The sequence below is a fragment of the Streptomyces sp. NPDC004126 genome (genome assembly GCF_050275515.1).
GTDB lineage: Bacteria > Actinomycetota > Actinomycetes > Streptomycetales > Streptomycetaceae > Streptomyces.
Genome location: NZ_JBNNPF010000007.1, coordinates 57368 through 113485, shown reverse-complemented (window position 1 = coordinate 113485; position 56118 = coordinate 57368). Strand labels below are relative to the sequence as shown.

51 protein-coding genes, 1 tRNA gene and 1 pseudogene (2 of these 53 only partly in view) are annotated in these 56118 nt (G+C 73.6%); 40 read left to right on the top strand and 13 right to left on the bottom strand.

The annotated features are described in order from the left end of the window. Positions 1 to 984, bottom strand: the 5' portion of a protein-coding gene (locus ACQKM2_RS09300) for an ROK family protein (RefSeq protein WP_427707977.1). The gene continues 282 nt to the left of window position 1, outside the view; 984 of the gene's 1266 nt are visible here — the first part of the coding sequence; its start codon is at positions 982 to 984; its stop codon lies beyond the left edge, outside the window. A 517-nt stretch (positions 985 to 1501) separates the two neighbouring features. Here ACQKM2_RS09300 and ACQKM2_RS09295 point away from each other — a divergent pair. The 6 genes from ACQKM2_RS09295 (at position 1502) to ACQKM2_RS09270 (ending at position 7247) form a co-directional block, all read left to right on the top strand. Next, on the top strand, positions 1502 to 2431 hold the full coding sequence (locus tag ACQKM2_RS09295) for a TauD/TfdA dioxygenase family protein (protein WP_427707976.1): 930 nt from the start codon (positions 1502 to 1504) through the stop codon (positions 2429 to 2431). Positions 2432 to 2458: 27 nt separating this feature from the next. Next, complete coding sequence (ssuE, locus tag ACQKM2_RS09290) at positions 2459 to 3004, top strand: NADPH-dependent FMN reductase (RefSeq protein WP_427707974.1); 546 nt, start codon at positions 2459 to 2461, stop codon at positions 3002 to 3004. Positions 3005 to 3018: 14 nt separating this feature from the next. Then, entirely contained in the window at positions 3019 to 4062 is a 1044-nt protein-coding gene (locus ACQKM2_RS09285; RefSeq protein WP_427707972.1) for an ABC transporter substrate-binding protein, read from the top strand. Positions 4063 to 4068: 6 nt separating this feature from the next. Continuing rightward, positions 4069 to 4890 carry an ABC transporter ATP-binding protein gene (locus ACQKM2_RS09280; RefSeq protein ID WP_385764106.1) on the top strand — a complete coding sequence of 274 codons (822 nt, stop codon included), beginning with the start codon at positions 4069 to 4071 and terminating at the stop codon, positions 4888 to 4890. Then, positions 4887 to 5843, top strand: a complete 957-nt coding sequence (locus tag ACQKM2_RS09275) for an ABC transporter permease (protein ID WP_427707970.1) — start codon at positions 4887 to 4889, stop codon at positions 5841 to 5843. The genes ACQKM2_RS09280 and ACQKM2_RS09275 overlap by 4 nt, the downstream gene beginning before the upstream one ends. A 72-nt stretch (positions 5844 to 5915) precedes the next feature. Continuing rightward, on the top strand, positions 5916 to 7247 hold the full coding sequence (locus tag ACQKM2_RS09270; protein WP_427707968.1) for an LLM class flavin-dependent oxidoreductase: 1332 nt from the start codon (positions 5916 to 5918) through the stop codon (positions 7245 to 7247). 120 nt (positions 7248 to 7367) lie between these two features. On the opposite strand, the gene ACQKM2_RS09265 is transcribed toward ACQKM2_RS09270, so the two are convergent. From ACQKM2_RS09265 to ACQKM2_RS09255, 3 genes are all read right to left on the bottom strand, one after another. Continuing rightward, positions 7368 to 8288, bottom strand: coding sequence for an NADP-dependent oxidoreductase (locus ACQKM2_RS09265; RefSeq protein WP_427707966.1), 921 nt, complete (start codon positions 8286 to 8288; stop codon positions 7368 to 7370). Between the two features lie 63 nt (positions 8289 to 8351). After that, positions 8352 to 9089: a DUF2470 domain-containing protein gene (locus ACQKM2_RS09260; protein WP_427707964.1), complete on the bottom strand. Its 738-nt coding sequence runs from the start codon at positions 9087 to 9089 to the stop codon at positions 8352 to 8354. 43 nt (positions 9090 to 9132) lie between these two features. Beyond that, positions 9133 to 9795, bottom strand: coding sequence for a TetR/AcrR family transcriptional regulator (locus ACQKM2_RS09255; protein ID WP_427707962.1), 663 nt, complete (start codon positions 9793 to 9795; stop codon positions 9133 to 9135). A 98-nt stretch (positions 9796 to 9893) separates the two neighbouring features. On the opposite strand from ACQKM2_RS09255, the gene ACQKM2_RS09250 reads away from it, so the two are divergent. The 4 genes from ACQKM2_RS09250 (at position 9894) to ACQKM2_RS09235 (ending at position 12723) form a co-directional block, all read left to right on the top strand. After that, a complete protein-coding gene (locus ACQKM2_RS09250; RefSeq protein WP_405978109.1) occupies positions 9894 to 10292 on the top strand; it encodes a cell division protein SepF in 399 nt (132 codons plus the stop codon). Positions 10293 to 10358: 66 nt separating this feature from the next. Continuing rightward, positions 10359 to 11720, top strand: a complete 1362-nt coding sequence (locus tag ACQKM2_RS09245; RefSeq protein WP_427707960.1) for an ATP-binding protein — start codon at positions 10359 to 10361, stop codon at positions 11718 to 11720. Further along, entirely contained in the window at positions 11717 to 12112 is a 396-nt protein-coding gene (locus ACQKM2_RS09240) for a nucleotide pyrophosphohydrolase (RefSeq protein ID WP_427707958.1), read from the top strand. Before ACQKM2_RS09245 ends, ACQKM2_RS09240 begins: the two co-directional genes overlap by 4 nt. 122 nt (positions 12113 to 12234) lie before the next feature. Next, the gene (locus tag ACQKM2_RS09235) at positions 12235 to 12723 is read left to right on the top strand and encodes a DUF6099 family protein (RefSeq protein ID WP_125814888.1); all 489 of its coding nucleotides are present in this window, start codon (positions 12235 to 12237) and stop codon (positions 12721 to 12723) included. 71 nt (positions 12724 to 12794) lie between these two features. On the opposite strand, the gene ACQKM2_RS09230 is transcribed toward ACQKM2_RS09235, so the two are convergent. Continuing rightward, on the bottom strand, positions 12795 to 13076 hold the full coding sequence (locus ACQKM2_RS09230; RefSeq protein WP_427707957.1) for a hypothetical protein: 282 nt from the start codon (positions 13074 to 13076) through the stop codon (positions 12795 to 12797). Positions 13077 to 13332: 256 nt separating this feature from the next. On the opposite strand from ACQKM2_RS09230, the gene ACQKM2_RS09225 reads away from it, so the two are divergent. Further along, entirely contained in the window at positions 13333 to 13728 is a 396-nt protein-coding gene (locus ACQKM2_RS09225; RefSeq protein ID WP_427708114.1) for a recombinase family protein, read from the top strand. A gap of 229 nt (positions 13729 to 13957) precedes the next feature. Then, on the top strand, positions 13958 to 14722 hold the full coding sequence (locus ACQKM2_RS09220) for a hypothetical protein (protein WP_427707955.1): 765 nt from the start codon (positions 13958 to 13960) through the stop codon (positions 14720 to 14722). A gap of 186 nt (positions 14723 to 14908) precedes the next feature. On the opposite strand, the gene ACQKM2_RS09215 is transcribed toward ACQKM2_RS09220, so the two are convergent. Next, complete coding sequence (locus ACQKM2_RS09215) at positions 14909 to 15454, bottom strand: hypothetical protein (RefSeq protein ID WP_427707953.1); 546 nt, start codon at positions 15452 to 15454, stop codon at positions 14909 to 14911. Between the two features lie 253 nt (positions 15455 to 15707). Between ACQKM2_RS09215 and ACQKM2_RS09210 the strand changes: the two genes are divergently transcribed. Then, a tRNA-Gly gene (locus ACQKM2_RS09210) sits at positions 15708 to 15780 on the top strand. Between the two features lie 330 nt (positions 15781 to 16110). On the opposite strand, the gene ACQKM2_RS09205 is transcribed toward ACQKM2_RS09210, so the two are convergent. Then, on the bottom strand, positions 16111 to 16356 hold the full coding sequence (locus ACQKM2_RS09205; protein WP_427707951.1) for a hypothetical protein: 246 nt from the start codon (positions 16354 to 16356) through the stop codon (positions 16111 to 16113). A 1188-nt stretch (positions 16357 to 17544) separates the two neighbouring features. Between ACQKM2_RS09205 and ACQKM2_RS09200 the strand changes: the two are divergent. The 8 genes and pseudogenes from ACQKM2_RS09200 to argF form a co-directional block, all read left to right on the top strand. Further along, positions 17545 to 18375 (top strand): annotated as a pseudogene (locus ACQKM2_RS09200) (LLM class F420-dependent oxidoreductase); the annotation flags it as partial. A gap of 10 nt (positions 18376 to 18385) precedes the next feature. Continuing rightward, positions 18386 to 19252 (top strand): homocysteine S-methyltransferase, encoded by an 867-nt coding sequence (gene mmuM, locus ACQKM2_RS09195; protein ID WP_427707949.1) that lies wholly within the window; start codon positions 18386 to 18388, stop codon positions 19250 to 19252. A gap of 109 nt (positions 19253 to 19361) precedes the next feature. Further along, positions 19362 to 19592, top strand: coding sequence for a hypothetical protein (locus ACQKM2_RS09190; RefSeq protein WP_125822865.1), 231 nt, complete (start codon positions 19362 to 19364; stop codon positions 19590 to 19592). Positions 19593 to 19708: 116 nt separating this feature from the next. Continuing rightward, positions 19709 to 21205, top strand: coding sequence for a 3' terminal RNA ribose 2'-O-methyltransferase Hen1 (locus tag ACQKM2_RS09185; protein ID WP_427707947.1), 1497 nt, complete (start codon positions 19709 to 19711; stop codon positions 21203 to 21205). Beyond that, the gene (locus ACQKM2_RS09180; protein WP_427707945.1) at positions 21202 to 23805 is read left to right on the top strand and encodes a polynucleotide kinase-phosphatase; all 2604 of its coding nucleotides are present in this window, start codon (positions 21202 to 21204) and stop codon (positions 23803 to 23805) included. Before ACQKM2_RS09185 ends, ACQKM2_RS09180 begins: the two co-directional genes overlap by 4 nt. Positions 23806 to 24005: 200 nt before the next feature. Continuing rightward, positions 24006 to 24473 carry a hypothetical protein gene (locus ACQKM2_RS09175; protein ID WP_427707943.1) on the top strand — a complete coding sequence of 156 codons (468 nt, stop codon included), beginning with the start codon at positions 24006 to 24008 and terminating at the stop codon, positions 24471 to 24473. Between the two features lie 55 nt (positions 24474 to 24528). Further along, positions 24529 to 25755: an arginine deiminase gene (locus ACQKM2_RS09170; RefSeq protein ID WP_427707941.1), complete on the top strand. Its 1227-nt coding sequence runs from the start codon at positions 24529 to 24531 to the stop codon at positions 25753 to 25755. A 111-nt stretch (positions 25756 to 25866) separates the two neighbouring features. Beyond that, a complete protein-coding gene (argF, locus tag ACQKM2_RS09165; protein ID WP_427707940.1) occupies positions 25867 to 26877 on the top strand; it encodes an ornithine carbamoyltransferase in 1011 nt (336 codons plus the stop codon). Positions 26878 to 26940: 63 nt separating this feature from the next. Here argF and ACQKM2_RS09160 read toward each other — a convergent pair whose 3' ends face one another. Then, on the bottom strand, positions 26941 to 27393 hold the full coding sequence (locus ACQKM2_RS09160) for an ATP-binding protein (protein WP_427708112.1): 453 nt from the start codon (positions 27391 to 27393) through the stop codon (positions 26941 to 26943). Between the two features lie 267 nt (positions 27394 to 27660). On the opposite strand from ACQKM2_RS09160, the gene ACQKM2_RS09155 reads away from it, so the two are divergent. Beyond that, complete coding sequence (locus tag ACQKM2_RS09155) at positions 27661 to 28488, top strand: enoyl-CoA hydratase family protein (RefSeq protein ID WP_405978097.1); 828 nt, start codon at positions 27661 to 27663, stop codon at positions 28486 to 28488. A 4-nt stretch (positions 28489 to 28492) separates the two neighbouring features. Continuing rightward, entirely contained in the window at positions 28493 to 30754 is a 2262-nt protein-coding gene (locus ACQKM2_RS09150; protein ID WP_427707938.1) for a bifunctional salicylyl-CoA 5-hydroxylase/oxidoreductase, read from the top strand. Position 30755: 1 nt separating this feature from the next. On the opposite strand, the gene ACQKM2_RS09145 is transcribed toward ACQKM2_RS09150, so the two are convergent. The 3 genes from ACQKM2_RS09145 to ACQKM2_RS09135 all read right to left on the bottom strand — a co-directional run bounded on the left by ACQKM2_RS09145 (position 30756) and on the right by ACQKM2_RS09135 (position 34112). Then, positions 30756 to 31595 carry a GNAT family N-acetyltransferase gene (locus ACQKM2_RS09145; RefSeq protein ID WP_427707936.1) on the bottom strand — a complete coding sequence of 280 codons (840 nt, stop codon included), beginning with the start codon at positions 31593 to 31595 and terminating at the stop codon, positions 30756 to 30758. An 86-nt stretch (positions 31596 to 31681) separates the two neighbouring features. Next, positions 31682 to 32488: a PaaX family transcriptional regulator gene (locus ACQKM2_RS09140; RefSeq protein WP_427707934.1), complete on the bottom strand. Its 807-nt coding sequence runs from the start codon at positions 32486 to 32488 to the stop codon at positions 31682 to 31684. Between the two features lie 4 nt (positions 32489 to 32492). After that, the gene (locus tag ACQKM2_RS09135) at positions 32493 to 34112 is read right to left on the bottom strand and encodes an AMP-binding protein (RefSeq protein ID WP_427707932.1); all 1620 of its coding nucleotides are present in this window, start codon (positions 34110 to 34112) and stop codon (positions 32493 to 32495) included. Positions 34113 to 34260: 148 nt separating this feature from the next. Between ACQKM2_RS09135 and ACQKM2_RS09130 the strand changes: the two genes are divergently transcribed. Further along, positions 34261 to 35385 (top strand): acyl-CoA dehydrogenase family protein, encoded by a 1125-nt coding sequence (locus tag ACQKM2_RS09130; protein WP_427707931.1) that lies wholly within the window; start codon positions 34261 to 34263, stop codon positions 35383 to 35385. Further along, entirely contained in the window at positions 35382 to 35780 is a 399-nt protein-coding gene (locus ACQKM2_RS09125; RefSeq protein WP_427707929.1) for a RidA family protein, read from the top strand. Before ACQKM2_RS09130 ends, ACQKM2_RS09125 begins: the two co-directional genes overlap by 4 nt. 1 nt (position 35781) lies before the next feature. Here ACQKM2_RS09125 and ACQKM2_RS09120 read toward each other — a convergent pair whose 3' ends face one another. Then, on the bottom strand, positions 35782 to 36528 hold the full coding sequence (locus ACQKM2_RS09120; RefSeq protein ID WP_427707927.1) for an SDR family NAD(P)-dependent oxidoreductase: 747 nt from the start codon (positions 36526 to 36528) through the stop codon (positions 35782 to 35784). Between the two features lie 102 nt (positions 36529 to 36630). Here ACQKM2_RS09120 and ACQKM2_RS09115 point away from each other — a divergent pair, with 102 nt between their 5' ends. From ACQKM2_RS09115 to ACQKM2_RS09045, 15 genes are all read left to right on the top strand, one after another. Then, positions 36631 to 37527, top strand: coding sequence for a LysR family transcriptional regulator (locus tag ACQKM2_RS09115; RefSeq protein WP_427707925.1), 897 nt, complete (start codon positions 36631 to 36633; stop codon positions 37525 to 37527). 208 nt (positions 37528 to 37735) lie between these two features. After that, positions 37736 to 40135, top strand: a complete 2400-nt coding sequence (locus tag ACQKM2_RS09110; protein ID WP_427707923.1) for a collagenase — start codon at positions 37736 to 37738, stop codon at positions 40133 to 40135. Between the two features lie 92 nt (positions 40136 to 40227). Further along, on the top strand, positions 40228 to 41439 hold the full coding sequence (locus ACQKM2_RS09105) for an NAD(P)/FAD-dependent oxidoreductase (protein ID WP_427707921.1): 1212 nt from the start codon (positions 40228 to 40230) through the stop codon (positions 41437 to 41439). Continuing rightward, the gene (locus tag ACQKM2_RS09100; RefSeq protein WP_427707919.1) at positions 41439 to 41750 is read left to right on the top strand and encodes a (2Fe-2S)-binding protein; all 312 of its coding nucleotides are present in this window, start codon (positions 41439 to 41441) and stop codon (positions 41748 to 41750) included. Before ACQKM2_RS09105 ends, ACQKM2_RS09100 begins: the two co-directional genes overlap by 1 nt. After that, positions 41731 to 43275, top strand: a complete 1545-nt coding sequence (locus ACQKM2_RS09095; RefSeq protein ID WP_427707917.1) for an NAD(P)/FAD-dependent oxidoreductase — start codon at positions 41731 to 41733, stop codon at positions 43273 to 43275. The genes ACQKM2_RS09100 and ACQKM2_RS09095 overlap by 20 nt, the downstream gene beginning before the upstream one ends. Before the next feature lie 75 nt (positions 43276 to 43350). Further along, a complete protein-coding gene (locus ACQKM2_RS09090) occupies positions 43351 to 44277 on the top strand; it encodes a dihydrodipicolinate synthase family protein (RefSeq protein ID WP_427707915.1) in 927 nt (308 codons plus the stop codon). A gap of 17 nt (positions 44278 to 44294) precedes the next feature. Continuing rightward, entirely contained in the window at positions 44295 to 45299 is a 1005-nt protein-coding gene (locus tag ACQKM2_RS09085; protein WP_427707913.1) for a proline racemase family protein, read from the top strand. Next, positions 45296 to 46315 (top strand): proline racemase family protein, encoded by a 1020-nt coding sequence (locus tag ACQKM2_RS09080; RefSeq protein WP_427707911.1) that lies wholly within the window; start codon positions 45296 to 45298, stop codon positions 46313 to 46315. The genes ACQKM2_RS09085 and ACQKM2_RS09080 overlap by 4 nt, the downstream gene beginning before the upstream one ends. Next, positions 46312 to 47277 (top strand): ornithine cyclodeaminase family protein, encoded by a 966-nt coding sequence (locus ACQKM2_RS09075; RefSeq protein ID WP_427707909.1) that lies wholly within the window; start codon positions 46312 to 46314, stop codon positions 47275 to 47277. Before ACQKM2_RS09080 ends, ACQKM2_RS09075 begins: the two co-directional genes overlap by 4 nt. A 56-nt stretch (positions 47278 to 47333) precedes the next feature. Continuing rightward, complete coding sequence (locus ACQKM2_RS09070) at positions 47334 to 48044, top strand: GntR family transcriptional regulator (protein ID WP_427707907.1); 711 nt, start codon at positions 47334 to 47336, stop codon at positions 48042 to 48044. Between the two features lie 200 nt (positions 48045 to 48244). Further along, a complete protein-coding gene (locus ACQKM2_RS09065) occupies positions 48245 to 49990 on the top strand; it encodes an ABC transporter substrate-binding protein (RefSeq protein WP_427707905.1) in 1746 nt (581 codons plus the stop codon). A 23-nt stretch (positions 49991 to 50013) separates the two neighbouring features. Then, entirely contained in the window at positions 50014 to 50985 is a 972-nt protein-coding gene (locus tag ACQKM2_RS09060; RefSeq protein ID WP_427707903.1) for an ABC transporter permease, read from the top strand. Next, complete coding sequence (locus ACQKM2_RS09055; RefSeq protein WP_427707901.1) at positions 50982 to 51968, top strand: ABC transporter permease; 987 nt, start codon at positions 50982 to 50984, stop codon at positions 51966 to 51968. The genes ACQKM2_RS09060 and ACQKM2_RS09055 overlap by 4 nt, the downstream gene beginning before the upstream one ends. Continuing rightward, complete coding sequence (locus tag ACQKM2_RS09050) at positions 51968 to 52996, top strand: ABC transporter ATP-binding protein (RefSeq protein ID WP_427707899.1); 1029 nt, start codon at positions 51968 to 51970, stop codon at positions 52994 to 52996. Before ACQKM2_RS09055 ends, ACQKM2_RS09050 begins: the two co-directional genes overlap by 1 nt. Continuing rightward, on the top strand, positions 52993 to 54006 hold the full coding sequence (locus ACQKM2_RS09045) for an ABC transporter ATP-binding protein (protein ID WP_427707897.1): 1014 nt from the start codon (positions 52993 to 52995) through the stop codon (positions 54004 to 54006). The genes ACQKM2_RS09050 and ACQKM2_RS09045 overlap by 4 nt, the downstream gene beginning before the upstream one ends. Positions 54007 to 54108: 102 nt before the next feature. Here ACQKM2_RS09045 and ACQKM2_RS09040 read toward each other — a convergent pair whose 3' ends face one another. Continuing rightward, positions 54109 to 56118, bottom strand: the 3' portion of a protein-coding gene (locus ACQKM2_RS09040; RefSeq protein ID WP_427707895.1) for an alpha/beta fold hydrolase. 78 nt of this gene lie beyond the right edge of the window; the window shows 2010 of its 2088 coding nt (coding positions 79-2088); the start codon falls outside the window, past its right edge; its stop codon occupies positions 54109 to 54111.

The window sequence follows — 56118 nt, the reverse complement described above, 5'->3', positions numbered from 1 at the left end:
GACGACCATGACGGCCGGGTTGAACACGTCGAGGAGCAGGGCCGCGGCCCGCCCGACGTCCCGGGCGCGCTCGCGCAGCAGCCGGTCCGCGCGCGGGTCGCCCGCGGCCGCGGCGTCGGCCAGGAGGGGGACGGACGGATCGGGGACGATGCCCCGCCGGACGGCCTCGGCGCCGAGCGCGGTGTCGGAGGCGGCCGCCTGGAGGCACCCCGTACGGCCGCATGCGCAGGCGGCGCCGGATCCGGGTACGGGGAGGTGGGCGACGTCGCCGGCGGCGGAGCCGGGGCCCTGGTGGACGGTGCCCTCGATGCCGAACGCGGCGTCGACGACGTTGCCGATGAACAGGTGGACGAGGCTGCGGCGGGCCGCCGGGTGCCCGAACAGGACCTCGGCGGCCGCGACGGCCCGGGCGTGGTTGTCGACCCGCACGGGGAGCCCGAGGGCGCCGCCGAGTTCGTCGGCGAGGGGGCGGTCGTGCCAGTCGAGCGCGGGGTGGCGCACGACGGTCCCGGTGTCGGGGCGGACCCAGCCGCCGAGGGCCGCGCCCAGGCCGAGGAGGGGGCGGCCGGTGTCGGAGTCGCGGAGGAAGCCGCGGAGTGAGGCGGCGATGCGGGCGGGGTCGTTGCGCCCGGCGTGGTGGGGGAGGCTGCGGCGGGCCAGGGTCCGGCCGCGCAGGTCGACGAGGCTGAAGGTGGAGGAGGGCACCCCGATGTGCAGCCCGGCGGCGACGGGCCCGCCGACGGCCCCGGTGTGCAGGTCGAGCGGCACCCGCGGCCGCCCGGACCCGGCGTGGGCCGGGGGCCCGGGCAGCTCGCGCAGCAGCCCGGCCCGCAGCAGCCCGGTCGTCTGCCGCGACACCGCGGCGGGGCTCAGCCCGCACAGGGCGGAGATCCCGCTCCGGGCGACGGGCCCGTGGTCCAGCACGGTCCGCAACACGGCGGCGGCATTGGCGGCCCCCCGGCCGTCGCCCGGCATTCTCGTCATGCGTCGATGATGCCGGTCGGGGGCGGGTCGGGGGCCGCTCGGGGCCCGGTCGGGGGTTTCCCCACGCCCCCCGGCGGAGCGACATCACGGCGGCGTTGCGGGGCCGTGAAATCCGGCCAGGGGTTTTCGGCCGGGTGGCGGGGTGAAGGTGCAGGTCAGCGGGGGTGTGGTGGGCCTCGGCCGGGGGGATGGGCGGGGGTTGACCCCGGGCGGTGGCGCTGACAGGCTCCGAGCCATGACCGCGAACGCGTACCCCGCCCCGCGGCTCCACACCTCCGGACCCTGTAGCGCGCCCGGCCGGTGTCCGGGCCGCTGTCCGGCCCTTCCCGGGGCCTGAGCCCCCGACCCGCCGGCCCCCGGCCGCCCCGCACCCCCGCCGCGTGATCGCCGCCGGGGCCCGGGGCGCAGCCCGGGCCGCTCCCGTACCACCGCTCCGCCGTGCCCCGGCGTACCGCCGGGTCCGGGTTACTGCTGCGCCCATTTCTTCCGCTGCGGAAATAAACACCGAGGAGTCCACATGGCCACCGCCACCGCCACCACCGTCACGAAGATCGGCGGCCGCATCGGCGCCGAGATCGGCGGCGTCCGCCTGGGCGGCGAGCTCGCCCCCGAGACCGTCGCCGAGGTCCGGGCCGCCCTGGTCGCCCACAAGGTCGTCTTCTTCCGCGACCAGGACCACCTGGACGAGGCCTCCCACGAGGCCTTCGCCCGGCTGCTCGGGACGCCCGTCGCACACCCCACCGTGCCCTCCGCCGACGGGCGGTACGCCCTCGGCATCGACTCCCACCACGGCGCCCGCGCCAACCAGTGGCACACCGACGTGACCTTCGTCCCGGCCTACCCCGCCTTCTCGATCCTGCGGGCCGTCACCATCCCCCCGTACGGCGGCGACACGCTCTGGGCCAACACCGCCACCGCCTACTCCCACCTGCCCGAGCCGCTGCGGGAGCTCGCCGACGGGCTGCGGGCCGTGCACTCCAACGAGTACGACTACGCCGCCCTGAAGCCGGACGCCCTCCCCGAGGCCCTCGCCCAGTACCGGGAGGTGTTCACCTCCACCACGTTCCTCACCGAGCACCCGCTGGTCCGCGTCCACCCCGAGAGCGGCGAACGGACGCTGCTGCTCGGCAACTTCGTGCAGCGGATCCAGGGGCTGACCGGACGGGACTCGCGGGCCCTGGTGGACCTCTTCCAGGCGCACATCGAGAGCCCCGAGAACACCGTGCGGTGGCAGTGGCGGGCCGGTGACGTCGCGATCTGGGACAACCGCGCCACCCAGCACTACGGCGTCGACGACTCCGACGACCACGAGCGCACCCTGCGCCGGGTCACCGTCGACGGCGACGTCCCGGTCGGGCCCGACGGGGCGCCCTCCCGGCTGATCAGCCCCGAGGCCGTGCCCGAGCCGTCCTTCGGCATCGCGTCCGGCGCCTCGACCTCCGCCTGAACCCCACGCACGAGAACGGAGCACGCCGTGCCGTCCAAGCTGCTCGCCCTCACCGGCAGCCCCTCCGCCCACTCCCGCACCGAGGTCGTCGCCGACCACGTGCTGCGGCGCCTGGCCCACGCCGGGTTCGAGACCGCCCACCTGGCCGTACGCACCCTCCCCGCCGCCGACCTGCTGTCCGCCCGGCGCGGTGAGCCGGAGATCCGCCGCGCCCTGGAGGCCGTCGCCGATGCCGACGGCCTGGTCATCGCGACGCCGGTCTACAAGGCCTCGTACACCGGGCTGCTCAAGGCCTTCCTCGACCTGCTCCCGCAGGACGGCCTGGCCGGGAAGACCGTACTGCCCCTGGCCACCGGCGGCAGCCTCGCCCACGTCCTGACGATCGACTACGCCCTGCGCCCGGTGCTCGCCGCCCTCGGCGCCCGGCACGTCACCGCCGGGCGGTTCGTCCTGGACTCCTCCGTCGAGCGCGGAGACGGCCCCGACCGGCTGCGCCCCGAGGCCGAGCTGGACCTCTACCAGGCCGTCGACGAGTTCGCCGACGCCCTGCCCGCCCTCACCACCGTCCCGTAACCCAAGGAACCGTCATGTCCGCAGCACCCACCACGGCCACCCGTTCCCGGCGCCAGTTCCTGACCCTGCTCGGCATCTCGGCGGCCGCGGTGAGCTGCGGCACGGCCACCGCCACCGGAGGCGGCTCCGGCCGCCCCGGCGGCCAGGTCACCACGCTCAAGTACCAGGGCAACGTCGGCTCCGTCACCCTTCCCGAGCTGGCCGCCGACCTCGGCTACCTCGGGAACCTCAAGCTGGAGTGGGTCGGCAACACCATCAGCGGCCCGCAGGACATCCAGTCCGCCGCCACCGGCCAGATCCACTTCGGCGGCGCCTTCAACGGCGCGATCGTCAAACTCGCCTCCAGCAAGGCCCCGATCACCTCCGTCATCTCCTACTACGGCGTCGACCAGGACGCCTTCAGCGGCTACTACGTCCTGGAGGACAGCCCGATCCGCTCGGCCCGCGACCTGCTCGGCAAGAAGGTCGGCATGAACACCCTGGGCGCGCACTCCCAGGCCCTCCTGGACATCTACCTGAGCCGCAACGGCGTATCGAAGGCGGATTCCGCCAAGGTCGAGGCGCTCGTCGTGCCGCCCGTCAACACCGAGCAGGTGCTGCGGCAGAAGCAGATCGAGGTCGGCGTGCTCGGCGGCGTACTGCGCGACAAGGCCCTCGCGGCCGGCGGGATCAGACCGCTGTTCAGCGACTACGACCTGCTCGGCAAGTTCAGCGCCGGCTCGTACGTGATGACGAAGCAGTTCGTGAAGCAGAACCCGGACACCGTCCGCACCTTCGTCACCGGGGTCGGCAAGGCCATCGAATGGGCACGCACCACCCCGCGCGAGGAGGTCATCGCCCGCCAGACCGAGATCGTCAAGAAGCGCGGCCGCAACGAGGACACCGCCACCCTGAAGTACTGGCGCTCCTACGGGGTCGCCGGGCAGTACGGGCGGATCGAGGACAAGGAGTTCCAGCTCTGGCTGGACTGGCTCGGCGAGCGGGGCGAGATCAAGGCCGGCCAGCTCAAGGCCGCCGACCTGTACACCAACGAGTTCAACGGCCAGGGGAAGGGCTGAACCGGCATGGCCAAGATCGTGTTCGAGTCCGTGACCAAGACGTTCCCGGTCAAGGGGGGCGGCAGGGGAGCCGAGTTCACCGCCCTCGACGGGATCGACCTGGAGATCGCCGCGGGCGAGTTCCTGGTCGTCGTCGGCCCCAGCGGCTGCGGCAAGTCCACCCTCCTGGACCTCCTCGGCGGCCTCACCCGGCCCACCTCCGGCCGGATCCTGCTCGACGGCGAGCCCGTCACCGGGCCGGGCCTGGACCGGGGCATCGTCTTCCAGCAGTACGCGCTCCTGCCCTGGCGCACCGCGCTCGGCAACGTCGAGTTCGGCCTGGAGGCCACCGGCGTCCCGCGCAGGCAACGGGCGGCGAAGGCGCGGGAGTTCCTGGACCTGGTGGGACTCGGCGGATTCGAGGACCGGCATCCGCACGAGCTGTCCGGCGGGATGCGCCAGCGGGTCGCGATCGCCCGCTCGCTGGCGTACGACCCGGACGTGCTGCTGATGGACGAGCCCTTCGCCGCGCTGGACGCGCAGACCCGCGAGTCCCTCCAGGACGAGCTGCGGCGCATCTGGCAGCGGACCGGCAAGACCGTCGTCTTCATCACGCACGGCATAGAGGAGGCCGTGTACCTCGGGCAGCGGGTGGCGGTCATCACCTCCCGTCCGGGCCGGGTCAAGGAGGTCGTCCCGGTCTCGCTCGGCGACCGGCTCACCGGGGCCACCGGCGAGGACCTGCGCTCCAGCCCGGAGTTCGCCCGCTACCGCCACGAGATCTGGAGCCTGCTCCACGACGAGGTGGCCCGCGCCCAGCAACTGGAGAAGGAAGAGGCCGCCGCATGAGCACCGACACACCAGCCACCGCCACCGCCACCCGCGCCGGGGCCGGCACGCTCGTCCCCGCCGCACCGGCACCCGCGGACCCGGAGGCCGTACGGGAGGGGGCACGGCCGGCGGCCCCCGCCGCCCCCGCGGACCCCGCTCCCCCCGAACCCGCCGCGCCCGCCGTCCCCCGGCCGGCCCGGGCGGTGCCCGTACTGCGCTGGCTGCGGGCCTCGCTGCTGCGGTCGGCGGCGATCCTCGCCCTGCTCGCGCTGTGGGAGGCCGCGCCCCGGCTCGGCCTGGTCGACGCCACCTTCCTTCCCCCGGTCAGCGAGGTGGCCCGGGCCTGGTGGGAACTGCTCGGCGACGGCCAGCTCGGCGAGCACGCCCGCGCCAGTCTCACCCGGTCCTTCGGCGGCTTCGCCATCGCCGTCGTGGTGGCGGTCCCGCTCGGGCTCCTGATCGGCTGGTACCGGCCCGTCGCGGCCTTCCTCGGCCCGCTGCTGGAGCTGTTCCGCAACACGGCGGCCCTCGCCCTGCTCCCCGTCTTCGTCCTGCTCCTCGGCATCGGGGAGACCTCGAAGGTGTCGATCGTCGTCTACGCCTGCGTCTGGCCGATCCTGCTGAACACCATCAGCGCCGTCGGCAACGCGGACCCCACCCTGGTCCGGCTGGCCCGGTCGATGAACCTGTCGACGCCCAGGCTCTTCCAGAAGGTGATCCTGCCGGCCTCCGTCCCGGCCGTCTTCACCGGCATCCGGCTGGCCGGAGCGGTGTCGATCCTGGTCCTGGTGGCCGCCGAGATGATCGGCGCCAAGGCGGGGCTCGGCTACCTGATCAACGCCTCGCAGTTCAATTTCGCCATTCCGCAGATGTACGCGGGGATCGTCACGATCTCGGCCATCGGCGTGGCCTTCAACCAGGTCCTGGTGGCGGTCGAACGCCGCCTCAGCCTCTGGCGCGTCCCCGCCTGACCACCGGTCCCGCGCCCCCGCGCCCCCGTGCCCCGCCACCGCCATCCCGCCCGCCCGACCCAGGGAACAGACATGCCCGCACCCCGCACCCTCCACCTCAACGCCTTCCTGATGAACGCAGGCCACCACGACGCCGCCTGGCGGCACCCGGCCAGCAGCCCCGAGCGCGTCACCGACGTCCGCTACTTCCAGGAGCTGGCCCGCACCGCCGAGCGCGGACTGCTGGACTCGATCTTCTTCGCGGACGGCGTGGCCCTGTGGGGCAAGGCCCGGTACAACGCCCTCGGCGGCTTCGAGCCGATCACCCTGCTCTCCGCCATCGCCGCCGTCACCGAGCACATCGGCCTGATCGCCACCGTCTCCACCACCTTCAACGAGCCCTACAACCTCGCCCGCAAGTTCGCCTCCCTCGACCACATCAGCGGCGGCCGCGCCGGCTGGAACATCGTCACCTCCGGCACCCTCGACGAGGCCCGCAACTTCAACCGGGAGGAGCACCTGGAACACGGGCTGCGCTACGACCGGGCCCGCGAGTTCCTCGACGTCGCCACCAAGCTCTGGGACAGCTGGGAGGACGACGCGATCGTCCTCGACAAGGAGCGCGGCATCTACGCCGACACCGACAAGCTCCACCCGGCCGCGCACAAGGGCGAGTACTTCGGCGTCGCGGGCCCGCTCAACGTGCCGCGCTCCCCGCAGGGGTACCCGCTGCTCGTGCAGGCCGGCTCGTCCGAGTCCGGCAAGGAGTTCGCGGCCCAGTACGCAGAGGCCGTCTTCACCGCGCAGCAGACCCTCGCCGACGGCCAGACCTTCTACAAGGACCTCAAGTCCCGCCTCGCCCGCTACGGCCGTACCGAGGACGAGCTGCTCGTCCTGCCCGGCATCGCCCCCGTCATCGGTGCCACCGAGGCCGAGGCGAAGGCCCTGGAGCGGGAGCTCACCGGGCTCCAGGTCCCCGAGTACGGGCTCGCCCAGCTGTCGGGGATGCTGGGCACCGACCTCACCGGCGCCGATCTCGACGGCCCGCTGCCCGAGCTCCCCGAGGAGCGGGAGATCAACGGCAACAAGAGCCGCTTCACGCTCGTCGCCGAGATCGCCCGCCGCGACGGCCTCACCCTGCGGGAGCTGATCGCGCGCCTCGGCGCCGGCCGCGGCCACCGGGTCTTCGCGGGCACCGCCGAGCAGATCGCGGACCAGCTGGAGGAGTGGTTCACCCGGGGCGCGGCCGACGGCTTCAACATCATGGCGCCCGTCCTGCCCACCGGCCTCACCGACTTCGTCGACCAGGTCGTGCCGGTCCTCCAGGAGCGGGGGCTGTTCCGCACCGAGTACGAGGGGCGCACCCTGCGCGAGAACTACGGCCTCGCCCGGCCGGCCAACCGGCACACCCGGGTGGCCGTCTGACCGGATGCGCCGCCGCTGCCCGCGCCGCCGGAGCCGTTTGCTCCGGCGGCGCGGACGCGTGCCACGGGCCGGTCGGACGGTCGGACCTTCAGGCGGTCGGACCGTCAGGCGGTCGGACCGTCAGACCGTCAGGACGATCTTGCCGCGGGTGCGGCCCGCGGCGCTCAGCTCCCAGGCCTTGGCGGCCTCGGCGAGCGGCAGCGCGTGCTCCACGTTGACCGTGAGCTTCCCCGCGTCGGCCAGTTCCGCCAGGAAGGTCAGGTCGGCGGTGTCCGGGCGCACCCAGATCTGGTGGGCGCCCTTGGCGGCCGCGTTGTAGTCGGCGATGGAGACCACGCGGTGGCGTTCCCGGACCAGGGACTGGAGGGTCTCGACGACGTCGTCGCCGTAGAAGTCCAGGCCCGCGTCGACGCCGTCGGGCGCGATCTCGCGGATCCGGTCGGCCATCCCCTCCCCGTAGAGCACGGGCTCCGCGCCGAGGGAGCGCAGGTAGTCGTGGTTGTGCGCGCCCGCCGTACCGATGACCCGCAGGCCGAGCGCGACCGCGATCTGCACGCCGAAGGACCCGGTGCCCCCGGCCGCGGAGTGGATGACCACGGTCTCCCCGGCCTTGAGGCCGGCGCGGGTGAGCGACTGGTAGGCGGTGAGGCCGGCCAGCGGGATGCCCGCGGCCTGCTCGAAGCTCAGCTCGCGGGGCTTGCGGGCGAGCGTGCGGACGGGGGCGGAGACCAGTTCGGCGTACGTGCCGAGCTCGACCCACTCCTTGCGGACGTAGCCGTAGACCTCGTCGCCGACGGCGTAGTCGAAGGTGTCATCACCCACCGCTTCGACGACTCCGGCCACGTCCCAGCCGGGTATGACCGGGTAGCGGACTTCGAGGATGGAGTCGAGGTATCCGGCCGCGAGCTTCCAGTCCACCGGGTTGACCCCGGCGGCCTTGACCCGGACGAGCACCTCGCCCGGTCCCACCTTGGGCTGCGGCACGTCAACGAGCTGGAGTGTGGCGGGAGTTCCGTATGCGCTGTATGTGATGGCCTTCATGAACGCCACAACGGCGCGGGCCGGCGCGGGTATTCCGGACCGGCGGCCGGATTCGAGCGTTCCTCAAGCGGGGAGGGAGTTGCGGTGCGAGCGCCGCCGGGCCGCGCTGAGCAGGGCCTGGATCTGGGTGCCCGCCTGGTCGACGTCGTCGAGGACGGAGGGGAAGGGCAGGCGCACGTCGCGGTGGCCGGTGCGCTCCTCCAGGCGCAGGGTGATGCCGTACCGGTCCATGGCGAGCGGCAGCGCGCGGACCACGGCGGCCGAGGGCAGCGGCCGTACCAGCCGCAGCAGCAGGGTCACCAGTTCGGGGTGGTCGTCGAGGAGGTGGGTGAGCATGCCGGCCTCGTAGGAGGCCAGCGGGTCGGGCCAGGCCTCGTCCAGCTCGTCCAGCCCGATGTACGAGGTTCCCCGCGCGGTCTCCAGGACCGCCTGGCCGTACTCCACGCAGGTGGTGGTCCCGGGGGCGGAGGCCTCGTCGGCCCAGGGGGTCAGCAGGTGGCCCAGGACGGTGACGCGGGCGCGCACCCGGTCGCGTACGGGGGTCGGGGCGATGTCGGTGAACTCCAGCCGGATGGCGGGCAGTCCGTCGTTCAGGAGCGCGGCCGGGTGTCCGGCCAGGGGCGCGGCGGGGTGCAGGTGCAGCCGGCCGAGCACGTCCCCGCCGTCCAGGTTGCGGACCTCGTGGCGCACGCCGTCGATGACGACGGTCATCGAGTGGGCGGCGGCCAGCACGGAGCGGACCAGTTCGGCCTCGGTGGGCCGGGCGGGGGGCGTGGCGGCGGGGGCACCGGGCAGGCGCATGCGGATCTCTCCCTCATCGGAGATTGACTTAGGTATGCCTAACCTAACCTATTCGTGAGTCGGGGAGTACCCCGCGCGCCAGCCGGCCGAGCGTCTCGGCGATCCGTGCGGGCGCGAAGCCCAGGGTGTGCCGCTGGAACTGGTAGACCTCCGGGGAGAGCGGGCTGAGCAGGGCGTCCACGCTGACGTCGGGATCGTCGGCGCCCGCCTCCACGAGCAGGGCCCGGACGTGCGCCCGCCAGTGCCGGTACGTGCCGCCCGCGAACCGGGCCGGGCCCGGGCCGATGCCCAGCGCCAGCGGCAGGTGCCGCTCCAGGTGCTCCAGGGCCGCCGCGTAGAAGGCGGCCAGCCGCTGCGCCGGCGGGGCGCCCGGGCCGAGCGGCGGCGGGCCGAACGCGAGGCGCCCGCGCAGGACGCGCTCGTGTTCGTCCAGCAGCGCGGCGGCCACCGAGGGCGGATCGGGGAACCGCCGGTAGAGCGTGGCCCGTCCGACCCCGGCCGCCTTGGCTATGTGGTCCATCGTCACGCCGCGCGGATCCCGCTCGGTGAACAGCTGCTCCGCGGCGGCGAGGATCTGTGCGCGGTTGCGTATCGCGTCCTCGCGCCGCAGCGGCCGAACGGTCCCCCCGCTCCCCCCGGCGCCGCGGGGAGCGGGCCCGGGGCCCGCGATGTCGCTCAACGTGCGGACCTCGTCGCCATTGGTCATGGCGGCGACCCTACGTCCTTCGTGTCGGTGTTGGGCTGAACGGGTGAAACACGAGAGGATGGGTGGATGCACATGAAGCGCACGGCCGAGGCGGCCCGGTGAGCAGGTACGACGTCACCGACGAGCAGTGGGAGGGACTCGCGCAGGTGGTGCCGCTGCGCAGTCGCAACGAATGGCCCTCCCGGGTGGACCACCGCACCATCCCCAAGGCCGCCGGGGCGGCCGCGGCGGAGCAGCAGCGGCGCTTCGTGGTGATCCGGGTCCAGATCTTCGCCGACGCGCGGGAGGTGGCGGAGTACCTGATCGCGCAGATCCCGGTCCTGCTGGACCTCACCGGCGCGGACAGCGAAGTGGCCAAGCGGATCCTCGACTTCAGCAGCGGTGTGGTCTTCGGCCTGGGCAGCGGCATGCACCGGGTCGACCGCAACGTCTTCCTGCTGGCCCCGGTCGGGACCGAGGTGGAGGGGATCGCGGCCGCGGCCGTCCCCCGATCGTAGGAAGGTCGCGGCGGCGGAACGGTTCGCCGGGCACCCCGGCACCCGGGCGGACCGTACCGTCCGGCCATGGACGCCACCCTGGACGCGGCGGGACCCGCCCGGCCCGCCGCCCCGACCGGTACACCGCCGTGCCCGGCAGCCGCGGCTGACAGCCCGTTACGCGGACACCCCCGCGGTGAGCCCGGCCCCGCCGATGCCCGCCCCGCCGATGCCGGCCCCGCCGGTACCGGCCGGGCCTCCGGTACGCCGCCGCGTGCCGACGGAGCCGCCTCCTCCGGCGGTGTGCCCGCCGACCCGGGGCCGAACCGACCCGCCGTCACCGAGCTGCGGCTCTCCGCCTTCGGGCCGCACCGGGCGGCCGCCTTCCCGCTGGGCCCCGTGACCCTCTTCACCGGCCCCAGCGGCAGCGGCAAGACCCAGGCCCTGGACGCCTACCGGGCGCTGGCCGCCCTCGCCTCCGGGGCCACCCTGCGCGAGGCCTTCCCCGATCCCGGGTCCCGGGTGCCCGAGCGGGCCCTCCCCGACGGCGGCGGGCGGCGCGGCTTCCGCCTCGGCTGCACGGTCGACGGCCCCTGCGGCCCCGTCCGCCTCGACCTCGCGGTCCAGGCCGAGCCCGTGCTGCGCATCGCCGGCGAACGGCTCTCCCAGGACGGGCGGATCCTGCTCACCACCGCCCTGCGCGACCCGCGCCGGCGCACCGTCGAGGCCGCCTGGTTCACCGGCGGCACCGTGGGCGTGACCCGCGCGCCGATGCCCGACGACCGCCTCGGCACCGGACTGCTGCCCCTGCGCGTCGCCGGGTCCACGGCGGGCCAGCGCCGGGTACTGGCCGCCGCCGAGCAGGTGGTGGTGGCCCTGCGCGCGGTGTTCGCCTGCGATCCGGACCCCGCCCGGATGCGGGAGCCCGTCCCGGCCGGCGAGGGCCGGCTGCGCACCGACTGCGGGAACCTGGCCGACGTACTGCGCCGGACCCGCCACGAATGCGGCACCCGCCACGCGCTGCTGGCCGGGGCGGCGCGGACCGGATGCGCCGGGCCGGTGGCGGGGCTGGACGTACGGGCGGCCGCGGGCGGCGCCGGGCTCGTCGCCGCCGTGCTGGACCGCGGTCCCGGCCGCCCCGCCACCGGCCTGGACCGGCTCGGCGCGGGCGAACTGCGCTTCCTGGCGCTGGCCCTGGTCCTGCTCACCGGCCCCGGCGTGCTGGAGGTGGACCCGGCCGCCGAACTGCTCTCCGCCCGCCAGGCCCTCACCGTCCTCGCCGACGGCCTGGACCGGGGGCTGGACCGCCGGCAGTCCGCCGAACTGCTGCGGCTGGCCCAGCTGTCCGGCGGGCGCGGGCACATCAGGCTGGTGGCGGCGGTCGGCGAGGACACCGCGGGAACCGGACGCGGGGTACCCGGCGTCTCAGTGGTAGACCTGTCCCCATGAACGACGCAGCACCCACGGGTGACGGGACCCCGCCCCGGCGGGACGAACGCCTGTACCGACTCCAGCGACGGCTGGCCGATTTCGCGGCCGCCCGGGACTGGGCCCCGTACCACACGCCCAAGAACCTGGCCGTGGCCCTGAGCGTGGAGGCCGCCGAACTGGTCGAGATCTTCCAGTGGCTGACTCCGGAACAGTCGGCGGCGGTCATGGAAAAGCCCGAAAGCGCACACAGAGTGGCCGACGAGGTCGCCGACGTGATGGCGTACCTGCTGCAGTTCTGTGAGGTTGTCGGGGTTGATGTGCTGGATGCGCTGGCCGCGAAGATCGAGAGGAACGAGCACCGCTTCCCGGTAACCGGTACTTCGACACCAGATCGTCACTCTTCGGAGTGATGGCGTCGTCCACAACCATGTTTGTGTCCACAGATTTCCGAATACCCCTGGCTTTACTGGCTCGTTGCCTTCACTCTGGGTAGTGGAGAACGGCGGGATGTCGTGCGGACGGGGGACGGCATATGGATGCGGTACGGCTCATCGCGGCCGGCCGGCACGCGCTGGCGCGGAGCGGGGAGGCATGGGACATCGTGGGCGAGGCCTGGCAGGCCCAGGCGCTCGCACAGGGCATGGGGAGCTGGCTGGCGGTCACCGGGCCGCCGGAGCTGAGAGCGGAGGCGCGGGGACTGGGGGAAGCGGGCGGCAGAGGGTGCGGGGTCATCGACCGGGCGGCCCTGAGGGGCGAGGGAAGACCGCCCGAACAGCCGCCGAGGGCGGCGCAGCTCACCGGGACGGCCGACATACGGCAGGCGCTGCTCGGGCTCCAGGAGCTCCTCGGTGAGGTCGGCATAGCCCTCGTCGGGGTGGCCTGCGCGACGGACGACGAAGGCCTGTACTGGCAGTGCATAGAGTCGATCGACGCGGCGGACGAGTCGAGCGACCGGGTGCGGGCACTGCTGCGCCGGATGGCGGCCGTGCGCGAGCGGGGTTCGGCGTCGGGCGTGAGCTGAGCCGGGAGCGGGCCCGGGCGGGCAGGTGCGCGGCCGGGGGTCCCGCCGCACGCGACGGGACCCCCGCGCGGTCAGAAGGACCGGTCGGAGTGGCGGTCGGAGCGGAGCTCGCCCTCGTACGCGCGGCCGCCGTGGGCCGCCGGCGCGGCCGGAAGAGTGCGGTCCGCGGAGTGCTGGAGGTCGGCGTCGAGCTGGGAGAGGTCGGCGTTCAGCGCCGCCATCAGCTCCTCCATCTGCTGGAGCAGGCCCTTCGGTGCGCCGCCCTGGGCGGGTGCTGCGGACTCCTGGCGTGCGTGGTCGTGTGCTGCCTGTCCGGTCTGTCCGGGATGCTCTGGCGCGGACTCGTGGGACATGGCGGCCTCCTCGGCCCTGGCCCCTCCGGTGCGGAAGGGGGCGGTGGACGCATCGGCGGGAGGCCGCCGGCGCGCGGGCCGGGCGGTCCGGCTCCGTCCGAGCCAACGATCCCCATCGGCGCTGGTCACTGGCGGGGCGGGGGGTGGCCCTTCCGGTTGACGAAGATTCACCCGGCAGGGGTGGGAAGGGCAGGATGGAGGGCATGGATCTTCGCGTTTTCACCGAACCGCAGCAGGGTGCGAGTTACGAGACCTCCTGACCGTCGCCAAGGCCACCGGGGACCTGCGGCTTCGACGCGTTCTTCGGAACCGGTACGGATCTACCCATGGAGCCAATCGCCCTGGGGGACAGGGGGTCCGACATGGTCCGGGCCGTCACGTACGAGCGCCAGAGCCACAAGAGCGAGACCGACAGCCAGGCTTCGAGCGTCTCATGGAGGACGCCCGCGCGGGCAAGTTCGACGTCGTCGTGATCTACATGCTCTCCCGGCTCACCCGGCAGGGAGCCGCGGAGGCGCTCAAGATCCAACAGGAGCTGGCCAAGTGCGGGGTCGCCATCGTGTCGACGCAGGAGCCGTTCATCAACACCAGCGACGACAACCCGTCCGACGCCGCTGGCGAGTCTCGACGAGGAATCGGCGAAGGCACGTAAAGAGGCGGCGCTGAAGCGTCGCAAGAGCGGTCGGAGCGACAACGCGGATTACGAGTGGTCGGCCACCGTTGTCCTGCGAATCCTGCGTGACCCGCGCCTTGCGGGCTATGCCATCGGGCCGGTGGATCCCAAGACCAGGAAGCGGACTATCCTCCGCGACGAAGACGGTCGGCCAGTGGCCCCGCACACGGGCTTCATCAGCCCCAAATGGTAGTTCGGTATTCAGTAGATGCTTGATGGCCGGAAGAAGGAAAAGCGCACCGACCGAACGGGGGAGATGACACTCCTAGGGTCATGGGGCATCAACCGGTGCGGTCTGTGCGCGTCTGGGCTGACCGTCAGTCGAACCGCCGGGGCGTACGTCTGCAACCTGCGTCGGTCGGTTGGTGATGTCGGCAAGCACGTCCTGCGTATCGGCATGGAGCATGCGGACAGGGTCGTCGCCGAACGCGTATGGGCCCGTCTCGGCGGTCTCGACGCGAGCAACCCGGACGACGTTGAGTGGCTCTCTGTGGCCGCTGAACGCTTCGCCGTCCAGGGGGCCGACCCGGAGGCCGCAGTGGAGTCGGCGGAACAGGAGGCGCGGCTTGAGCACGTTCAGCAGAGCATCGTGGAACTGAACGAGGACCGAGACGCCTACGTCGGACCCACGGCCCGCAAGGCCTTCCGCGAGACGATGGTCACGTACGCGGCCCACGAGGAGCGGTGCTCGCGGCGCATTGAAGAGCTGCGAGCGTCAGCCACCTCGTCGGCCCGCCTGCCGGTCGATGAGTGGATGGAAGCCGGCGACGGGAACCCGTTCGACCCCGAGGGCCTGTGGGCGCGCTGGGACGTCGCAGATCGCCGGTCGTTCCTCGCGCTGTTCGTGGACAGGGTGACCGTCTCCCCGGCTGCCTCGAAGCAGGGGTCCGCTGCAGAGAGGGCGGAGGAGCGGGTACAGATCGTCCGGGCGAGGCGCCCGGAGGTGACGGACGGCAATCAGGTAACGGTTTGATAACAGCCACCTCCGGTGGGAGGTGGCCGCACGCGCTCGATCCTGCCGGGCGCCGTCACCCCCGGATCGTGTCGCAGGGGGAGTGCGGTCGAGTGGCGTCGGCGGGTCCAGAGCCTCCGTCGCATGGCTGCGTACGACGCCGCTCCCGAAGGGCGGCTGGAATCCTGATGACCAGGAGGCCATGCTTCAGCCCTCGTGTACCTTCTTGGAGCAGCTTGCCTGATCTAGCTCGTAGCGCCTGCCGTGTACCAGAACGACTTCGCTGCGCCCCGGGTTGAAAGGAAGCCCCTCAGTCCAGGGAGTTAGGGACGGGTAGAAAAGTCGGGAGCCTGCGCCCAGTCGTACTGGTTCAGTGTTCTCCACGAGGCCCATGTGGTTGTACGTGTAGGTCAGTGTGTAGCTGAGGCATGGACCGGTTACGCGATCAACGATGCTGTTGCCCGACGCTTCTGAACCACCTCCCATCTCCTCGGTGAGGACGGTGATCGCAGAATATCCGTCCGGGTCCGAGGTTTCAGATGGAGGCCATGTACACGCGACGAACACGACGGACGACGGGTTGCCGTATTCGTCTTTCGTGATCTTCTTCTGGGTTGCGCCGTTCATGCCGTGAGTCTTTTCGCACTCCCGCACGAACTCGGCAGTCGTTTGCGCAGGTGGGGTTCCATCGGAATCTTCTTTGCCGCGGATTACCTCCACCAGGCCCCAGACCGACAAGGCGGCACCGGCCAAGGCGCCGAGCGTAATGACAGCGCCCTTGGCGCTGACGACAAATCTCTCGGCTCGCCTCCAGCGACTTGGCGGTGGCGGTGGCGGTGGGCTGCCGACCGTTGATCCGTCGGTCATATGCAAAGGTCTACCGTCCTCCGCGTGTCTTTGCCCGTTTTACTGTGCCATCCGGAGGACGGTCAGTACTCGGAAGTAACCCCCACGGAGGTCCGGCGTAACCGTCGTGCCGCACCGCGACGTCATGGGCGGCACACGAGCTCCTGTAGCTCAGCGGTCAGAGCGCCCGCCTGCCGAGCGGGACGGCGCCGGTTCGAATCCGGTCGGGAGCGCAAACAGATGTGGTCGACGAGCTGTGATCTTGTCGGCCCATCTGCCACGGGGATGCTGCAACGTCTGATCCCTGCCGTCCCGACTTATCCCCTCCGCAGGTTCGGAGGACGGCCTACGCAGATCAACGCTGACGCCGTCGCGTCCAGGTGTGCCCCGCAGGTAAGCACCCAAGAGGGTTCACCTACGACCTGCGCGCGGTATTCCGCGGGATAGCGGCAGTGGGGGCACTCGTCTGAGGTGGAGATCGCTTCAAGGAGCACCTGACGCTGCATGCCCCGCACGGTAGCGCATGGGCCGACGCCTCCCAGGGGAGCCGGCGCAAGCCGGGCTCAGGCGGCGGGGCGCGTGAACACGAGGTTCGCGGCCCGCTGAAGGCCTTCGCCCTCGAAGGTCACCGAAGCGCTGTGCCATCCGATGGCCGTGACGACCTGGATCGCCCGCGCGACGTCCGTGTCGAGCTTCTCGGGGGCCGCGAATTGCTTCCGGATGAAGACGGTGTCCCCGCGGGTCCAGGCTTCGCCGGCCGCGACGTCGATCGGAGGGACGGCAAGCTTCCCCAGGATCTTCTTCAGCATGCGCTGAGCGCAGGCGACGACCACGGCGGGAGGTAGCGGGAGGGAAGTACCCGCCGGGAGCGCCGCCTACGTAGGGGTGTCCCCGTCCGGCGACGGCTTGCACATCTGGGGCCGCGCGGACGTCCGGCAGGGACGCCGCATCCGGCGCCCCGACGGTACGGCTGTGGAGATCTACGGGACTGGCCGCTACATGGCGATGACGGGGCGCCGACACGGCAACGCCCCGTCGCCGCTAGGGGACCTCGCCCCGGTCATTCGTCGCCTGACGGCGCCTTGTTGACGTGCTGGGGTCCAGGCCCCCGGATTTCATTCCGCAGCGAGCGCACGGCGCGGACGGCCCTTTCCGCTTCCTTGCAGACGCCGGGTACCTTCCGTAGCGCGGCGACGAGCACCCATGCCCCGGCCCCGAACGACGCCACAACAAACGCCGCCTGCCCGTAGATGTCCATCCGGTCCTGTAACCCTTCATCGAGGGGTCGGACCGGGTTCGCGCACTCGGCCCGACCACATCACCTGTGGTCTGAACCGAGAAGCGCGTCCGACGGTGTGCCCTCCTGGGGTGGAGGGCCGCGATTCTCGACGATGTTGCTGATGTCGATGAGATCGAGGTAGGCATGCCGCCGCGGGCCGTCGAAAATCCTTGGCGGGCTCCGGAGCGTTGCCGCATCCGGGTGCAGGGGGGACGAAGTTGGCCCGCCTGCCCGTCCACCGTATCACCACGACTAAGCGGGGCGGCAGTTGACTGTGCATCAAAACCCTGCGAAGGAGGTTCCATGGCCGGACGAGGCCCGGTGCCGAAGGACCCGGCCAAGCGCCGTCGGCGCAACGCCGCAGAGCCGGAGATCGTGATCATCCTCGCCCCGACAGCGTGAGCGACATCAGCAGCCGTCGCGCTCGTCTGACCAGCTTGGAGACCGCGTGCCGCGCACTATCGTGCGCGCCCCGGTCATGACCCCAACGGCAGGGGGCGGGCGGCCCGCCGGTTGATCGTCATTGAGGTGCTGGTGAAGCAAGCGCGGGAGCTGCTGCCGAAGGCTGCCGAGCCCGCTGGGCTGTAGCCATTTGACCAGCCCCGATCACCCCACGGTGGTCGGGGCTTTGCCGTGCCTCAGCGGGCGGTGGAAACTTGCTCTGAACAGGGTTGCGCTGGTGAGGAGGCTGCTAGGCCATGGGGAGCAAGCAAGTCGGTTCTCTCTGTCCGACCACTACCTGCGGATGGGCTCCGTCGACGGCCTGCCCGGTCCCACGGATGCCTGGATCACCCTCGCGGGCCTGGCCCGGGAGACGAAGCGGATCCGGCTGGGCACGCTGATGACGGCCGGCACCTTCCGGCTGCCCGGCGTCCTCGCGATCCAGGTGGCGCAGGTCGACCAGATGTCCGGCGGCCGGGTGGAACTGGGCCTCGGCGCGGGCTGGTTCGAGGAGGAGCGCAAGGCGTACGGGATCCCCTTCCCCGCGGAGCGGATGGCCCGGCTGGAGGAACAGCTGGCCATCGTCACCGGGATGTGGGCCACCGGGCCGGGCGCCACCTTCGACCACCGCGGGGTCCACTACCGGGTGGAGGACTCCCCGGCGCTCCCCAAGCCCGCCCAGGCCAAGGTGCCCATCCTCGTCGGCGGCCACGGCGCCCGGCGCACCCCGCGCCCCGCCGCCCGCTACGCGGACGAGTCCAACATGCCGTTCGTCTCGGTGGAGGACAGCCGTCGGCAGTTCGCCCGGGTCCGGGAGGCCGCCGCCGGGGCCGGCCGCAAGGCGGACGAACTCGTCTACTCCAACGCCCTGGTGGTGTGCGTCGGCAAGGACGACGCCGAGGTCGCCCGCCGGGCCGCCGCCATCGGCCGCGAGGTGGACGAGCTGAAGGCCAACGGCCTGGCCGGCTCCCCGGACGAGGTCGTCGAGAAGCTCGGCACCTACTCCGCCATCGGCTCCTCGCGCGTCTACCTCCAGCTCCCCGACCTCGGCGACCTGGACCACCTGGAGCTGATCTCCGCCCGCGTCCTGCCCCGGCTCGGCCGGTAGGGCCGCCGCCGTGCCCCGCGCGACCGGCCCGCTCGCCGAAGCCCTGGCCCACCGGGCCGTGCTCCTGGACGGCGGGCTCAGCAACCGGCTCGCCGACCAGGGCTGCGACCTGTCCGGCGGGATGTGGACGGGCCGGGTGCTCGCCGAGAGCCCCGGCCAGGTGCAGGCCGCCCACACGGCGTACGTCCGGGCCGGCGCCGAGGTGCTGATCACCGCGAGCTACCAGGTCGGCCACGAGCCGGACCTGCTGGAGCGGAGCGTGCGGGTGGCCGGCGCGGCCGCCCGGGCCGCCGCCCGGGAGGTCTGGGTGGCCGCCTCGGTGGGCCCGTACGGGGCGCTCCTGGCGGACGGCTCCGAGTACCGCGGCCGGTACGGGCTCACCGAGGCGGAGCTGGCCGCCTTCCACCGGCCCCGGATCGGGGCGCTGCTGGCGGCCGGCCCCGACGTCCTGGCGCTGGAGACCCTCCCGGACGTCCTGGAGGCGCGGGCCCTGCTGCGGGTGCTCGCCGGTACGGGCGCCCGCGCCTGGCTCACGTACACGGTCGCGGGCGGCCGCACCCGCGCCGGCCAGCCCCTCGCCGAGGCGTTCGCCGTGGCGGCCGCCGCCCCCGAGGTGATCGCGGTCGGCGTCAACTGCTGTGATCCCGCCGACGTGCTGCCCGCCCTGGAGGCCGCCGCCTCCGTCACCGGCAAGCCGCTGGTGGCCTACCCGAACGACGGCTCCGTCTGGGACGCCGCCACCGGCAGCTGGAACGCCCCGGCCGCCCCCGCCCCCTGGCCCGTCGAGGCGTGGCGCGCGGCCGGCGCCCGGCTCGTCGGGGGCTGCTGCCGCATCGGCCCGGACCGCATCGCCGCACTGGGGCCGCGTCTGGCCTGATCCGGGGCGAATGGCGTGATCCGGGCCGAAGGCAAGGGCCCGCGTCCGACTATCACTCGATCGGGTGAAGGCCCTTTCTGGTCGGCTCCTGCTGGGATAGGCAGGACGGATGAAGCGCACCAGCAGGACGGGCGCCGCCGCCAGGCGCCGCATCACCCGCTCCAGGGCGTGCGGGGAGAAGAAGCAGTTCGCCAACGAGGCCGCGGCGGAACACGCCGCGAGCGAGATGCACCGCATCCAGCCGTGGCAGCACGAGCGGATCGCCTACCTGTGCCCGTACAGCGGCACCGAGCCGCACTGGCACATCGGCCGCCCGCTGAACATCCCCAAACAGCGCTGACCCGACCCCATGGGAGGCCCTCCCGGGACGGTGGCCGGAACACCCGCGGGGGCGGGCCGGCCGCCGCCCGGAAATCCGTTCGCACCGACGGTGGCGCCCGGGTCATGCTGGAGTGCATGTTCCTGACGATCAGCACCACCGGCACGACGGAGAATCCGGCCACCGACCTGGGATTCCTGCTGCACAAGCATCCCGGCAGGGCGCAGGCCTTCTCCACCTCGCACGGCACCGCCCACGTGTTCTACCCCGAGGCCACGGCCGAGCGGTGCACGGCGGCGCTGCTGCTCGAGGTGGACCCCGTCGCGCTCGTCCGGCGCGGCCAGGGCAAGGGACGGGGCGGGGCGCCCGACGCCGCCCTCGCCCAGTACGTCAACGACCGCCCGTACGCGGCCTCCTCGCTGCTCGCCGTCGCGCTCAGCGGGGTCTTCCGCACCGCCCTCAAGGGCCAGTGCGCCCTGCGCCCCGAGCTGCCGGGCCGGCCGCTCCCGCTGCGGATCGAGATCCCGGTGCTGCCCGCCCGCGGCGGCCCGGAGCTGGTGCGCCGCCTGTTCGGCCCGTTGGGCTGGGACCGGGTGGAGAGCACGCCGATCGCGCTGGACGAGCGGTTCCCGGAATGGGGCGACAGCCGCTACGTGCGGCTCGTGCTGGAGGGCGGGGCCAGGCTGGAGGACGCCCTGCGCCAGCTGTACGTCCTGCTGCCGGTGCTCGACGACGCCAAGCACTACTGGATCGCCCCCGACGAGGTCGACAAGCTGCTGCGCGCCGGGGACGGCTGGCTGGCCGGGCACCCCGAGCACGCGCTGATCACCGCCCGCTACCTGGCCCGCCGCAAGGAGCTCACCCGCGACGCCATGGAGCGCCTGGAACTGGCCCGGCTGGCCGAGGCCGACGGGAGCGAGGCCGAGGAGCTCGACAACGCCGTGGACGCGGCCCCGGACGGCGCCGACGCGTCCCCCGGAGCCGGCACCCCGGAGCGGGCCGTCCCGCTCGCCGTCCGCCGGCGCGACGCGATCCTCGGCGCACTGCGCGGGGCCGGCGCCCAGCGGGTGCTCGACCTCGGCTGCGGTGAGGGACACCTCGTGCAGGCCCTGCTCAAGGACCCCGCGTACACCGAGGTCCTCGGCGTCGACGTGTCCGTGCGGGCGCTGACCATCGCCGCCCGCCGGCTGCGGCTGGAGCGGATGGGGGAGCGCCAGAGCTCCCGCGTCCGGCTGCTCCAGGGCTCGCTCGCCTACACCGACAAGCGCCTCGCCGGCTACGACGCGGCCGTGCTCAGCGAGGTCATCGAGCACCTCGACCTGCCCCGGCTGCCCGCGCTGGAGTACGCGGTGTTCGCCGCGGCCCGCCCCCGCACCGTCCTCGTGACCACCCCGAACGTCGAGTACAACGTCCGCTGGGAGTCCCTGCCGGCCGGGCAGGTCCGCCACCGCGACCACCGCTTCGAGTGGACCCGCGAGGAGTTCCGCGCCTGGGCCGCCCGCGTCGCCGCCCGGCACGGCTACACCGTCGCCCACGTACCCGTGGGCGACGAGGACCCCGAGGTCGGAGCCCCGACCCAGATGGCCGTCTTCACCGCCGCCACCGAGACCCCGAAGGAGGGCGAGGCAGCATGACCACCACCCCCACCACCGGCCGCACGGCCGAGCGCACGGCCCACCGCGTGCTCCCCGTCACCGACCTGTCCCTCGTCGTCCTCATCGGCGCCACCGGATCGGGCAAGTCCACCTTCGCCCGCAAGCACTTCAAGCCCACCGAGATCCTCTCCTCCGACTACTGCCGGGGCCTGGTCGCCGACGACGAGAACGACCAGAGCGCCAGCAAGGACGCCTTCGAGGTCCTCCACTACATCGCCGGCAAGCGGCTCGCCGCCGGACGCCTCACCGTCGTGGACGCCACCAGCGTCCAGCAGGAGTCCCGCCGCGAGCTCGTCCGCCTGGCCCGCGAGCACGACGTCCTGCCCATCGCGATCGTCCTCGACATGCCCGAGTCGGTCTGTGCCGAGCGCAACGCCGCCCGTCCCGACCGGGCCGGACTGCCCCGCCGCGTCATCCAGCGGCACCGCTCCGAGCTGCGCCGGTCCCTGCGCGGCCTGGAGCGCGAGGGCTTCCGCAAGGTGCACGTCCTGCGCACCGTCGAGGAGGCGGATTCCGCCGAAGTGGTGCTGGAGAAGCGCTTCAACGACCTCACCCACCTCACCGGCCCCTTCGACATCGTCGGCGACATCCACGGCTGCTCCTCCGAGCTGGAGACCCTGCTCGCCAAGCTCGGCTACGAGGACGGCGTCCACCCCGCCGGCCGCACCGCCGTCTTCGTCGGCGACCTCGTCGACCGCGGCCCCGACAGCCCCGGCGTGCTGCGCCGGGTGATGGGCATGGTCAAGTCCGGCAACGCCCTGTGCGTGCCCGGGAACCACGAGAACAAGCTCGGCCGCCACCTCAAGGGGTCCAAGGTCCAGCAGACCCACGGCCTCGCCGAGACCGTCGAGCAGCTCTCCCGCGAGAGCGAGGAGTTCGTCAAGGAGGTCAGGGAGTTCATCGCGGGCCTGGTCAGCCACTACGTCCTCGACGGAGGCAAGCTGGTCGTCTGCCACGCCGGGCTGCCCGAGAAGTACCACGGCCGCACCTCCGGCCGGGTCCGCTCGCACGCCCTGTACGGCGAGACCACCGGCGAGACCGACGAGTTCGGCCTGCCCGTGCGCTACCCGTGGGCCGAGGACTACCGCGGCAAGGCGGTCGTGGTCTACGGCCACACCCCCGTCCCGGACACCACCTGGATCAACAACACCATCTGCCTCGACACCGGCGCCGTCTTCGGCGGCCGGATGACCGCCCTGCGCTGGCCCGAGCGGGAACTGGTCGACGTACCGGCCGAGAAGGTCTGGTACGAGCCGGTCAAGCCGCTCGCCGCCGAGGTGCCGGGCGGCCACGAGGGGCGCCCGCTCGACCTGGCCGACGTCCACGGCCGCCGGGTCGTGGAGACCCGCCACCTGGGCAACGTCGGCGTCCGCGAGGAGAACGCGGCCGCCGCCCTGGAGGTCATGAGCCGCTTCGCGGTGGACCCCCGGCTCGTTCCTTACCTCCCGCCGACCATGGCGCCGACGGCCACCTCTCAGGAGGAGGCCCGCGGCGGAGCCGCTGACGGGGGCTTCCTGGAGCACCCCGCCGAGGCCTTCGCCCAGTACCGGGCCGACGGCATCGGACGCGTCGTGTGCGAGGAGAAGCACATGGGCTCCCGCGCCACCGTCCTGCTCTGCCGGGACGCGGAGACGGCCCGCGCGCGGTTCGGCGTCGAGGACGGCCCCACCGGCTCCCTCTACACCCGCACCGGCCGGCCGTTCTTCCCGGACCCGGGGCTCACCGAGGAGTTCCTCGCCCGGCTGCGCGCGGCGGTCGACCGCGCGGGCCTGTGGGAGGAACTCGGCACCGACTGGCTGCTGTTCGACGGGGAACTGCTGCCCTGGTCCCTGAAGTCCACGGGCCTGCTCCGCAACCAGTACGCGGCCGTGGGCGCCGCCTCCCGCGCCGTCCTGCCGGACGCCGTCGCCGCCCTGGAGGCGGCCGCGGCCCGGGGCGTGGACACCGGGGCGCTGCTGGAGCGCCAGCGCGGGCGGGCCGCCGACGCCGCCGCGTTCACCGAGGCGTACCGGCGCTACTGCTGGAGCACCGACGGGCTGGACGGCGTACGTTTCGCGCCGTTCCAGCTGCTCGCCGCGGCCGGGCGGTCGCTGGCGGCCGTGCCGCACGACGAGCAGCTCGCCTGGCTGGACCGGCTCGCGGACGCCGACGAGGGTTCGGACGCGCCGCTGCTGCGCCGCACCCGCCGGGTGTACGTGGACACCGGCGACGAGGAGTCCGTCCGCGCGGGCACCGAGTGGTGGCTGGAGCTGACCGCCGCCGGCGGCGAGGGCATGGTCGTCAAGCCGCTCCAGGCGTACGCCCGGGACGGCAAGGGCAGGCTGGTCCAGCCCGGGGTGAAGGTCCGCGGACGGGAGTACCTGCGGATCATCTACGGGCCGGAGTACGCGCGTCCGGAGCAGCTGGAGCGGCTGCGCCAGAGGTTCCTCGGGCACAAGCGCTCGCTCGCGCTGCGCGAGTACGCGCTCGGCCTGGAGGCGCTGGACCGGCTGGCGGCGGGGGAGCCGCTGTGGCGGGTCCACGAGCCGGTGTTCGCCGTGCTGGCCCTGGAGTCGGAGCCGGTCGACCCGCGCCTGTGACCCCGGGCACGGGTCAGGGCGGGGCGTAAAGCGGGAGCCCCCGTACGGCCTCGAATTAGGTCGTATGGGGGAACTTTCCCGCGGAAGCCCCGGGAAAGCGGCGGCGGGATCGTTCATCCAGGGCAGCGGAGTGTCCGCGACCCAGGAAGGACGGAACGTCACCTATGAAGATGACCGCGCGCGGAAGCATTGCGGCGCTCATGACCTGTATGGCCGCGGCCGGCGCGGCCTCCCCGGCCGTGGCCGACTCGGTCCCGGTGGGTGTCCCGCTGGAGGCGGTGGAGACCACGCTGGGCGTGCCGGCCCCGCACCTGAACACCGGGGTCCCGGTGCCGCTGGTCGGCTCCCCGGAGGCGCCCCGGTTCCACCAGGGCGACCTGCTGCCGACCCCACTGCTCCCGGTGGTCCCGATCGCGGCCGACCTCGGGGCCACCCGCGTCGCCTCGGTGGTGCCCAACCTGATGGGCGAGCCCGAGACGGACGGCGAGGGCTCCCTGGAGTCCCCGGCCACCACCCTGCTCACCCGCACCCCCGGTGCGGTCGTCGGCGCCCCGCTGACGATGCCGGACGCGAGCAACAACGGCGTCCCCAACCTGGCCGTCCCGAAGCTGGGCCTGGCCGCCCCGGACGTCATCGGCACCCCGACGGCACTTCTCGGCCTGCGCTGACCGGGGACGGCCGACGCGGGGTCGCAAAGCCGCCCGGTCTGGGAATGTGTACGGCATGGGATTCCATGTCGACTCCGAGACCGGGCGGCTGCGCCGCGTCATCCTCCACCGGCCCGACCTGGAGCTGAAGCGGCTCACACCAAGCAACAAGGACGCCCTGCTCTTCGACGACGTGTTGTGGGTGCGCCGGGCCCGCCAGGAGCACGACGGGTTCGCGGACGTCCTGCGGGACCGCGGTGTCGCCGTCCACCTCTTCGGCGACCTGCTCCGCGAGACCCTGGACGTCCCCGAGGCGCGGCACCTCGTACTGGACCGGGTCTTCGACGAGAAGGAGTACGGTCCGCTCGCCGCCGGGCACCTGCGCGCGGTCTTCGACGGGCTGCCCTCCGCCGCCCTCGCGGAGGCCCTGGTCGGCGGGATGACCAAGAGGGAGTACCTGGAGCGGCACGCCGAGCCGGTGTCGGTGCGCTTCCACGCCCTCGACATGGACGGCTTCCTGCTGGGGCCGCTGCCCAACCACCTCTTCACCCGCGACACCTCCGCCTGGATCTACGACGGGGTGTCCATCAACGCCATGCGCTGGCCCGCCCGCCAGCGCGAGACCGTGCACTTCGAGGCGATCTACCGGCACCACCCGCTGTTCACCGGTTCCGGCCCCTTCCACTTCTGGTCGCAGGGGCAGGCCGACTACCCCTCGACCATCGAGGGCGGGGACGTCCTGGTCATCGGCAACGGCGCCGTGCTGATCGGGATGAGCGAGCGGACCACCCCGCAGGCGGTGGAGATGCTCGCCCGGGGCCTGTTCGCGGCCGGTTCGGCCTCCGTCATCGTGGCCCTGGACATGCCCAAGCGGCGGGCCTTCATGCACCTGGACACGGTGATGACGATGGTCGACGCAGATACGTTCACTCAGTACGCCGGGCTCGGCATGCTGCGCTCCTACACGATCCGGCCGGGCGAGGGGGCGAGCGAGCTGCGGGTCAGCGACCACCCGCCGGAGCACATGCACCGGGCCATCGCGGCCGCGCTCGGCCTGGACAAGGTGCGGGTGCTCACCGCCACGCAGGACGTGCACTCGGCGGAGCGCGAGCAGTGGGACGACGGGTGCAACGTGCTGGCCGTGGAACCGGGGGTGGTCGTCGCCTACGAGCGGAACGTCACCACCAACACCCACCTGCGCAGGGAGGGCATCGAGGTGATCGAGATCCCCGGCAGCGAGCTGGGGCGCGGCCGGGGCGGTCCGCGCTGCATGAGCTGCCCGGTGGAGCGGGACGCGGTGTGACGGCCGGCGCGTGCCCGCCGGCGTGTGATGTGATCCACTGTTCCGTATATCAATGCAGAGGATCGTATAGACTTCCAGCATCCCCTGTCAGCGCCACTCTGGAGCGTCCCCATGGCCACCGACCTCTTCGGCCGCAGTTTCCTCAAGGAGCTCGACTTCACCGCCGCCGAGTTCCGCGGCCTCGTCGAGCTCGCGGCCGAACTCAAGGCGGCCAAGAAGGCCGGGACCGAGCAGCGCCGGCTCCAGGGGAAGAACCTCGCGCTGATCTTCGAGAAGACCTCCACGCGCACCCGCTGCGCCTTCGAGGTCGCCGCCGCCGACCAGGGCGCCCACACCGTCTACCTCGACCCCGCCGGCTCCCAGATCGGCCACAAGGAGTCCGTCCGGGACACGGCCCGGGTGCTCGGCCGGATGTTCGACGGCATCGAGTACCGGGGCGACAGCCAGCAGGCCGTGGAGGAGCTGGCCGCCCACTCCGGCGTGCCCGTCTTCAACGGCCTCACCGACGACTGGCACCCCACCCAGATGCTCGCCGACGTGCTCACCATGACCGAGCACAGCACCAAGCCGCTGGACCGGATCTCCTTCGCCTACCTGGGCGACGCCCGCTTCAACATGGGCAACTCGTACCTGGTGACCGGCGCCCTGCTGGGCATGGACGTGCGCATCGTCGCGCCGAAGGCCTACTGGCCGGCCGACGGCGTCGTGGCGCGGGCCCGCGAGCTCGCCGCCGTCAGCGGGGCCCGGATCACCCTGACCGAGGAGGTCACGGAGGGCGTCGCGCAGGCCGACTTCGTGGCCACGGACGTCTGGGTCTCGATGGGCGAGCCCAAGGAGGTCTGGGACGAGCGGATCGCGGCCCTGGTCCCGTACGCCGTCACCATGGACGTGCTGCGCGCGACCGGGAACCCGGACGTGAAGTTCCTGCACTGCCTGCCCGCCTACCACGACCTGGGCACCAAGGTGGCCCGGGAGGTCCACGAGCGGCACGGCCTGGACTCCCTGGAGGTCACGGACGAGGTGTTCGAGTCCGCGCACTCCGTCGTCTTCGACGAGGCCGAGAACCGGCTGCACACCATCAAGGCGGTCCTCGTCGCGACGCTCGCCGGGCCCGCCGCGTAGCCGGCCGCGCACGCAGCCGCATACTCATGCGGGCCGCCGCCGCTGCCGCGGGGCGGCGGGGGCTCAGGCGGTCGCCGTGGCCCGGCTCGGCAGGGTGAACCAGACGGCCTTGCCGCGCGCGGTGGGCCGGTGGCCGCAGGCCGAGCTGAGGGCCCGGATCAGCAGCAGTCCGCGGCCGCCCTCCTGCCACGGGTCGGGCTGCGGCCCGGGCCGGCCGGCGGTGAGATCGCCCGGCGGCTGCGGGTCCCCGTCGTGCACCTCGACCTGGCAGCCGTTCGGCCGCAGCTCCACGACCAGCTCGATCGGGGCGGCCCCCGAGGTGTGCTCGACGGCGTTCGCCACCAGCTCGGCGGTCAGCAGCTCCGCCGTGTCGCTGTCGGGACACCGGTCGGGGTCGGTGAGCGCGGTGCGGATCAGGGCGCGGGCCATCGGTACGGCGGCGGTCGTGCGCGGGAGGGCGATCCGCCAGGCGGAGGTGTCGTCCACGGCGGGTCCGTCCTTCCGTGAGGGGGGCAGGGGGGCGGGGGAGCGGGAGGGAAGTCCTGGATTCAACGATACGGACCGGGCCGGAGCTTCCGTAGGGCACCCCGGCACGACGCAGGGGGGACCAGGTCGGGGCAGGTCGGGGACCTTCGCCCCGTGTGGCGGCCCGTGCCGGCGCCTACCGTCTCGTAGCGCGCCGCCGCGTACCGCCCCGCCCCGCCCCGCCCCGTACCGCCGCCGGGGTGACCACTTGTCGCGTTTCTCTGACGACGGTCACGATTCGGTGATAGCTTCGACGGTGTGAGCCCCTTCACCGGTTCCACACCAGAGACCGAACGGTGGCGCCACCTGCGGGTGACCCGGCAGGACGGCGTCGCCACCGTCACCCTCGACCGCCCCGAGAAGCTGAACGCGCTCACCTTCGGCGCCTACGCCGACCTGCGCGATCTGCTCGCCGAACTGTCCCGCACCCGCTCCGTGCGCGCCCTCGTCCTCGCCGGCGAGGGCCGCGGCTTCTGCTCCGGCGGGGACGTGGACGAGATCATCGGCGCCACCCTCGCCATGGACACCGCCGAGCTCCTCGACTTCAACCGGATGACCGGCCAGGTCGTCCGCGCCATCCGCGAATGCCCCTTCCCGGTGATCGCCGCCGTGCACGGGGTGGCCGCCGGGGCCGGGGCCGTCCTCGCCCTCGCCGCCGACTTCCGGATCGCCGACCCCTCCGCCCGCTTCGCCTTCCTCTTCACCCGCGTCGGCCTCTCCGGCGGCGACATGGGCGCCGCCTACCTGCTGCCCCGCGTCGTCGGCCTCGGCCACGCCACCCGGCTGCTGATGCTCGGAGAGCCCGTACGCGCCGCCGAGGCCGAACGGATCGGCCTGCTCAGCGAACTCGTCGACGAGGGCAAGGCCGACGCCCGCGCCGCCGAACTCGCCGCCCGCCTCGCCGCCGGACCCGCGCTCGCCCACGCCCAGACCAAGGCCCTGCTCACCGCCGAGCTGGACATGCCCCTGGCCGCCTCCGTGGAACTCGACGCCAACACCCAGGCCCTGCTGATGAACGGCCGGGACTACGCCGAGTTCCACGCCGCCTTCACCGCGAAACGGCCCCCGGAGTGGAAGGGCAGGTAGCCGCATGTCCGCGAGCACCCTGAGGGTCGCCGTCGTCGGCGGCGGACCCGGCGGGCTCTACACCGCCGCACTGCTGGCCCGCCAGGGGCACACGGTGGAGCTCTGGGAACGGGGCGCCCCCGACGACACCTTCGGCTTCGGCGTGGTGCTCTCCGACGAGACCCTCGGCGGCATCGAACGCGCCGACACCGTCGTGCACGCCGCCCTCGCCGCCGAGTTCGTCCGCTGGGACGACGTGGACGTCGTGCACCGCGGCCGGCTGCTGACCTCCGGCGGCCACGGCTTCGCCGCCCTCGGCCGCCGCCGGCTCCTGGAGATCCTCCACGAACGCTGCGCCGGCCTCGGCGTGCGCCTGCGCTTCCGCGCCGAGGCCCCCGACGCCTTCGCCCTGGCCGACGCGTACGACCTGGTGGTCGCCGCCGACGGCGTGCACAGCGCCACCCGCGCGAGCGGCGCCGCGTACTTCCGGCCCACCGAGACCCCCGGACGCTGCCGGTACGTCTGGCTCGCCGCCGACTTCGCCTTCGACTCCTTCCGCTTCGAGATCGCCGAGACCGGACACGGGGTCGTGCAGCTGCACGGCTACCCGTACGCACCCGACTCCTCCACCGTCATCGTCGAGATGCGCGAGGAGGTCTGGCGGGCGGCCGGCCTCGACCTGTGCGACGAGGCCGAATCGGCCTCCCGCTGCGCCAAGACCTTCGCCGACGCCCTGCACGGACGTCCGCTGCGCGGCAACCGCTCCGCCTGGACCCGCTTCCGCACCGTCGTCAACGAGCACTGGTCGCACGGCAACGTGGTGCTGCTCGGCGACGCCGCGCACACCGCCCACTTCTCCATCGGCTCCGGCACCAAACTCGCCGTCGAGGACGCCCTCGCCCTCGCCGAGGCCCTCGACCGGCTGCCCGACGTCCCCTCCGCCCTCGCCGCCTACGAGGAGGAGCGGCGCCCTGCCGTCGCCAGCACCCAGCGCGCAGCCGCCGCCAGCATGCGCTGGTTCGAGGACCTCGCCGGATACGTGGACCAGCCCGCCCGCCAGTTCGCCTTCAACCTGCTCACCCGCAGCCGCCGCGTCACCCACGACAACCTGCGGCTGCGCGACGAACGGTTCACCCGCGCGGTGGAACGCGACTTCGGCTGCCCCGAGGACGCCGACGGCACGGGAACCCCGCCCATGTTCACCCCGTTCACCCTGCGGGGACTCACCCTGCGCAACCGCGTCGTGGTCTCGCCCATGGACACGTACTCCGCCGAGGACGGCGTCCCCGGCGACTTCCACCTCGTCCACCTGGGCGGGCGGGCCCTCGGCGGAGCCGGGCTCGTCATGACCGAGATGGTGTGCGTCAGCGCCGAAGGCCGCATCACCCCCGGCTGCGCCGGCCTGTGGACCGCCGGACAGGCGGCCGCCTGGAAGCGGATCGCCGACTTCGTCCACGGCTCCGCGCCCGGTACGGCCCTCGGCGTCCAGCTCGGCCACTCCGGCCGCAAGGGCTCCACCCGGCTGATGTGGGAGGGCATGGACGAACCGCTCCCGGACGGCAACTGGCCCCTGGTCGCCGCCTCCGCACTGCCCTACAAAGCCGGGGTCTCCGCCGTCCCTCGCGCCCTGGACGCCGCCGACCTCGCCGCGATCCGCTCCGACTTCGCGGCCGCCGCCGTCCGCGCCGCCGACTGCGGCTTCGACCTGCTGGAACTGCACTGCGCGCACGGCTACCTGCTGTCCGGGTTCCTCTCCCCGCTCACCAACCACCGCGACGACGCCTACGGCGGCCCCCTGGAGAACCGGCTCCGGTTCCCCCTGGAGGTCTTCGACGCCGTCCGCGAGGTCTGGCCCGAGGACCGGCCCATGACGGTCCGCCTCTCCGCCACCGACTGGGCGCCCGGCGGCACCACCCCCGAGGAGGCCGAACGGATCGCGGCCGCCTTCGCCGCCCGCGGCGCCGACGCCATCGACGTCTCCACCGGACAGGTCGTCGCCGAGGAGGCCCCGGAGTACGGGCGCTCCTACCAGACCCCCTACGCCGACCGGATCCGCAACGCCCTCGGCGTCCCCGTCATCGCCGTCGGCGCCATCTCCTCCTGGGACGACGTCAACTCCCTGCTGCTGGCCGGCCGCGCCGACCTCTGCGCGCTGGGCCGCCCGCACCTGTACGACCCGCACTGGACGCTGCACGCGGCCGCCGAACAGGGCTACGCGGGCCCCGGCGCCCCGTGGCCCGCCCCCTACCGGGCCGGCAGCCGCAGGCCCCCGACCGGCAAGGGGTAGGTCAGAGCGCCTCCAGCACGACCCGGTCCTCCACCGGGGCGTAGCCGAGGCGCCGGTAGACGCCGTTGCTGGTGGGGTTGGCCAGGTCGGTGAAGAGCAGCACCTCGGATGCCCCGGCGGCGTACGCGGCCCGGCTCGTCGCGTGCGTCACCCCGGCGGCGTAGCCGCGGCCCCGGTCGGCGGGCGGGGTGTAGACGGGGCCGACGCGGGAGGCGCCGCCGATCGGGCGGGAGAAGCCGGCCAGCGACACCGGACGGCCCTCGTGCTCCCACAGCAGCAGCCCGCCGTACGAGATCCGGTCGAGCAGCTGGGCCTCGGAGGGGCTGGCGGGGATCCCGCACTCCCGGTCGAAGGCCTCGATCCACTCCAGCAGCAGCGGCAGGTCCGGCTCGGCGGCGGTCCGGGCCCGGCCCTCCGGGGCGGGGTCGGGGGCGGCCAGGGTGCCCAGCCGGTACAGGCGCAGCTCCTCGACGACGCGGGCGGGCGTCCCCCACGCCGCGGCGAGGGCCTGCGCGTCGGGGCGGCGGGCGTTGAACCCGCCGACGCGGCCGCGCAGCGGGTCGGTGCCGAGTGCGCCGGCCAGGGCCCGGACCGCCTCGGGGGGCACGGCGCCGAGCAGCAGCGGGAACGGCGGGGTGTGCAGCAGGGCCCCGTCCACGACCCCGTCCGCGCCGGTCCACCAGCCGAAGAGGGGGTCGGTGTCGCCGAAGGCGCGGGGGCCGCGCCGCTCCAGGGCGTCGGTGACGGTCAGCAGGGTGGTGTTGACGACGGGCTGCGCGGCCACGGCCGGGCGCGCGGCGGCCAGATAGGCCGCCAGATCAGTGCTGAAGGTCCATGTCATGCCCCATGCTGGCGCCCCCCGGGGCCGGCCCGCACCGCAATTTCCGCCCGCGAGGGACGGGACGGGACAGGACGGGACGGGACGGCCTACGGCCGCTGCCGCACGAAGCGGGCGCCGGGGTCGCGCAGCCGGGTGTGGAGCTCGGCGAAGACGGCCGCGGAGCGGTCGCCCGGCCAGTGGGCCGGGAGCAGTTCGCGGGGCAGGCCCGGGTCGGCGTAGGGCAGCCGCCGCCAGGTGTCCAGGGCGGCCAGGTAGTCCCGGTAGGCGGCCTCGGGGGTGGGCTCGGGACCCGATTGGAGGGCGCGCAGGACCGGTTCGTGCCGGTCGAGGAACTCCTCGTGCTGCTTGGCGAGGGCGGCCAGGTCCCACCAGCGGGCCACCGCCTCGGCGGTGGGGGCGAAACCGGCGTGGGCGCCGCGGAAGAGCTCCACGTAGCCGGTCAGGTGCAGCCGTTCCAGGGTGTGCGCGGTCTCCTCGGCCAGCTGGGCGGGGGCGATCCACACCCCCGGCGCCACCGCCCCGAAGCCCAGCCGGGCCAGGCGCGAGCGCAGCAGGTGCCGCTTGTGCCGTTCCTGCTCCGGGACGGAGAACACGGCGACCAGCCACTCCGGGGACACCGGAACGGTCCCGTAGATCCGCCGGTCCCCGTCCTCCAGCAGCAGCCGGGCCTCCTCGGACGGCTCGTACCCGGCCGAGCCGTCGGCGGCCTTCGCGGGCACCAGGAAGCCGCGCCGTTTCAGCCGGGACACCGAGGAGCGGACGGAGGGCGCGTCGACGCCGGCCGCGCCCAGCAGGCGGACCAGCGCGGACACCGGGACGGCGCCCTCGAAGGACCGCCCGTAGGCGCCGTAGAAGGTGACGATCAGGGATCGCGGAGTGTGCTGCTCGACCACGGGTTCACTCTAGATCGCGCAGCCGGAAGCGTTGGAGTTTGCCGGTGGGGGTGCGCGGCAGGGCGGGCAGGAAGACGAAGGAGCGCGGGCACTTGTGCGGGGCCAGCTCGCCCTTCATGAAGGTCCGCAGGGCCTCCTCCGTCAGCACCGCCCCGTCGCGGGGCACGGTGTACGCCACCACGATCTGCCCGCGCCGCTCGTCCGGGCGGCCGACGACGGCGGCCTCCGCCACGTCCGGATGGCGCAGCAGGGCCTCCTCGACCTCGGGGCCGGCGATGTTGTAGCCCGAGGAGATGATCATGTCGTCGGCGCGGGCGACGTAGCGGAAGTAGCCGTCGGGGTCGCGGACGTAGGTGTCGCCGGTCAGGTTCCAGCCGTCCCGGACGTACTCCCCCTGCCGGGGGTCGGCGAGGTAGCGGCAGCCGACCGGCCCGCGCACCGCCAGCAGCCCCGGTTCGTTGTCGGCGACGGGCCGCCCGGAGGGGTCCACCACCCGCGCCTCCCAGCCGGGCACCACCCGGCCGGTGGTGCCGGGGCGGATGTCCTCGTCGGCGGCGGAGATGAAGATGTGCAGCAGCTCGGTGGCCCCGATGCCGTTGATGATCCGCAGGCCGGTCCGCTCGTGCCAGGCCCGCCAGGTCGCGGCGGGCAGGTTCTCGCCGGCCGACACGCAGCGGCGCAGCGCCGACAGGTCGTAGGCGCCCGTGTCGTACGGGCCCAGGGTGTCCAGCATCGACCGGTAGGCGGTGGGCGCCGTGAACAGCACGGTGACCCGGTGCTCGGCGAGGGCGGGCAGCAGCACCCGGGGCGTGGCCTGCTCCAGCAGCAGCGTGCTGGCGCCGGCCCGCAGCGGGAAGACGACCAGTCCGCCGAGGCCGAAGGTGAACCCGAGCGGGGGACTGCCCGCGAACACGTCGTCGGGCCGCGGCCGCAGGACGCGGCGGGAGAACGTGTCGGCGACGGCGAGGAGGTCGCGGTGGAAGTGCATGCAGCCCTTGGGCCGCCCGGTGGTCCCGGAGGTGAAGGCGATCAGCGCGACGTCGTCGGCGGAGGTCGCGACGGCCGGGTAGGGCCCGGTGTAGGCCTCGGCGAGGCGCAGCAGGTCGTCCTCGGCCGTGCCGCCGTAGGGGGTGATCCGCAGTCCGGGCACCTCGGCCTTGGCCAGGTCGTCGAGGACGTCGGCGTGGCACAGGGCGTGCCGCACCTCGGCCATGGCGCAGACCGTGGCCAGTTCCTGGGCGCGCTGCTGGGCCAGTACGGTGACGGCCACCGCGCCCGCCTTCATCACCGCCAGCCAGCAGGCCGCGAGCCAGGGGCCGGTGGGCCCGCGCAGCAGCACCCGGTTGCCGGGGACGACGCCGAGGTCGATGGTGAGGACGTGGGCGAGGGCGTCGACGCGCGCGCGGAGCTCCCCGTACGACCACACCCCGCCGGCGCCGTCGCGGAAGGCGGGCCGGTCCGGGCCGAACCGTTCGATGGTGGCGTCGAGCAGTTCGGTGCCGCAGTTCAGCCGGTCCGGGTAGGCCAGTTCGGGCAGCTCGAACAGGAGCTGCGGCCAGGCGTGGGCGGGCGGCAGGTGGTCGCGGGCAAAGGTGTCGGCGTGAGCGGATGGCTTGAGCTCCAAGGCGGGTTCGCCCCCTTGCAACGTCCGGATTTTGTGGTGGAGCCGGCCGTGCGAATACGTTCCGAGCGTATCGTGATGGTGACGGCAGTCAACAGGACGCGATAAGAGTGTCGACGGGACTTCGTCGACGGGACTTGGGGGCATTCGGATGGCCGGATTCGCGCTCGGGGCGGAACAAGAGGAATGGTGCGGCCGGTTGCGCGCCCTCGCGCGGGAGCGGCTGCGGCCGCTCGCCGAGAAGGGCGAGCCCGGACGGGTGAACCGGCCCCTCCTCGCCGAGCTGGGGGAACTGGGCCTGCTGGAGCGGGTCTTCGGATCGGGCGCGCTGGAGCTGTGCCTGCTGCGGGAGTCCCTCGCCTACGGCTGCACGGAGGCGGAGACGGCCCTCGCCCTCCAGGGGCTCGGCGCCCACCCGGTGCTCCGGTCGGGCAGCGCCGCCCAACGGGAGCGGTGGCTCCCGGGGGTCCGGGCCGGCCGGCACGTGGCCGCGTTCGCACTGAGCGAGCCGGGCGCCGGCTCCGACGCCGCGGCCCTCGCCCTGACGGCGGAGGCGGACGGGCCGGGCTGGCGCCTGACGGGGAGCAAGTGCTGGATCTCCAACGCCCCCGAGGCCGACTTCTACACCGTCTTCGCCCGTACGGGTGAGGCCCCCGGGGCGAAGGGCATCACGGCCTTCCTGGTCCCGGCAGACCGCCCGGGACTGGCCGGCGAGGCCCTGGAGATGCTCTCCCCGCACCCGATCGGCTCGCTCGCCTTCGACGGCGTGCCCGTCGGCCCCGAGGACGTGCTCGGCGGGCCCGGGCAGGGGTTCCGCGTCGCGATGGAGACCCTGAACCTCTTCCGGCCCAGCGTGGGCGCCTTCGCGGTCGGCATGGCGCGCGCCGCGCTCGACGCGACCGTGGCCCACACGGCCGGCCGGACCGCCTTCGGCGGGGTCCTCGCCGACCTCCAGGCGGTCGCGCACCGCGTGGCGGAGATGGCCACCCGTACCGAGGCCGCCCGGCTGCTCGTGTACGCGGCGGCCGGCGCGTACGACAGCGGCGCCCCCGACGTCCCGGGCCGGGCCGCCATGGCCAAGCTCCTCGCCACGGAGACGGCCCAGTACGTGGTGGACCACGCCGTCCAGCTGCACGGCGCGGCCGCCCTGCGCCGGGGCCACCTGCTGGAGCACCTCTACCGGGAGGTCCGCGCGCCCAGGATCTACGAGGGGGCCAGCGAGGTGCAGCGCACCATCATCGCCAAGGAGCTCTACCGGGGGGTGGCGGCGCGATGAGCCCCGAACGCCTCAACCCCCCGGAGCTGTCCCCGGCCACCGGCTTCTCCCACGCGGTGTCGGCCACCGGCTCGCGGATCGTCTTCCTGGCCGGCCAGACCGCGCTGGACGGCTCCGGGAAGGTGGTCGGCGACAGCCTGCCCGAGCAGTTCGAGCGGGCCCTCGCCAACCTGCTGACCGCCCTCGCCGCGGCCGGCGGCCACCCGTCCGACCTCGCCCGGGTGACGGTGTACGCGGTGGACGTGGAGGACTACCGCGCGCACGCCGCCGAACTGGGCCGCGTCTGGCGCCGCCTCGCGGGCCGCGACTACCCGGCGATGGCGGTCGTCGGGGTGGTCCGCCTGTGGGACACCGAGGCCCGCCTCGAACTGGACGGCATCGCCGTGCTCCCGTGACTCAGGGGCGGCCGGTGACGTGGCCGCCGTCCACGCGCAGCGCGTGGCCGGTGACGAAGGAGGCGTCCGCCAGGTACAGCACCGCCTCGGAGATCTCCGCGACCTCGCCGACCCGGTCCAGCAGCGCGAGTCCGCCGTAGGAGTCCACGTCGGCGCCGGAGTGCAGCGGCGTGCGGACGATCCCCGCGGCCACCAGGTTGACGCGGATGCCGTCCGCGGCGAGCTCGGCGGCCAGGCTCGTCGTCAGCGCGTGCACGCCGGCCTTGCTGACCACCGGGGCGGAGGCCGGGAAGCCGGCGATGGCGTGGTCCACCAGGGTGGTGCCGATGTTGACGACGCTGCCGCCCGTGCCCTGGGCGCGCAGGGCCCGCACGACGGCCTGCGTGGTGAGGTAGGTGCCCTTGAGGTTGCCGGTGAGGAAGACGTCGAGGTCCTCCTCGGTCACCTCGGTGAACGGCTTGGAGGCGAAGACCCCGGCGTTGTTGACGAGCACGTCGATGCGGCCGAAGCGCTCCAGCGCGGTGCGCACGAGCAGTTCGCCGGTCTCCGGGGCCGCGATGGACCCCGCCGCCCACGCGGTCCGCGCGGGGTGTCCGAGGTCCGCCGCGGCCTTGGCGAGGCGGTCGGCGTCGCGGCCGTTGAGGACCACGTTGGCGCCGTCGGCGAGGAAGGCCCGGGCGATGTCCAGGCCGATGCCGCTGGAGGAGCCGGTGATCAGGGCGGTGCGGCGGGTGGTGGTGTCGGTCATGACCGGTGCCTTTCAGGGAGGTTCTCGAGTGACACCGGAAACGTACGAGCCCCCAACCGATAACACCACGACGGAAATTGGAGCATGTGATAATCCACGGTTATGGATGTGGATCTGCGGGACCTGGAACTCCTCGACGCCACCGCCGAGACGGGTTCCCTGACCGCCGCCGCCGAGCGGCTCTACGTCAGCCAGCCCGCCCTCAGCCAGCGGCTGACCCGGCTGGAGGACCGCCTGGGGATGCGGCTCTTCGACCGCAAGGGCCGCCGTCTGGTGCCCAACGCGGCCGGCCGCCGGATGCTCGTCGCCGCCCGCCGCATCCTTGGCGAGCTGGAGTCGGCCGGCCGCGACCTGCGCGACATCCGCGACGGCCGCGACCGGCGGGTGCGCTTCGCCGCCCAGTGCAGCACCACCTTCCCGTGGCTGCCGCCCGTGCTGCGGGCCTTCCGCGAGCGGGAGCCGGACATCGAGGTGCGGATCGAGACCGTCCCCGACGACGCCCCGATCCCGGCGCTGCTCGCCGACAGGGTCGACGTCGCACTCGTCACCAAGCCGGACGCGCAGATGGACCGGGTGGCCCTGACCCGGCTCTTCGAGGACGAGATGGTGGCTGTGGTGCCGGCCGGCCACCCCTGGGCGGGCCTCCCGCACCTGACCGCCGGTGACTTCGACGGCGTCGACCTGGTCCTCTACGACCTCTACGACCAGCGGCGCATCCCCGCGGAACCGCTGCCGATCCCCGCGGGCGCCCGGCCCGGCCGCATCACCACCATGCCGGTGGTGACCGACCTGGTGGTCGAGATGGTGGCGGGCGGCCAGGGGGTGGCGGTGCTGCCCAACTGGACGGCCGCCCCGTACACGGCCTCGCACGGTCTGGCGCTGGTCCGGATCGGCGAACGGCCCCTGACCCGGACCTGGTTCTGCGCCACCCGCACGGGCCCCCACCCGCCGCACCTCCAGGGCTTCGTCGAGGAGCTCCTGGCCCGCCTGAAGGCCTAGCGGAAGGGCCTGCGGCCGGGAGGCGGAGGGGCCTGCGGCCGGAGGCCGCCTCAAGAAGTACTGAACTGGTGTGCGCACAGGTCTTGCCAGTGCAATTTCACATTACTATGTTACAGCTCACACCGCGGCACGTTAATCCCCGTCAAACGCCGCGTGACGCAGGGCAGTTCGCACCTTTCCCCCACCTCCCTCCCAACAGGAGTCATCGGTGTTCCAGCACAGAGCTGTGCGTACGTCTCTCCTCGCCACCGCCGTCACGGTCACCCTCCTCGCCACCGCCGGCCAGGCCACGACGCAGGCGGCGGAACGGGCCACCCCCGCGGGCACCTTCTCCGCCGGGGTCCAGGGCGCGACGGCCGACGCGGCGCCCACCGCCCCCAACCCCTTCGACGAGGTCGACCGCCGGGCCGACGCCCAGCCGCTCGTCCCGGCGCCCGCCCCGGCCCCCGGCGGCAAGGCCGTCACCGACGGCCGGGTGCCCGGCGCCGCCCCGGCCGTGGAGGCCCCGGGCTCAGCCGCGGCCGCCGAACGCACCGAGAAGAGCCGGGGGTCCGCCCAGGCCGCGCCCACCGCCAAGAGCGTCGCCGCCGGCGTCCCCTGCACCCTCGACGGGATCAAGAGCCTCACCCCGGAGCAGTTCGCCGACTTCCTCGGCGACCAGGCCGTCACCGCCGACGGCTGCCTGCGCGGCCTGATCTGGACCTGGGACGCCCGCCTGGCGCCCGTCATGTCCGACGCCCACGTCCAGGCCGTCTCCCGCCGGATATCCAGCCTGGCCGCCGCCCACGACGGCCGTAACTCCTCCCACCTGGAGGAGATGTTCACCTACCTGCACGCCGTCGCCTACCACGACTTCTCCCGCGACGAGATCGACGTCACCGACGCCCCCACCACCGCCGCGATACGCCAGGCCATCGACGACTTCGGCAACGCCGCACGCACCTTCGACGTCACCCCGTCCAACGCCCGCACCCTGCGCGAGGCCCTCTACGCCGCCGGCCCGGGCCTGCGCCACCACCAGATCGGCCTGATCAAGAAGGTCCTGGCCACCATGGACCCGGCCCACCCGGCCACCAACCTCGACGCCGGCTGGGCCGGCGCCGTCCTCGCCGCCCTCTCCACCAACTACCTGGGCGTCTACCCCGGCAACCAGGACGCGGCCTTCCACGCGGCGGTCGCGGGGGACGCCTCGTACCGCGCCGCCTTCAAGGCCTTCGCCGACTACACGTACCTCAAGGGCACCGGCAACGCCTGGGTGGCGCGCGACGCCCTCAGCGAGTACGCCCGCTTCGGCCAGGTGGAGGGCCTGCGGGACCAGGTCGTCGCCGACCTCGGCGCCATGCTGGACCGCGTCAAGTCCGGCCACGGCACCGAGGCCTGGGCGAAGATCGTCTCCTGGCTCAACTTCTACAACGCCTGCAAGCCGTACGGGGTGTGCAAGGAGGACATCGAGAAGCAGCTCTTCCCGTACACCTACAGCTACGACAACGGCGCCATCAAGGTCCGCACCGCCCTCGACAAGGCCACCGTCGACCAGCTCTACTACGCCAGCAAGCAGGTCAAGACGCAGTTCCACCGCGTCATAGGCACCGACCAGCCGCTCGCCGGCGACCCCAACAGCACCCTCAACATCGTGCTGTACGCCTCCCGCGCCGACTACGAGAACTACCACCCGATCCTGACCGGGTACGGCACCAACAACGGCGGCATCTACATCGAGAACGGCGCCACCTTCTACACCTATCAGCGCCGCGTCCCCCAGGACTCCTCCCTCACCCTGGAAGAGCTCTTCCGCCACGAGTACACGCACTACCTCAACGGCCGCTTCGCCGTCCCCGGCTCCTTCGGCCAGGGCCCCTGGTACGAGGGCGACCGCACCACGGCCATGGACGAGGGCACCGCCGAGTTCTTCGACGGCGCCACCCGCGACAACGGCATCGCCGTCCGCAAGTCCCTGGTCAAGAGCGTCATCAACGACACCGCCGGCGGCGGCCCGCGCATGACCGTCGAGCAGCTGCTCAACGCCACCTACGACGGCGACGGCTTCCGCTTCTACGGCTACGCGGGCACCTTCTTCGAGTTCCTGTGGACCGAGAAGCCCTCGCTGCTGCGCGAGATGTACGGGTACCTGCGCGCCAACGACGTCGCCGGGTACGACGCGTGGCGCCACCGCACGGGCGCGGACACCTACCTCCAGCGCGACTACAACCGCTTCCTGGACGCCCAGATCGCCAAGGTGGACCAGCTGTACGTCCCGAACACCACCTTCACCCCGAACGAGCGGCTGCGCGACGCGGCGCTCGCCCCGGTGAAGTCCTCCTTCGCGGCGGCCACGTACAACACGCCCGACTGCGTGGAGAACGGCGACCCCGGCAAGCGCCGCTTCACCTGTACCGGCCGGATCACCGCCAACCTGAAGAACTGGCGCAGCGACGACCAGAACTTCAAGGACATGTCGGAGACGGTGGACTACTTCATCCTCGACCGGGCGGGCGCCGCCTCCAACAACCTGGCCGACATGAACTGCTCCTTCGGCCCGGTGGAGATCTGGGACAACAAGGCGGCGGGCACCTCCTCCTACAGCTGCGAAGGCCCGCTCCGCAGCTGACCGCGCGCCCGGCCGGCCCCGGATCCGCACGGGGGGCGGGGCCGGCCGGGCCACCCTAGGCACTCTCAAAAGAATGTGACATATTACTGACCATGGACGTCGTGATCATTGGCGCCGGCGTCGTCGGGGCCGCGTGCGCGTACTACGCGAGCCGCTCCGGCCTCTCCGTCGCGGTGGTGGACCGCGGCCCCGTCGCGGGCGGCACCACCGGCGCGGGAGAGGGCAACCTGCTCGTCTCCGACAAGGAGGCGGGCCCCGAACTCGGCCTGGCCCTCCTCTCGACGGAACTCTGGCGGGACCTCTGCGCCGAACTCCCGCACACCATCGAGTACGAGACCAAGGGCGGCCTGGTCGTCGCCCCCGACGACACCACCCTCAAGGCCCTGCGCCAGTTCGCCGAGGGCCAGCGCGTCGCCGGGGTCGTCTCCGCCGAGGTCGGCCCGGACGCCCTGTACGACCTGGAACCCCATCTGGCCCCGGGCCTGGCGGGCGGCTTCCACTACCCCCAGGACGCCCAGGTCCAGCCCGCCCTGGCGGCGGCCCACCTCCTGGCGGCCTCGGGCGCCGAGGTGTACCCGGGCGAGGAGGTCACCGGGTTCCTCCTGGAGTCCGGCAGGGTGCGGGGCGTGCGCACCTCCCGCCGCACCCTGCGGGCCCCGCGGGTCGTCAACGCGGCGGGCACCTGGGCCGGGGCCGTCGCCGGCCTGGCCGGCACCACCCTGCCGGTCCTGCCCCGCCGGGGCTTCGTCCTGGTGACGGAACCCCTGCCCCGGGTGGTCCGGCACAAGGTCTACGCGGCCGACTACGTCGCCGACGTGGCCAGCGACTCGGCGGCGCTGCAGTCCTCCGGCGTGGTGGAGGGCACTCCCTCCGGCCCGGTCCTCATCGGCGCCACCCGCGAACGCGTCGGCTTCGACCGCACCCTCTCCACCGAAGCCCTCCGCCGCCTCGCCGCCCAGGCCGCGGCCCTCTTCCCCTTCCTGGCGGACGTCCGCGTCATGCGCACCTACCACGGCTTCCGCCCCTACCTGCCGGACCACCTCCCCGCGATCGGCCCCGACCCCAGGGTGCCGGGCCTGCTGCACGCCTGCGGCCACGAGGGCGCGGGCATCGGCCTGGCCCCCGCGACGGGAGCCCTGATCGCGGCCGCCCTGACCGGAGCCGAACCCCCGGCGCCCCTGCACCCGTTCCGCCCGGACCGCTTCCCGGAGGGGGCGGGGCCGGGGCCGAGCGCCGGCCGGGACCGCGGCCACCCCGCCCCGAACCCGCCCGGCAGGGCGGACCACCCCGAGGAGACCCCCTGATGCGCAGCCCCCGCGAGCTGGTGGGCGGCAGCCCGGCGGCGGCCTACCCGATCCGCTTCGACGGCCGTGAACTCCCCGCCGAGGAGGGCCAGTCCATCGCCGCCGTCCTCTGGGCCGCCGGCATCCTCGCCTGGCGCACCACCCGCGAGGGCGGCACCCCCCGCGGGGCGTTCTGCGGCATCGGCGCCTGCTACGACTGCCTCGTCACCGTCAACGGCCGCCCCAACCAGCGGGCCTGCCTCGTCCCCGCCCGCCCCGGAGACTCCGTCACCACCCAGGAGGGCACCGGCCATGCCGACCTCGCCGTCTGACCACACCGACGAGCACACCGACGACCGCACGGACGACCGCGCCGACGACCGCACGGACCCCGCCGACCTGGCGGTGATCGGCGCCGGCCCCGCCGGCCTCGCCGCGGCCGTCACCGCCGCCCGCCTCGGCCTGCGCGTGACCCTGCTCGACGCCGCCGACCGCCCCGGCGGCCAGTACTACCGCCACCCCGCCCCCTCCCTCGGCGCCACCCGCCCGCAGGCCCTGCACCACGGCTGGCGCGCCTTCGCCACCCGGGAAGCCGCCCTCCGCGCCCACCGGGAGGCGGGCCGCGTCAGGTACCTCCCGGCCCACCACGTCTGGACGGTGGTCCCGGCCGGCGAACAGGGCTGGACCCTCCACGCGGTGGCGGGCCACGGCCCCGACGAGGCCCCCGCGGCGCTCGGCGCCCGCCACGTCCTCCTCGCCACCGGCGCCTACGAGCGCCAGCTGCCGTTCCCCGGCTGGACCCTGCCCGGAGTCGTCGGCGCGGGGGGCGCCCAGGCCATGCTGAAGAACAACCTGGTCCTGCCCGGCCGCCGCGTCGTCGTCGCCGGCTCCGGCCCCCTCCTCCTGGCCGTGGCCGGCTCCCTCGCCGCCGCGGGCGCCACCGTTCCCGCCGTCGTCGAGGCCGGCGCGTACACCGCGTACGCCCCCCAGGCCCCCGCCCTCCTGCGCAACCCCGCCAAGCTCGTCGAAGGCGCCGCGTACGGCGGCGCCCTGCTGCGCCACGGCGTCCGGCTGCTCACCCGGCACGCCGTCACCGAGGCGCACGGCACCACCCGCGTCGAGGCCGTCACCGTCACCCGCCTCGACGGCGACTGGCGCCCCCTGCCCGGCACCGCCCGCCGGATCCCCTGCGACGCCCTCGCCGTGGGCCACGGCCTGGTGCCGCAGCTGGAACTGGCCACCGGCCTCGGCTGCGCCACCCGCGAGACCGCCGACGGCACGCCGGCCCTGGACGTGGACGCCGGGCAGCGCACCTCCGTCCCCGGCATCTGGTCGGCCGGCGAGACCGGCGGCATCGGCGGCGCCGAACTGGCCCTCGCGGAGGGCGAGATCGCCGCGTACGCCATCGCCGCCCAGGTGCTCGCCGCCCGGCCCCCCGCCGGAGGCCCCGTCGCCGTCGCCGTCCCCGCCGCCCTCACCCGCCGGCGCGCCCGGCTGCGCGCCTTCGCCGACGCGATGGCCGCCGCCCACCGCCCCGGCCCCGGCTGGACCGGCTGGCTGCGGGCGGAGACCGACGTGTGCCGCTGCGAGGAGGTCCCGGCCGGCCGGATCCGCGAGGCGGTGCAGGAGCTCGGGGCGCGGGACGCCCGTACGGTCAAACTCCTCACCCGGGCCGGAATGGGCTGGTGCCAGGGCCGGATGTGCGGTCCGGCCGTGGCGGCCCTGGCGGGCGGGGCCCCGGCACCCGACCGGCGCCCCCTGTCCTGTCCGGTCCCGCTGCGCCACCTCGCGGCCCTGGAGCCCGCGGCGCCACAGCAGACGTCCCCGGACGCGGAACTTCCCACCCCAGGCCACTGATCGGGTCCGCCCGGACCCTTGTGGCCGACTCGCACCCACTAGTAAAATGTCACACACCACACTAGGGAGTCCTACATGACCCACGCGCCCACCCCCGCGCCCAGCGCCGACACCCGCACCCGCCCCTGGCACGGCATCATGGTCGCCACCGCCCTGCCCCTGCGCGAGGACCTCTCCGTCGACCACGACGCCTACGCCGAACACGTCGCCTGGCTCATCGCCAACGGCTGCGACGGCGTCGTCCCCAACGGCTCCCTCGGCGAGTACCAGACCCTCACCGACGAGGAGCGGGCCCGCGTCGTCCGCACCGCCGTCGAGGCCGCCGGCGACGGCGCCCGCGTGATGCCCGGCGTGGCCGCGTACGGCAGCGCCGAGGCCCGCCGCTGGGCCGACCAGGCCGCCGAGGCCGGCGCTGGATCGGTTCTGCTCCTGCCCCCCAACGCCTTCCGCGCCGACGACGAGACCGTGCGCGCCCACTACGCCGAGGTCGCGCGGGCGGGCCTGCCGGTGGTCGCGTACAACAACCCGTACGACACCAAGGTGGACCTGACCCCCGCCCTCCTCGCCCGGCTGCACGCCGACGGCAGCATCGTCGCCGTCAAGGAGTTCAGCGGCGACGTCCGCCGCGCCTACGAGATCGCCGAGCTCGCCCCCGGCCTCGACCTGCTCATCGGCGCCGACGACGTCCTGCTCGAACTCGCCCTCGCCGGCGCCGTCGGCTGGATCGCCGGCTACCCCAACGCCCTGCCGCAGTCCTGCGCCACCCTCTACCGGGCGGCCGTGGCCGGCGACCTCGCCACCGCCCTGCCGCTCTACAAGTCCCTGCACTCCCTGCTGCGCTGGGACTCCAAGACCGAGTTCGTCCAGGCCATCAAGCTCTCCATGGACCTCGCCGGACGCCCCGGCGGCGCCACCCGCCCGCCGCGCTTCCCGCTCACCGGGGAGACCGAGGCCGCCGTCCGCGCCGCCACCGAGAAGGCCCTGGCCGAAGGCCTCAACTGATCCCAGGGGGGACCGGAATGCGCACGCGTCACATCTACCACGCCGTGGACTCCCACACGGAGGGCATGCCCACCCGGGTGATCACCGGGGGAGTCGGGGTGATCCCCGGTGCCACCATGGCCGACAAGCGGCTCCACTTCATGGAGCACATGGACCACGTCCGTACCCTGCTCATGTACGAGCCGCGCGGCCACGCGGCGATGAGCGGTGCCATCCTCCAGCCCCCCACCCGGCCCGACGCCGACTTCGGCGTGCTCTACATCGAGGTGTCGGGCCTGCTGCCCATGTGCGGGCACGGGACGATCGGGGTGGCCACCGTCCTGGTCGAGACCGGCATGGTCCCGGCCGTCGAGCCGGTCACCACGGTCCGGCTCGACACCCCGGCCGGACTGGTGAGCGTCGACGTACGCGTCGAGGACGGCGCTGCCACCGCCGTCACCCTCACCAACGTCCCGGCCTTCTGCGTGGGCCTCGGCCTGAAGGCCGAGGTGCCGGGCTTCGGCACGGTCGGCTACGACCTCGCCTACGGCGGCAACTTCTACGCCTTCGTCGAACTCGACGCCCTCGGGCTGCCCTTCGACCGGGCCCGCAAGGAGGACCTGATCGCCGCGGGCCTCGCCGTCATGGACGCGGTCAACGGGGGTCCCGACCGTCCAGTGCACCCGGAGAACCCGTCCATCGCCGGGGTCAAGCACGTCTACCTCGCCGCCCCCGGCTCCGACGCCCGCCGCTCCCGGCACGCCATGGCCATCCACCCCGGCTGGTTCGACCGCTCGCCCTGCGGTACGGGGACCAGCGCGCGCATGGCCCAGCTGCACGCCCGGGGCCTGCTGCCGCTCGGCACGGACTTCGTCAACGAGTCGTTCATCGGCACCGAGTTCACCGGCCGGCTCGTCGGGGAGACCACGGTCGGCGGCAGGCCGGCGGTGGTCCCCACCGTCACCGGGCGGGCCTGGATCACCGGCACCGCGCAGTACTTCCTCGACCCGACCGACCCCTTCCCCGGAGGGTTCCTGCTGTGACCACCGTCCGCACCACCGATTACCACACGGCGGGCGAGCCCTTCCGCATCGTCGACTTCACCGCGGGCGGGCTTCCCCCCGTCCCCGGTGACACCGTCGCCGAGCGCTGCGCCACCGCCATCGGCCCCGGGGGGTCCGGCACCATGCCGCGGCGCAGCCCGCTGGACGAGGTACGGCGCCTGCTGGTGCAGGAGCCGCGCGGACACGCCGGGATGTACGGGGGGTTCGTGGTGCCCCCGGACGACGACGGCGCCCACCTCGGGGTGCTGTTCTGGCACAAGGACGGCTACTCCACCGCCTGCGGCCACGGCACCATGGCGCTCGGTGCCTGGGCGGTGGACACCGGCCGCGTCGCGGCGCCCGACGACGGGGACGCCCAGGTCCGCATCGACGTGCCGTCGGGCCGGGTCGCCGCCACCGTCCACCGGTCCGAGGGCCGCACCACCGGGGTCACCTTCCGCAACGTCCCGGCCCGGGTGGCCGCCCGCAAGGTCCCGGTCGCCACCACCCTCGGCCTCGCGGAGGTGGACATCGCCCACGCCGGGGCCTGTTACGCCTCCGTCGCCGCCCGGGACCTCGGCCTCCAGGTGACCCGCGCCGCCCTGCCCGAACTCGTACGCGCCGGACGGGAGGTCCGCGCCGCCCTCGCCACCCATCCGGCGACCTGGCACCCGGGCGGCCCGCTGCTCTCCGGGGTCTACGGGGTGGTGCTGTACGAGGAGCTGCCCGACACCCCCTTCGGGCCGCACCAGCGCAACGTCACCGTCTTCGCCGACGGGCAGGTCGACCGCTCGCCCTGCGGCTCGGGCACCTCCGCCCGGCTCGCGCTGCTGGCGGAGGACGGCCGGCTGGGGGCGGGGGAGGACCTGCTGCACGAGTCGGTGACCGGCACCGTCTTCACCGGACGGTTCTTCGCGGGCGGGGTCACCGAGGTCACCGGGACCGCCTACCGCACCGGCGAGCACGCCTTCACCGCCGACCCGTACGACGCCCTCGGCGCGGGCTTCCTCCTGTGACGGGCCTCCCCGCGGCGGGCCTCCTCCAGCTGGGCGCCCGCGAGACGGCCGGCCTGCTCACCGCGGGGCGGGCCGCCGACGCCCTGGAGGCCGCCCTGCGCGCCGGCCTGGACCCGGAGGCCTGCCCGCAGCGCACCAGCGTGCCGGCGCCCGGCGGCGAACTGCTGCTGATGCCGGCCGCGTCGGGCGCGTACGCCGGGGTGAAGATCGCCGGGGTGGCCCCCGGCAACCCGGCGCGGGGACTGCCCCGGATCACCGGCAGCTACCTCCTGCTGGACGGCCCCACCCTGCGCCCGCTGGCCCTCCTGGACGGCGCCGCCCTGACGGCCCTGCGCACCCCGGCGGTCTCCGCGCTCGCCCTGCGGTACCTGACCGCGCCCGGGCGCCCGCTGCGGCTGGTGCTGTTCGGCTCGGGACCGCAGGCGTACGGGCACCTCGAAGCGGTGCTGGAACTGCGGGACCTGGCCGGGGCGGTGGTGGTGGCCCGCGACGGGGACCGCGCGGAGCGGCTGGCGGCGCACGCCCGGGGCCTGGGCGTCCCGGCGCGCACGGGCACGCCCGCCGACGTGGCCGGAGCCGATCTGGTGCTGTGCTGCACCACCGCCCGCGAGCCGCTCTTCGACGGGCGCCTGGTCGCCCCGGGGGCGGTGGTCGTCGCCGTCGGCTCGCACGAGCCGGACGCCCGGGAGACCGACACCGCCCTCGTGCGACGCGCGGCGGTGTACGTGGAGTCGCGGGCGGCCGCGCTGCGCGAGGCGGGGGACCTGCTGGTGCCGGAGGCGGAGGGGGCGATCGGGCCCGGTCATATCGCCGGTACCCTCGCCGACCTGGTCGCGGGCCGCAATTGCGCGGGCGGGAGGCCGAGTTGTCCACAGCTCTTCAAGAGCGTGGGCATGGCCTGGGAAGATCTTGCCGTCGCGGTGGCGATCTACCACGCGACCGGAGCGAACAGCGAAACGTGACATTGTACGCTGTTCCTCCGCACGTCGGTGGTGTGCGGGGTCTCGGAGGAAGAGCAATGGGTGACCTGAAGCAGCACAGTCTCATCAAGGCCCAGGAGCGGCTGCGCGACCAGGTCGGCCACGCCCTGCGCGCCGCGCTGATAGCGGGCGAGCTGCGCCCCGGCAGCGTCTACTCGGCCCCGGGCCTCGCCGCCGAGCTCGGGGTCTCGGCCACCCCGGTCCGCGAGGCCATGCTGGACCTCGCCCGCGAGGGCCTGGTGGAGCCGGTCCGCAACAAGGGCTTCCGGATCACCGAGGTCAGCGAGCGCGACCTCGACCAGTACACCGAACTCCGCACGATGATCGAGGTCCCGACCGTCGGCCGGGTCACCCGGATGGCCACGGCCGAGCAGCTGGAGCGGCTGCGCCCGATCGCCGAGGAGATCGTCAGCAGCGCCCGCGAGCACAACCTCATCGGCTACCTGGAGGCCGACCGCCGCTTCCACCTCGGGCTGCTCGCCCTCGCGGGCAACGAGCGCCTGGTCGAGACGGTCGGCGACCTGCGCAAGCGCTCCCGGCTGTACGGGCTCACGGGCCTGGACGAGGCCGGCAAGCTGGTCTCCTCCGCCGAGGAGCACATCGAGCTGCTCGACCTGATGATCGCCGGTGACGCGGAGGGGGCGGAGGCCTGCATGCAGCGCCACCTGGGCCACGTCCGCTCGCTCTGGGCGCAGGGCCGCGACGAGCCCGTGGGCCGCCCCCAGGGCGGTCTCGGCTCGGGCATCTGACCCGGCACCCCGTACGCCCGACGGGCCCGGACCTTCTGGTCCGGGCCCAACTCGCTTTTCCCGCAACGGTTTTGGACACGGCTGGATAACGGCGGCGGCAACCTCTTGTCAGTACAATTTCACATTACTATGTTACCGGTCACATCCTAAAGCGCGTGCTGAAGTGCGCGCTGAAGCGCGGCCCTTCCCTGGAGTGACCCATGACCAAGCGCACCCAGCTCACCCTCGCCACCGCCCTGGTGGCGACGCTCGTACTCGGCGCCTCGGGCTGCTCCGACACCAAGAAGGGCCCCGCGGCGGGCGGCGGCGCCGGCAACCCCGCCGCCGCCAACGACGGGAAGGTCCTCGGCGGGACCCCGGTCAAGGGCGGCACCCTCACCGTCCTGTCCAACCAGGACTTCTCCCACCTCGACCCGGCCCGCAACTGGACCCTGCCGACGATGGACTTCGGCACCCGGCTGCTCTACCGCACCCTCGTCACCTTCAAGGCGGAGCCCGGGAAGGCCGGCAGCGAGCTCGTCCCCGACCTCGCCACCGACCTGGGCACCCCGTCCAACGGGGGCAAGACCTGGACCTTCACCCTCAAGGAGGGCCTGAAGTACGAGGACGGCTCGCCGATCAAGGCCCAGGACGTCAAGTACAACGTCGAGCGCTCCTTCGCCCCCGACCTGACCGGCGGGCCCGACTACGCCGCCCAGTACCTGGCCGGCGCCGAGGGCTACAAGGGCCCCCTCCAGGGGCAGCACCTCGACTCCGTCAAGACCCCCGACGACCGGACGATCGTCTTCGAACTCAAGCGCCCCGTCGCCGAGTTCTCCCAGACCGCCACCCTCCCCACCTTCGCGCCCGTCCCGCAGGCCCAGGAGAAGGGCACCCAGTACGACGCGCGCCCGTTCTCCTCCGGCCCGTACAAGATCGAGACGTACGACCGCGACAAGAAGCTCGTCCTCGTCCGCAACGAGCACTGGGACCCCAAGACCGACACCGTCCGCAAGGCCTACCCGGACAAGTTCGTGGTCGTCATGGGCCTCAAGGGCGGCCAGATCGACGACCGCATCATCGCCGGCGAGGGCGCCGACGCCTCCGCCATCGAGTACGCCAACATGCGTCCCGAGAGCGCCCCCAAGGTGCTGCCCAAGCCCGAGGTCAAGGCGCGCCTGCTCGCCGAGTCCCAGGGCTGTACGGTCATGCTCCACCTGAACAACTCCCGCGCCCCCTTCAACGACCCCAAGGTCCGCGAGGCCATGCAGTACGCGGTCGACAAGGAGGCCGTCATCACCGCGGGCGGCGGCCCCGCCCTCAACGAGGTCGCCACCGCCTACCTGCCCCCGGCCCTCTCCGGCGGCAAGCAGGCCGACACCCTGAAGATCCCCCCGGCCGGCGACCCGGCCAAGGCCAAGGAGCTCCTCAAGGCCGCCGGCAAGGAGAACCTCAAGGTCACCCTCTCCGTCTCCACCGGCGACAAGGGCAAGGCCGAGGCCATCCAGCAGGGCCTGTCCCGGGCCGGCGTCCAGGTCGTCATCGACACCGTCGACCCCGGCGCGTACTACGACGTCATCGGCGACCTCTCCACCACCCCCGACATGACGTACACCGGCTGGTGCCCCGACTACCCCTCCGGCTCCACCTGGATGCCCTTCGTCTTCGACGGACGCACCATCAAGGACAAGGGGAACCAGGGCAACTACTCCCAGTTCCGCGACGAGGCCACCATGAAGCGGATCGACGAGATCAACGCCATGGCCGACGCGAAGCAGGCCAACCAGGCCTGGATCGACCTCGACGCCGAGATCATGAAGAAGTCCCCCTCCATCCCGGTCCTCATGGAGCGCAAGCCGCTGCTCGTCGGCCCCAACATCGCCGGCGCCTACGGCCACCCCTCCTGGACCGGCACCATCGACTACGGCTCCGTCGGCCTCAAGGACCCGTCGAAGAGCCAGGGCTGAGGAACCCCGAGGCCACCGACACCATGACCACCACCGCACCCGGCGCCGCCCCCGCCCCCGCGCCCGACGCCGCGGCCGAACGGCCCGCGGCGGCGCCGGGCAGCAGCCCCTGGCAGCTCGCCCGGCGGGAACTGCGCCGCCGCCCCGCCGTCCGCGTCAGCGCCGCCGTCGTCCTCCTCTTCGTCCTCATGGCCCTCACCGCACCCTGGCTCGGGGCGCTCGGCGGCTGGTCCCCCGAGGAGTTCGACAAGAGCGCCGTCGACCCCTACCTCGGCGGCCTCCCGCTCGGCGACCTCGGCGGGATCAGCCCCGAGCACTGGCTCGGCGTCGAACCCGTCACCGGCCGCGACCTGTTCGCCCGCGTCGTCCACGGCGCCCAGGTCTCCCTGCTCATCGCCTTCGCCGCCACCGCCATCGTCGTCCTCGCCGGGACCGCCGCCGGCATCGCGGCCGGCTACTTCGGCGGCCGCACCGACGCCGTCCTGTCCCGGCTGATGGACCTCACCATGTCCTTCCCCTCGCTGATCTTCATGATCGCGATGCTGTCGGTGGCCAAGGACGTCAACCGCATCGTCCTCATGACCGCCGTCATCGGCCTCTTCGGCTGGCCCGGCGTCGCCCGCGTCGTCCGCGGCCAGACCCTCTCCCTCAAACACCGCGAGTACGTCGACGCCGCCCGCGTCGGCGGCGCGAGCGCCTGGCGCATCCTGACCCGCGACATCCTCCCGGGCGTCTCCGGCCCGGTCATCGCCTACACCACCCTGCTCATCCCCGGCATGATCAGCACCGAGGCCGCGCTCAGCTACCTCGGCGTCGGGGTCCGCCCGCCCACCCCGTCCTGGGGCCAGATGATCGCCGAGTCCGTGGCCTTCTACGAGACCGACCCCATGTACTTCGTCATCCCGAGCGTCTTCCTCTTCCTCGCCGTCCTCGCCTTCACCCTCCTCGGCGACGCCCTGCGCGACATCCTCGACCCGAGGGGAGGCCGCAGTTGATCCTCTACCTGCTGCGCCGCCTGCTCGCCCTGGCCGGCGTGCTCCTCGCCATCGCGGCCGTCACCTTCGTCATCTTCTACGTCCTGCCCACCGACCCGGCCGCCGCCGCCTGCGGCAAGACCTGCAGCGCCGAACGCCTGGCCGACGTACGCGTGTACCTCGGCCTCGACCAGCCCCTGTGGCGGCAGTTCGCCGACTTCCTCACCGGCATCTTCACCGGCCGCACCCTCGGCTCCGGCCAGTACGCCGTCCAGTGCGACTTCCCCTGCCTGGGCTACTCGTACGAGAACTCCCTGCCCGTCTGGGACCTGCTGATGGACCGGCTCCCCGTCTCCGCCTCCCTCGCCGTCGGCGCCGCCGCCCTCTGGCTCCTGCTGGGCCTCGGCGCCGGCGTCACCGCCGCCCTGCGCAAGGACACCGCCACCGACAAGGCCCTCATGGTCGGCGCCGTCGCCGCCGCCTCCCTGCCCGTCTACTTCACCTCCGTCATGCTCATCTACGGAGTCATCCGGGTGGCCGGACTGCTGCCCTACCCCAGCTACCAGGCCTTCACCGACGACCCCCTCGCCTGGGCCTCCAACCTGCTGCTGCCCTGGACCGCGCTCGCCCTGCTCTACGCCGCCATGTACGCCCGGCAGAGCCGCGGCTCGATGATCGAGGCGATGGCCGAGCCCTACATCCGCACCGCCCGCGCCAAGGGCATGCCCGAACGCACCGTCGTCGTCAAACACGGCCTCCGCTCCGGCATGACCCCCATCCTCACCATCTTCGGCATGGACCTCGGCGGCCTCCTCGCCGGAGCCGTCATCACCGAGTCCATCTTCGGACTCCCCGGCATCGGCAGGCTCTTCTACGGCGCCCTCGTCAACTCCGACCAGCCCGTGGTCCTCGGCGTCACCCTGCTCGCCGCCTTCTTCATCGTCGTCGCGAACCTCGCCGTCGACCTCCTGTACGCCGTGGTCGACCCGAGGGTGAGGTACTGATGACCACCCCACTGCTAGAAGTCCGCGACCTGCACGTCACGTTCCGCACCCCGCGCGGGGCCGTACGCGCCGTCGACTCGCTCGCCTTCACCGTCGAAGCCGGCCGCACCCTCGGCATCGTCGGCGAATCCGGATCCGGGAAGTCCGTCACCTCCCTCGCCGTCATGGGCCTGCACCGCACCGGCGCCGAGGTCACCGGATCCGTCCGGCTCGCCGGACAGGAGCTGAACGGCCTGCCCGAGAAGCAACTGGCCAAGGTCCGCGGCCGCAGGATGGCCATGATCTTCCAGGACCCGCTGTCCAGCCTGCACCCCTACTACACCGTCGGCGAGCAGATCGCCGAGCACTTCCGCGTGCACTTCCGGGCCGGCCGCGCCGCCGCCCGCAAACGCGCCGTCGACATGCTCGGCGAGGTCGGCATCCCCGAACCCGCCCGCCGGGCCGGGGAGTACCCCCACCAGTTCTCCGGCGGCATGCGCCAGCGCGCCATGATCGCCATGGCCCTGGCCTGCGAACCCGACCTGCTGATCGCCGACGAGCCCACCACGGCCCTCGACGTCACCGTCCAGGCCCAGATCCTCGAACTGATCGCCCGCCTCCAGGAGGAACGCGGACTCGGCGTCGTGATGATCACCCACGACCTGGGGGTGGTGGCCCGCGTCGCCCACGAGGTCCTGGTCATGTACGGCGGCCGCGCCGCCGAACAGGCCCCGGCCGAGGAACTGTTCGCCGACCCCGCCCACCCCTACACCCGGGGCCTGCTCGACTCCCTGCCCCGCCTCGACAGTCCCGACGACGTCCCGCTGCCCTCCATCCCCGGCTCCCCGCCCTCGCTCCTCAACCGCGACCCCGGCTGCGCCTTCGCCCCCCGCTGCCCGCGCGCCGCCGCGGGCACCCGCGAGGAGCGGGAGCGCTGCACGGGCGAACTGCCCGAGCCGCGCCCCTACGGATCCCCGGCCCGCACCGCCGCCTGCCACTTCGCCGGCTCCGCCCCCGCCCCCGTCCCCACCCCGGAGGTGTCCCGATGACCGCCCCGGCCACCGGCCAGGACCGGGCCGTCCGGCAGGACGTCCCGGCAGGCCCCCTGCTCTCCGTACGGGACCTGACCATGACCTTCCCCGGCAGGCGGTCGCTGACCGGGCGCCGGTCCGCGCCCGTCCGGGCCGTCGACGGGATCTCCTTCGACCTGGAGCCCGGCCGTACCCTCGGCCTCGTCGGCGAGTCGGGCTGCGGGAAGTCCACCACCGGCCGGATGCTGGTCCGGCTGCTGGAACCCACCTCCGGCAGCATCACCTTCGACGGCCGGGACATCAGCAGGCTCTCCCAGTCGGCACTGCGCCCCCTGCGCCGCGACGTCCAGATGGTCTTCCAGGACCCGCACTCCTCCCTCAACCCCCGCCAGACGGTCGCCCGGATCATCTCCGACCCGCTGCTGGTACAGGGCTGGAGCGCGGCCGACGCCCGCCGCCGGGCCGCCGAGCTGATGGAGCTTACCGGGCTGATCCCCGAGCACATCGACCGCTACCCGCACGAGTTCTCCGGCGGCCAGGCCCAGCGCATCGGCATCGCCCGCTCGCTGGCCACCAGCCCCCGGCTGGTGATCGCCGACGAGCCGGTCTCCGCCCTCGACGTCTCCGTCCAGGCGCAGATCGTCAACCTGATGGAGCGGCTGCGCGCCGAACTGGGCCTGGCCTACGTGTTCATCGCCCACGACCTCTCGGTGGTCAAGCGGGTCAGCGACCGCGTCGCGGTCATGTACCTCGGCCGGATCGTCGAGATCGGGGACAAGAAGTCCCTGTACGAGAACCCGCAGCACCCCTACACCCGGGCGCTGCTGTCCGCCGTACCGCTGCCGGACCCGGCGGCGGAGCGGCGGCGGGAGCGGATCGTGCTGCTCGGCGACCCGCCGAGCCCGGCCGCCCCGCCCCCGGGCTGCACCTTCCACCCGCGCTGTCCCAAGGCGCAGGAGGTCTGCCGCACCGAGCGGCCGTTGCTGCGGCTCGTCGCCTCGCGAGAGGTGGCCTGTCATCTGGTGTAGGCGGAGGGGCCCGGGTGACTGACGGGGATCACGGGAAGAAGGGAGGGCCCCGCGGACGACAGCGTCCGCGGGGCCCTTCGCGCCGTCCGGGCGGCGCGGGGCCTACAGGCCCAGCTCGCGGCGGAAGAACTCCAGCTCCAGCGCCATGATCTTCTCCCGGGTCCCGCCCGGGGTCATGTGCGTGACGCCGGGCAGCGCGAGCAGCTGGTGCGGTCGGCCCGCGTCGGTGAGGGCCCGGGACAGGCGCAGGGTGTGGGAGGGGTGGACGTTGTCGTCGGCCAGGCCCGTGACCAGCAGCAGCGGCCGGGACAGCCGGGGTGCGTCGGGGATCAGCGAGTCCCGCTCGTAGACCTCGGGGTGCTCCTGCGGGAGGCCGAGGTAGCGCTCGGTGTAGGCGGTGTCGTAGTGCCGGAAGTCGGTCGGCGCGGCCCCGGCGGCCGCCGCGTGGAAGACGTCCGGCCGGCGCAGCACCGCCATCGCCGACAGGTAGCCGCCGTAGGACCAGCCGCGGACGCCGACCCGGCCCGGGTCGAGGTCGCGATGGCGTGCGCAGAGCGCCCGCAGGGCCGCGACCTGGTCCTCCAGGGTGACGTCCGAGAAGCCCCGGTACATGGCGTGGGTATGGGCGGGGGAGACGTACGGGGTGCCCCGGTTGTCGACGGTGACCACGGCGAAGCCCTGGTCGGCCCACCACTGCCGGGCCTGCCAGCGGCGCGGTTCGGCGGACACGTCCTGGTAGCCGGGGCCGCCGTAGCAGTCCATCAGCACGGGCAGCCTCCGGCCCGGGACGTGGCCGCGCGGCAGCACGAGGGCGGTCGGGATGCCGAGTTCGGTGACCCGTTCCAGGACCGGCTCCACCCGGTGGGGCAGCGGGGCGGACAGGTCGGCGGGGGTGTGCTCGCGCCCGTCCGGGGTGCGTACGGTACGCCGGATGCCGTCGACGTCGGCGCTGGTCAGCAGCAGGGTCCCGGCCGAGGCCGAGACACTGTGCACGCCGGGCGCGTCGGCGAGCGGGGTCAGCTCGCCGCTGTCGGGGTCCAGCAGCAGCACCTGCTGTTCGGCGGGGTCGCGCAGTCCTGCCTCGATCAGCAGCCGGCCCTCGTGGAGGCCGACGACGGCGCGGACCTGTATCCCCTCGCCGGTGAGTGGCTTCCCGTCGAGGGCGAGGCCGCGGGCGGTCCCCCCGGTGGGGGTGCCCCCGGCGGTGGCCGGGGGAATGTCGGCGGCCGTGAGCATCCGCCCGTCGGGCAGCCGGGCCGGGGTGCCGGGCACGAGCGGGTCGACCCACTGGGGGTGCGTGGTGCGGGACAGCTCCGCGGTGCGGCCGGTGGCCGGGTCGGCGGAGAGCAGGAGCACGTTCCGCTGGAGCCGGTCCTGCACGGTGAGCAGGATCTCGGCCGCGGACTCCCAGCCCGCGTCGGAGACGTAGGGGAAGGCCTCGGCGTCCCAGTCGAGCCGGACCCGGGCGCCGTCGGGGCCGAGCACCCACAGCTGCACGTCGGCGTTGGGGCCGCCGGCCTCGGGGTACGCGAAGTCCTCGGCCGGCAGCTCCGGGTGCGCCGGGTCGGCGAAGTGGCGGCGCTGGAGGGCGCTCTCGTCGACGCGGGCGGCGAGCAGGGCGGTGCCGTCGGGGGACCACCAGTGGCCCCGGGTGCGGCCGAGTTCCTCGGCGGCGGCGAACTCGGCCAGCCCCCAGCGGGCCCCGTCGGCGGGGCTGATCCGGCCGCCGGGGTGGACGTGGAGGGCGTCGTCGGCGACGTACGCGGTGCGCGAGCCGTCGGCGTTGGGGCGCGGGTCCAGGGCGGGGCCGGCGGCCGGCAGCGGCTCGGGGGCGGCGGCGCCGTCGCAGGTGACCGCGTACAGCCTGCCGTGGAGAGGGAAGACGGCGCGGCGGCCGTCGCCGGAGAGGGCGTACGAGCCGATCCCGGCGGCGACGAGGCGGGTGCGTTCGCGCAGGCGGCGTTCGGCGACGGGGAGTTCACCGGGCTCGGGGGAGAGGGCGCGCGGGTCGGCGAGCCGGGTTTCGGCGCCGGTGGCGGTGTCGAGGACCCAGAGGCTCTCGACGGCGTCGGTGGGGCCCGTGGAGCGCAGGAACCAGAGGAGGCGGCCCTC

Bases quoted from the DNA above. Each gene is read 5' to 3' on its own strand.
- ACQKM2_RS09180 (WP_427707945.1), top strand. From the start codon at position 21,202: ATGACCACCACCCCCACCACCGGCCGCACGGCCGAGCGCACGGCCCAC.
- ACQKM2_RS09295 (WP_427707976.1), top strand. From the start codon at position 1,502: ATGGCCACCGCCACCGCCACCACCGTCACGAAGATCGGCGGCCGCATC.
- argF (WP_427707940.1), top strand. From the start codon at position 25,867: ATGGCCACCGACCTCTTCGGCCGCAGTTTCCTCAAGGAGCTCGACTTC.
- ACQKM2_RS09090 (WP_427707915.1), top strand. From the start codon at position 43,351: ATGACCCACGCGCCCACCCCCGCGCCCAGCGCCGACACCCGCACCCGC.
- ACQKM2_RS09260 (WP_427707964.1), bottom strand. From the start codon at position 9,089: ATGCGCCTGCCCGGTGCCCCCGCCGCCACGCCCCCCGCCCGGCCCACC.
- ACQKM2_RS09275 (WP_427707970.1), top strand. From the start codon at position 4,887: ATGAGCACCGACACACCAGCCACCGCCACCGCCACCCGCGCCGGGGCC.
- ACQKM2_RS09150 (WP_427707938.1), top strand. From the start codon at position 28,493: ATGTCCGCGAGCACCCTGAGGGTCGCCGTCGTCGGCGGCGGACCCGGC.
- ACQKM2_RS09280 (WP_385764106.1), top strand. From the start codon at position 4,069: ATGGCCAAGATCGTGTTCGAGTCCGTGACCAAGACGTTCCCGGTCAAG.
- ACQKM2_RS09065 (WP_427707905.1), top strand. From the start codon at position 48,245: ATGACCAAGCGCACCCAGCTCACCCTCGCCACCGCCCTGGTGGCGACG.
- ACQKM2_RS09205 (WP_427707951.1), bottom strand. From the start codon at position 16,356: ATGCTGAAGAAGATCCTGGGGAAGCTTGCCGTCCCTCCGATCGACGTC.
- ACQKM2_RS09070 (WP_427707907.1), top strand. From the start codon at position 47,334: ATGGGTGACCTGAAGCAGCACAGTCTCATCAAGGCCCAGGAGCGGCTG.
- ACQKM2_RS09105 (WP_427707921.1), top strand. From the start codon at position 40,228: ATGGACGTCGTGATCATTGGCGCCGGCGTCGTCGGGGCCGCGTGCGCG.
- ACQKM2_RS09045 (WP_427707897.1), top strand. From the start codon at position 52,993: ATGACCGCCCCGGCCACCGGCCAGGACCGGGCCGTCCGGCAGGACGTC.
- ACQKM2_RS09050 (WP_427707899.1), top strand. From the start codon at position 51,968: ATGACCACCCCACTGCTAGAAGTCCGCGACCTGCACGTCACGTTCCGC.
- ACQKM2_RS09115 (WP_427707925.1), top strand. From the start codon at position 36,631: ATGGATGTGGATCTGCGGGACCTGGAACTCCTCGACGCCACCGCCGAG.
- ACQKM2_RS09145 (WP_427707936.1), bottom strand. From the start codon at position 31,595: ATGACATGGACCTTCAGCACTGATCTGGCGGCCTATCTGGCCGCCGCG.
- ACQKM2_RS09255 (WP_427707962.1), bottom strand. From the start codon at position 9,795: ATGACCAATGGCGACGAGGTCCGCACGTTGAGCGACATCGCGGGCCCC.
- ACQKM2_RS09130 (WP_427707931.1), top strand. From the start codon at position 34,261: ATGGCCGGATTCGCGCTCGGGGCGGAACAAGAGGAATGGTGCGGCCGG.
- ACQKM2_RS09060 (WP_427707903.1), top strand. From the start codon at position 50,014: ATGACCACCACCGCACCCGGCGCCGCCCCCGCCCCCGCGCCCGACGCC.
- ACQKM2_RS09125 (WP_427707929.1), top strand. From the start codon at position 35,382: ATGAGCCCCGAACGCCTCAACCCCCCGGAGCTGTCCCCGGCCACCGGC.
- ACQKM2_RS09240 (WP_427707958.1), top strand. From the start codon at position 11,717: ATGAACGACGCAGCACCCACGGGTGACGGGACCCCGCCCCGGCGGGAC.
- ACQKM2_RS09190 (WP_125822865.1), top strand. From the start codon at position 19,362: ATGAAGCGCACCAGCAGGACGGGCGCCGCCGCCAGGCGCCGCATCACC.
- ACQKM2_RS09265 (WP_427707966.1), bottom strand. From the start codon at position 8,288: ATGAAGGCCATCACATACAGCGCATACGGAACTCCCGCCACACTCCAG.
- ACQKM2_RS09085 (WP_427707913.1), top strand. From the start codon at position 44,295: ATGCGCACGCGTCACATCTACCACGCCGTGGACTCCCACACGGAGGGC.
- ACQKM2_RS09095 (WP_427707917.1), top strand. From the start codon at position 41,731: ATGCCGACCTCGCCGTCTGACCACACCGACGAGCACACCGACGACCGC.
- ACQKM2_RS09235 (WP_125814888.1), top strand. From the start codon at position 12,235: ATGGATGCGGTACGGCTCATCGCGGCCGGCCGGCACGCGCTGGCGCGG.
- ACQKM2_RS09285 (WP_427707972.1), top strand. From the start codon at position 3,019: ATGTCCGCAGCACCCACCACGGCCACCCGTTCCCGGCGCCAGTTCCTG.
- ACQKM2_RS09120 (WP_427707927.1), bottom strand. From the start codon at position 36,528: ATGACCGACACCACCACCCGCCGCACCGCCCTGATCACCGGCTCCTCC.
- ACQKM2_RS09170 (WP_427707941.1), top strand. From the start codon at position 24,529: ATGGGATTCCATGTCGACTCCGAGACCGGGCGGCTGCGCCGCGTCATC.
- ACQKM2_RS09270 (WP_427707968.1), top strand. From the start codon at position 5,916: ATGCCCGCACCCCGCACCCTCCACCTCAACGCCTTCCTGATGAACGCA.
- ACQKM2_RS09230 (WP_427707957.1), bottom strand. From the start codon at position 13,076: ATGTCCCACGAGTCCGCGCCAGAGCATCCCGGACAGACCGGACAGGCA.
- ACQKM2_RS09175 (WP_427707943.1), top strand. From the start codon at position 24,006: ATGACCTGTATGGCCGCGGCCGGCGCGGCCTCCCCGGCCGTGGCCGAC.
- ACQKM2_RS09245 (WP_427707960.1), top strand. From the start codon at position 10,359: ATGGACGCCACCCTGGACGCGGCGGGACCCGCCCGGCCCGCCGCCCCG.
- ACQKM2_RS09220 (WP_427707955.1), top strand. From the start codon at position 13,958: ATGCTTGATGGCCGGAAGAAGGAAAAGCGCACCGACCGAACGGGGGAG.
- ACQKM2_RS09100 (WP_427707919.1), top strand. From the start codon at position 41,439: ATGCGCAGCCCCCGCGAGCTGGTGGGCGGCAGCCCGGCGGCGGCCTAC.
- ACQKM2_RS09185 (WP_427707947.1), top strand. From the start codon at position 19,709: ATGTTCCTGACGATCAGCACCACCGGCACGACGGAGAATCCGGCCACC.